Consider the following 57,671-nt stretch of genomic DNA (forward strand, 5'->3'; position numbering starts at 1 on the left):
ACGGTACAAGAGAACATGACCGTAATTGCAGGCATACCTTCCTGGGTTCAAATGTATTTTGAAAAATTAAACGCTAAGACCCATTTAAAAATTGGCGACCTTTTCAAAAACTTTCAACTCTTCATCTATGGTGGGGTCAACTATGAGCCATATCGCGCAAAGTTTGAAAACCTCATCGGACGTAGAATAGATAGTATTGAACTCTTCCCGGCCAGTGAGGGTTTTTTTGCCTACCAAAATTCACAAAAAGAAAAGGGGATGCTCCTCTTATTAAATTCGGGAATATTTTATGAGTTTGTGAAGGCCGATGAATTCTTTGTTGAAAAGCCCCAGCGTATAACGCTAAAAGATGTGGAAGTAGGTATTAATTACGTCATGATAATATCTACCAATGCCGGATTATGGGGTTACAACCTCGGGGATACCATTCAGTTTATTTCTTTGAAACCTTATAAAATCATTGTTTCGGGCAGAATTAAACATTTTATTTCAGCCTTTGGGGAACATGTTATAGGTAAGGAAGTGGAAGAAGCCATGAAACAAGCCATCGAAGGCACAGATGCCAGCATAAACGAATTTACCGTAGCGCCCCAAATTAATCCTGAGGAGAAAGAACTGCCATATCACGAATGGCTGATCGAATTTGAACACCCCCCTTCCGACATAAAAAAATTTATAGACCTACTGGATAATTCCTTACAGAAGCAAAATAGTTATTACTTTGACCTCATAGAAGGAAAAATATTGCAGACATTAAAGGTTACACAAATAAAAAAAGATGGGTTTCAAGAATATATGAAATCTATTGGAAAGTTGGGAGGTCAGAATAAAGTGCAGCGTTTATCCAATGATAGAAAAGTAGCCGATGCCTTAAAGAGTTGGTCAACATTGAATAAATCACAATAAAACCCCCCATTATTTTTCAATTTTTACAATTATTGATTCCTTAAAAGTCTAAATTTATAATTTTGATGCGAATAAGAAAGCTGAGAAAACCTTCTCGGGAAATGAAATAAACAATTTAAATTGTAGTTTTGCACGAAATCTGCTTATGAGCAAATCGGTTAACACGACTAGGGCACAAGATTCCACCAATGCCATTGAGCGCTTGTATATAACAATGCGGCATCTTTTTAACCGTGGATTTTACAAGCCATCAGGTGTTTCCGGAGCAACCCTAAGACAATCGCTTTTACAATTACGCCCGGAAATATACGGTTCCATTGCGGAGGAAAAAGCCGAACTTAATGGCCTTATGTATGTTTTGGAAAGATTGCCGGAAGGTATAGAACAATGCCGGTTTATAAACCTTACTTCCGATGAAGGCTATGCAGGTTCCCAATTTAAACCGATTATCCCCCCTAAAAGACGAAGAAACTGTTACAGGATAGACGAAGAACAAATGAACATTGAAATAACACGGGGCAGATCGGATATCTACGATATTCTAACCCATCTTACTTTTTTGTTCATCGAATCCGAGAAACTTAGCAAAAAAATCCTTATAGAAGATACGGATAAAACTATTAGGGACTGGGTTAAATTGGAACAGGCAGCCAATAAAGAAGAGCTTAGCCAAAGGGAAAGGGAGGTAGCTTTGATACATACAGCCAATATTTTGGGAAGACCCTTCGTAGAAGTAATGGCAATTCACAAAAAACTTTCAACGACCTCCGATCCTGAACGCTTTTTAAAAATCATTTATTGGTTGGGAAAACTGGCCATTGAGGAAGAAACCACAGGGAACAAAAGGGCTATTACCTTTAGTCCCATGTTACGGGAGCGTTTGGGGCATCACATTCATGGAGAGCGCTGGGCCAATAGGATTAAAGGGGTTTTAAAGGAAAACGGACTTATGGAACGTCCCATTCACATTATTAGTGCCAACATGCACAGTGTAATGAATTCTTTATTTGCCAAAAAAGCATTGTCCAAAACCTTCGTAGGCAAAACAAAATTGGAGATATATGAGACCCTAAGCATCCCTAAAAATTCCCATTTAAGGGAAAAGGTAATTACCCAAGCCGAAAAGAACGGGATGATCACCATTGACGATGTTTCCGGCACCAATATAGATGTACAAATTTTTGACATGGCCAAATTGGGGAAAGACGCCTGTTGTTATGAATTGCCGGCAAATTGTCCAGAAAATGAAAAACCTGTTATATTTGTAATGGATTACGCCTTTGGGGAGCAGGCTTATGAAACCATTGATGAATTGCTGAAACCTTATAAAATCAAAAAAAACCAAGAGGTATTTTTAAACGTAGCCTCTATTACCATTATGGGAAAAGCAGGAATTCTGGAAGGTGGAAAAGGAGATATTATGATCCCGGATGCCCATATTTTTGAGGGAACTGCAGACAATTATCCCTTCGAAAATGAATTGAGCAAGGAAGATTTTGAAGGTAACGGACTCAAAGTGGTTCAAGGAGCGATGGTAACAGTTTTGGGAACTTCTTTGCAGAATAGGGATATCCTGAAATTTTTCCATGAATCCACTTGGAACGTAATTGGCTTGGAAATGGAGGGAGTACATTATCAGAAAGCCATACAATCTGCTTCCAAAATTAGAAAAAGTATACGGGAAGATGTTAAAGTCCGCTATGCGTATTACGCTTCCGACAATCCATTGGAAACCGGTAGTACCCTTGCTTCGGGTGGTTTGGGTACCACAGGCGTGAAACCTACCTATTTGATCACTGACAAAATACTAACACAAATATTTAATTCTTAAATCAATATGGCCAATCAGCAACCAACTCCTAACCATTCATCCTCCGAGGAAGTAGATTTAGGTCAACTGTTTCAATTAATTGGAAACGGATTCAGAAAATTTTTCCAATTTATAGGAAATATATTTAAAGGAATATTTCATACGGTTATCCTCTTCCTGCTCTTTTTACAAAAGCATTTTATAAAATTTGCAATTGCGGCTGTGGTAGGCTTAGCCTTAGGAATCTACTTGGATATGGTTAAAAAACCTAAATATATCTCCACCATGGTTGTTGAACCAAATTTCAATAGTGTACAACAGTTATACAACAATGTAAATTTTTATAATGAGTTGGCCGAGGCAGAAGACTCAATAGCTTTGGCAGAAGCCTTGGATGTAAACGTTAAAGAGGCGGCAAAACTAAAAAAGTTTGTTGTGGAGTCCTATTCGGATGAAAACCAAAAGATACAATTGTTCGATAAGTTTGTACGTAGTTTGGACTCGACCACCAAAAAGGCCATTGATATGGAGAACTATTTGAAAAACTTCAACTCCATGGATGCCAGATTCCATACCATTTCCGTAACTGCGACCAATAATACAGTCGCAAAAAAGATTCAGCCCTCTATTATTAAATCTATTTCCAGAAACGAGTATTTTCAGTTGCAACAAAGTATAAGTGATAAAAACATAAGCCTACAGGATAGTTTGTATAAAAAACAATTGATGGAAGTAGATTCCCTACAGCGGCTATACAAAAGGGTAATGGAAAAAGAGGCCGAAAAACCCCAGCAAGGCACCAACATTAGTTTAGGTGAAAATGGCAGCCAGGAAAACAAAGAATTGGCCTTGATCAACCAAGTTGACAAACTGAAACAAAACCTTGTTCTATTAAACGAAGAAAGGGCCAATAAATCAAGTATCCTCAATGTAATTTCAGCATTCCCAAGAAGAGGGGTGGAAATCAAGGGTATTTTAAATAGCTATAAGTTTTGGATTCCACTTGGATTTATTGGGATTGCCCTGCTAATGTTAAGTATACTGGACTTAAACACTTATTTAAAAAAATATAAACAGGAATAATCTATGAAAATATTAGTTACGGGTGGGGCTGGGTTTATTGGATCTCATGTAATTAGAAGGTTGGTAAGGTCATATCCAAAGTATCATATTTATAATTTGGATGCACTTACTTACGCCGGAAATCTAGAGAATTTAAAGGATATAGAATCCAATTCCAATTACAGTTTTATTAAAGGCGATATTACAGACGCCAATTTTATCGACGCCCTTTTTAAAAACAACATGTTTGATGGCGTAATTCACCTTGCAGCGGAATCACATGTAGATAGGTCAATAACCGACCCACTATCATTTGTAAAAACCAATGTAATTGGCACCGTAAACCTCTTGAACTCCTTCAAATCTATTTGGAAGGATAATTTTGCTGATAAACGCTTTTACCACGTTAGCACAGATGAAGTTTACGGATCTTTAGGGAAAACAGGATTGTTTACAGAAACGACTGCCTATGACCCTAATTCTCCCTATTCGGCCTCCAAGGCCAGTTCCGATCATTTTGTTAGGGCCTATGGGGAGACCTATGGCTTGCCCTATGTAATTAGTAATTGTTCCAACAATTACGGTCCAAACCATTTTCCGGAAAAACTAATTCCCTTATTTATTAATAACATCATCCAAAACAATCCTTTACCTGTGTATGGAGACGGAAATTATACCAGGGATTGGTTATATGTTGAGGACCATGCCAGGGCAATAGATCTTTTATTCCACAAAGGAAAAAATGCCGAAACCTACAATATTGGTGGTTTTAATGAATGGAAAAATATTGATTTGGTGAAATTGCTCTGCAAACAAATGGACCAAAGGCTGGGAAGGCCTTCCGGGAATAGTGAAAAATTGATTACTTATGTTAAAGATAGACCTGGACACGACTTACGCTATGCCATAGATGCTTCTAAAATAAACAAGGAATTAGGATGGGAGCCATCCGTTACCTTTGAAGAAGGATTGGCCAAAACCATTGATTGGTATTTGACCAATGAAGAATGGCTCACCAGTGTTACTTCGGGCTCCTATCAAACCTATTATAAAAAGCAATACCAGTAAAAAATAAAGCATGAAAGGCATCATACTCGCAGGAGGATCGGGAACACGCTTACACCCTCTTACCTTATCGGTAAGCAAACAACTAATGCCAATATATGATAAGCCAATGATCTATTACCCTCTATCTACCTTAATGTATGCGGGTATAAGGGAAATATTGATCATTTCAACTCCCAAGGACCTCCCTTTATTTAAGGAGCTTTTAGGAGACGGCAAGAAATACGGATGCAGCTTTGAATATGCGGTACAAGCCGAACCCAATGGCCTGGCAGAAGCCTTTATTATTGGGGAACAATTTATTGGAAAAGATAAAGTAGCGCTTATCTTGGGAGACAATATTTTCTACGGTTCCGGTTTGGCTAAATTACTACAGGCCAATAACGATCCTGAAGGTGGAATTATTTATGCCTACCGTGTCCATGATCCAGAACGTTATGGTGTGGTCGAATTCAATAAGGAAGGAAAAGCCATAAGTATAGAGGAAAAACCGGAAAACCCTAAATCCAACTACGCTGTACCCGGAATTTATTTTTATGACAATGATGTGGTAGAGATTGCTAAAAATATCGCCCCTAGCCATAGAGGTGAGATCGAAATCACCGATGTAAATAAAGAATACTTAAAGCGCAATAAATTAAATGTAAGTATTTTGGATAGGGGAACTGCGTGGTTAGATACCGGAACCTTTGCATCCCTGATGCAGGCCAGCCAGTTTGTGGAGGTCATTGAAGAGCGCCAGGGGCTTAAAATTGGAGCTATTGAGGGTGCGGCCTTTGAGATGGGCTATATTTCTAAGGAACAGTTTAAGGCTCTTGCAGAACCTCTTATGAAAAGTGGTTACGGTACAAATTTATTGGGAATATTGAACAAGGATTAATGAAAGTTACAGAGACCAAGTTACAAGGCTGTTTTATTTTGGAACCAGCGGTATTTAAAGATGATAGAGGATATTTTTTTGAAAGTTTTAATGCCAATAATTTTAACCAGGCCATTGGTCAAAAAATGGACTTTGTTCAGGATAACCAGTCCTATTCCTCCAAGGGAGTAATTAGGGCCATACATTATCAGACTGGAAAATACGCCCAGGCCAAATTGGTACGTGTCCTTAGTGGAAAAGTATTGGATGTTGCCGTAGACCTTAGGCAGGACTCTCCTACTTTCGGACAGCATATGGCCGTGGAATTATCTGCCGAAAATAAAAAACAACTCTTTATCCCAAGAGGATTTGGACATGGATTTTCAGTTCTAAGTGAAACAGCCGAGTTCTTTTATAAATGTGATAATTTTTACAACAAAGCCTCGGAAGGAGGAATTATTTACAATGATCCAAGCCTGAATATAGATTGGCAGTTGGCAGTTGATGAAATTAAAGTGTCCGAAAAAGATTTGGAACTTCCCGTTTTGGAAAACGCACTTTTATAATGGAGGAAGTTATACCAAAAAAATTAAAACTATTAATCACAGGGGCCAATGGACAATTGGGACGATGTCTGCAGGACGTATCAAAAACCTTCCCGAGCTATGATTTCCATTTTAAAACTTCCAAGGAGCTGGATGTCACCAACCAGGAGCAGATAAATATTCTATTTGCCAAGGAAGAATTCGACTACTGTATTAATTGTGCCGCATATACCGCAGTGGACAAGGCAGAAACGGACCGAGAAAACGCTTTTTTGGTGAATGCAGAAGCGGCAAAGTATTTGGCAGAGGCCTGCAAGGCCCAGAATTCTATTTTAATACATATTTCTACCGACTTTGTATTCGATGGTTCAAAAACGACGCCTTATACAGAAGACGATCTACCCAACCCTATAAACGTGTATGGGGCATCTAAATTAAAAGGAGAACAATACGTTCAGGACATTTTGAAACAATATTTTATTATACGAACTTCATGGGTCTATTCGCAATATGGCAATAATTTTGTCAAAACCATGTTGCGCCTTGGAACTGAAAGACATGAATTGTATGTAGTAAACGACCAGCGTGGATCGCCTACCTATGCTAGTGATTTGGCCGAATTAATAATGAATGTAATACATACGGATTCAAAGAATTACGGAATTTTTCATTACAGTAATGAAGGGGAAATAAGTTGGCATGAATTTGCTGCTGCTATTTTTGAAGGGTGTAATTTACCTTGCAACTTATTGGCTATTTCATCAGCAAAATATCAGACAAAGGCAAAAAGACCAATGTATACCACTTTGGATAAAACCAAAAGCATTCAATCATTCAAGATAAATAACCGTAATTGGAAAGACAGGCTCAATCATTTATTAGCGAAATTAAATAATCCTCAACATGGTATTTAGTTCAATTACATTCCTCTTCCTTTTTTTACCAATAGTTTTGTTGATTTATTATACCATAAACAAGAGACTTAGAAATTTCTTTCTTACAATTTCTAGTCTTTTTTTTTATGCATGGGGAGAAAAGGAATTAGTCATGCTAATGATTTTTTCTATAGCCATTAATTATTTGGGCGGATTGGTAATCGATTATGTCTCGGAAAAAAAATCTAAAAAAGCAAAGATATTTACTCTGGTTTTTGTATTAATAAACGTATTGATTCTTGGTTATTATAAATATGCCAATTTCTTCATAGAAAGTATTAATCAAATAGGACTAACGCAATTTTCAACTATTAATGAAATTTTATTGCCAATTGGAATTTCATTTTTCACTTTTCAGGGAATGTCTTATTTAATAGATGTGTATTATCAAAAGGTACCTGCCCAAAAGAATTTAGTATCCTTAGCCCTATATATTTCAATGTTTCCTCAATTGATTGCCGGACCAATAGTAAGATATATAGATGTTTCAAAGCAAATAGAATCAGAGAGAACCTTCAGAGCGGACCAATTTAGGGAAGGGTTATTCCGATTCATTACCGGCTTATTTAAAAAGGTGATTATAGCGAACCAAATGGGATTCATCGCTAATGAAGTATTTAGTAATAGTTTTAACGAGGTGGGGACTATTTCCTTATGGATAGGTATAATAACCTATTCATTTCAGATATATTTTGATTTTTCAGGATATTCCGATATGGCAATTGGTTTAGGCAAAATGTTTGGATTCGATTTTCTTGAAAACTTTAACTACCCCTACATCAGTCAATCAATTCAAGAATTTTGGCGTAGATGGCATATTTCCCTTTCAACTTGGTTTAGAGACTACCTTTATATTCCACTAGGAGGAAATAGACATGGCAATTTCAGAACGTATTACAATTTAATTATAGTATTTTTTATCACAGGCTTATGGCATGGCGCCAGTTGGAACTTTATAGTTTGGGGGCTGTTTCATGGCTTCTTTTTAATTATTGAAAGAGTTGGTTTCGGGTCGGTATTGAATAAATTGCCAAAAATCCTAAGACACATATACACCTTGCTTGTAGTATTAATTGGATGGGTGTTTTTTAGGATTGAAACACTTACAGATGCCATGCTTTTTTTAAAGGGGATGTTTGGTTATAGTATAAAGGGCAATGAGCTTATATATCAATACTTCAATCCATATTTTATCTTTGTGCTAATATTAGCTATCGTCTTTTCAACACCAATAACCAGGGTTTTTTCTAACCTTGCTACTAGGGTTATGGCTAAATCATATCAAAAAATGTTGGCATATCCAATAATGTTGATCCTTTTCCTTTTGTGTTTACTTGAATTGGCGGAAAGTAATTATAACCCATTTATATATTTTAGATTTTAGATGAAAAAAATTATTTTCTATAGCATATTATTTGGTTTGTTATTTGTGGTTTTATATGTTTTTAATTCCAAATACATCCTAAATAAGTATCAGCCTAAAAAACTAAAGGTACTATTTGAAGTGGTTACCGTTGAAAATGACATTTTCCAACTCTATTATAGAGAGGCATCCGGAAAATTAAGTGAGCGTCTTTCGGAAAAGGTTAAAGTTATTGCCTCGGAAAAACCTCAAATACTCCAATTCGACATTCCTGACACCTTAAAAGTATCCCATTTTAGATTTGATTTCGGAAATTCGGAGCGGGAAACAGATGTAAAAATCAATAAAATTATATTTACATACAATGGTAATAAGGAAATTATAAATAGAGAGGTAATTAGCGAATTGTTTAAAGCCAACAGGTATACTGAACAACATGCAAACGGTTTCACCCGCAAGATAATTAATGGTAGATCAAGCCCCTTTTTACTTTCAATAGATCTAGAAAAATTAATAAACTGTCTGAAGGAAAGACCAAATAAAAACCGGTTAATCATAAACATTCTTCTTTCGACTATTTTATCTTTTAGCATTTGCATTGCTATATTTCTGCATGCCAAAAATATTAAACTAAGAGGAAAAGATGATATTGTATTCATTTCTGCCTTTGTGCTTATTCTGCTAATGCCTCATTTAGATGAACTCTTTAATCTAGATAATACGGCCATTACCGAAAAACGTGAACTTAAGAAAAAACCGGAAATAACCTTTGAAAATTACGATGAGTATCCTGAAAATTTTGAAACCTATTATAATGACAACTTCGGGTTTCGCAAAAAAATGGTCTCATTAGGGGCAATGCTGAGAATAAAACTATTTCATTCAATTCCCAATTCCAATAATGTAATAGTAGGAAAGGATAATTGGCTCTTTTACTGGAAAAGCGAAATAATAAAAAATTCATATTTGAACAAAAATCCGTTTAGTTCAGACTCATTGGGAAAATTCGGTCAAAGTTTTTTAGAGATGAAACAGTTTGCCAATCAAAATGAAAAACTTTTTCTTTCAACCGTCTATCCCAACAAGCATACCATTTATGAAGATAAAATACCAACAAGAATTAGAAATATTAAAAAGGAAAATATTAAACGTATTGATCAATTTTATATCTTTCTGAATAATAATAACATTCCAAATTGTGATCACAGAGAAACATTATTAAAGCAAAAGAAAAATGATCAGCTATATTTAAAAAATGATTCACATTGGAATGCCAAAGGCGCATATTACGCATACTATAATATTATCAACCTCATATCAAAAGAAGATAGGTCTATTTCGCCGCCTTTGGGAATAGATGTATTTCACCTCCAGAAACTCCAAAACTATCTAGGGGGTGATTTATTGCCTATACTTGGCATAGATAATAGTATGGGATTATTTAACGATAATTATATAAGATATCGACCTTCGAGAAATCACTTTAAGAAATCAAAGGATATTTATGGAAAAGGAAATTTATTAATAGAAAACTTAGAGTGTGAAAATGAAAAAACAGCTGTTTTCTTTGGTGATTCATACTCAAAGGAATTGCTGAATTTCTTACCCCTTCATTTTAGAAACACTATATTTATTCCTAATATTAGGTTAGATATGAAACAAGTTAAAGCTATAGATCCAGACATTATTGTTTATGGCATTGTTGAACGAAATCTTGAAAATTTTGAATAAAATAGAATTTAAATGTCAAAATATATGTTTACCATTTTTGATTTATCGCTTTACAGTCTAAGCGAAAGTGGAACTATTAAAATGAAAACTACTTGGATTCACTATTTTTGAAGCAAACACAAAATTGAAGGATTATAAAAAAGTAGGAAAGATGTGATGAACTGTAACAAGTTATCATATTTTTGCTAAAACCATTAAAAAAAATTATTTTGAAGATAATAGCAGAAAGTGCTTTCAATCATAACGGAAGTTTAGATTATTTAAAAGAGCTTGCCATCGAGGCGAAAAAAACGAAAGCCGATTATTTTACCATTCAAATAATGGATGTTGCTGAATTTTGCACAAAAGATTACTCCAAGTATAAAATTTACGAAGAGAACACATTAACTTTTCCGGAATGGCAAGAGTTCTTTAAGTATTCCAAAGAGATTGATCTTAAGATTATACCTTGTGTTTTGGATACTTCTTCTTTTGATTTTTGTTATAGTGAAGGTTTTCGATTTCTTAAATTACATGCAACCGACATATCTAACATTGCTATGTTGGAAAAAATGGCAACTTTTGACGACGTTTCTTTTATTTTGGAAACTCAGTGTGCAACTAATCTGGAATTAAAATTTGCCTTAAACTTAATTGGTGATAAGGTAGAATGTTTAATGCATGGCTTTAGTAATTATCCTACTGAAGTGGAAGATTTGAATTTGAACACGTTGGATTATTTTGCAACTGAATATCCAAATTATTCAACAGGGCTAGCCGACCACTCTTTAGATATAGATAAAATTCCACTAATGGTCTTGGCAAAAGGCTGTGATTATATAGAAAAACATATCACCCTTTCTAGGAACAATAGAAACTTTGATTACCAAGTCTCATTATATCCCCATGAATTTAGTGCTATGGTGTCGTATATTAGACATTATGAAAAGGCTCTAGGGAATGTAATGAAGCACCCTACAAAAACAGAACTTTCTTATAGAAATGTAATGTATAAAAAGGTTGTAGGTCCCAATGAATTTAAAAGAGCCGATTATGGATTGGATTATATTTCACATAAGTTTAATTCCTTTAAAAAAGAAAATATTGGGATAGCATTAATCGCCAGATTAAAATCCCAAAGGCTGCCTCAAAAAGTCCTAAAGCCATTTCATGATACTATTTTAATAGATTTCTTATACAAACGCCTAAATACGTCAATAAAAACTAAAAAAACAGTTTTGGCAACATCCACTTTGTTAGAAGATGCACCATTGGCCCAAATAGGATATGACAATAAGTTCAATGTTTATTTAGGTCATGCGGTATCTGTAATTGATAGAATGTTGGAACTGGCTTTTCAAGAAGAATTCGGTGGAGTGTTTAGGGTAACAGGAGATAATCCTTTTACAGATGTAGAACTTATAGATGAAATGATTGATTTATTTGTTGCTAATGATCTGGATTATGTTCGTGTTAATAATACTCCTTTTGGTGTATCGGCCGAGTTGTTTTCTACCGAGTATCTTTGGAAACTTTATTTGGAGATGTCCAATCCAATGAATTCGGAATATCTAACGTATTTTATTCTAAAAGACGATACTGCTAAAAAAGGTTGTATTGACATCATATCGGATATTGAAGACCTAAAATTCATCAATCTTTCAGTAGATTATCAAGAGGATTTAGATCAGGCCCTTGAACTTGTAACCAAGTTAAATTCGAAAAATTTGTATACATCAAATCTTAAGGATATGGTGTTGGAAATAAAAGATTTCAAGCGAGAGAACAAAGATAAGTATATTAAGCTCCCAGAAGGAGAAGAAATACAATTCTCCAAATTTCTGGATCAATTATCAAATCAAAACTATAAAATAAGAAAAAAAATCAAAATCTAATGGCGTATATTATAGGAGAAATAGGACAAAACCACAACGGTTCGGTAGATATTGCAAAACTAATTGTAGATGTGGTAAGTAGACCGATTCATGATAAGTTATTTAATCAAGATTTAAGAATCATGGATGCCGTTAAATTAACCAAAAGGGATTTAAAGCAAGAATTGTCTGGCTCGCAAATGAATCGACCATATGATTCAGCTCACTCTTTTGGTAAAACTTATGGCGAGCATAGGGAGGCTTTAGAGCTCAACGATGAACAGCATTTCGAGGTGTATACCTATGCAAAATCCAAGGGCTTGGATTTTGTAGAAACCTTATGTGCAGTAGGCTGTCTAAGCATTCTTAAACTATTTACGCCAGATAAGCTAAAAGTGGCATCTAGGGATTTAACAAATTTACCCCTGCTATCTGCTTTAGGGGAAACCAAAATTCCTATAATAATCTCTACTGGAATGGCAGGCGAAAAAGAATTAAACGATGCTTTAAACGTAATAGGTAAGTATCATAATGACATTTCGATATTACATTGCGTATCAGAATATCCTACTAAATACGAGAATGTGAACTTAAAAACGATAACCTATTTAAAGGAACATTATGGTCAATATAAAATTGGATATTCAGATCACACTATAGGCATCGCTACTCCTATAGCAGCTGTTGCCATGGGAGCAGAAATTATAGAAAAACACATTACTTTGGACAGACAGATGAAAGGTACAGATCAGGCTGGTTCTTTGGCCATAGATGGAATTTACCGAATGGTTAGAGATATTAGAAATCTCGAAAACTCTCTAGGAGTCGAGAAAATTTTCATTGAAAAATCTGTGGCACAGGCAAGAGAAAAACTAGAGCGTTCTATTGCAACTATAAGACCCTTAAAAGCTGGTCACACTATCGTTGAGGAGGATATACATTTGTTAAGTCCTGGAGATGGCATTAAATGGGCTAATAAAGATACTATTATTGGTAAAAAATTAATAAAAGATCTCCCTAAAGACGAAATAATTTATTCTGATAACATTTCATCTGAAAATTAATGCTGCCAAAATTGATTTTAACGGATATTGACGGGGTTTGGACAGATGGTGGCATGTATTATGATGAAACAGGGAATGAATTCAAAAAATTTAACACCTATGATAGCGCAGGTGTCCTCTTTTCAAAAATACTAGATATTCCCTGTGGAATAGTCACCGGAGAAAATGTAAATTCTGTAAAAAGAAGAGGAGAGAAACTAAAAATGGATTATGTTTATCTAGGTATAAAAAATAAGGTTGAAGTCGTTCAATTGCTAATTGACAAGTTACATATTAAATGGGAAGAAGTTGCCTATATAGGTGATGACATAAACGATTACCATTTGTTGTCAAAAGTTGGGATCAGTGCCTGCCCAAATAGTGCCCCGGAGTATATTAAGGAAATTGTTAATTGGCAACTCCATAAAAATGGTGGTGAAGGGGTTTTTAGAGAGTTTGTGGAAAAAATAATACAAGCAAACAATTTAAATATTATAGATCTTATTGAAAATAATAAAGAAATCCAGAATAAAAACATACAGTAATTTTCTATTAAATATGGCAATCCTTTTAAGTTAATATTTAGATCATTGGAAGGATAAATTATTATTTAGGGATTTCAACTTAATAAAGAATGGCTTTTAAATTTAGTAATCGTTGGAATAATATTATCTATCTCTGGTCTAGTGGATATTTGGATACACTACCTGATTCATTTAGAAATAGAATTTCCTCAAAGTCTTTTAAAATTAAGCTAAGCTTAATTTTAAAAGACTTTTCAGCTGATTTTTTAAGGCTCTTTAAGAGCGATGTAATACCCCAAAATAAAGTGTGGTTTTTAGCATTAACCCAAAATAACTACGATGCTTTAAAGAAAATAAAACAAGGGGTTCCAAATTCCATATTCATCTCGTTTTTTAGGTTTAGGTCCAATATTAATAATGAAACATATTATTTTAATTTACGGCTTAGATTTTTATACGATTTAATATATCCAATTATGCTATTTTTTTATGCATTGGGAAATAAAAAAAAAGCATTAAATTATTTTGACTTACTAGTAACCGTAAATGGTTCTTACGAGGAGTGCTTAAGACTACTTAAAAAAGCCCAACCTCAAGCAATTATTTTTTCTAATGATCATTTGGTAATAGCACGAGCCTTACTTTTGGCCGCCAATAATTTAGGGATAAAAACCCACTACGTGCAGCATGCTTCAGTTTCAGAATACTTTCCTCCTTTAGAATTCACTTATGCATTATTGGAAGGTCAAGATGCCTATGATAAATATTTAAGATGTGGAAATATTACATCTCAAGTGCATCTTGTTGGGATGTCTAAATTCGATGATTTTTATGATCAAATCAATACAAATAACACGCTTAAAACATTAGGTTTGGCGTTTAATTTATCAGATGATCTGGCGATTGTCTCTGGGACATTATCTTCAATACATAAAAAATTTCCTAATCTTAAAATCATTTTACGCCCTCATCCAGGTGAATTGAGGGATCTTTCCAATTTCAGTGGATATATAATTTCAGATTCAAAAAAAGAGAATTCATTTGAGTTCCTTAAGAAAATAGACGTTCTCATTACCGGAGACTCTTCTATTCATCTAGAGGCAACTTTACTAAATGTATATTCTATATATTATGTGCTTAGTACAAGGAACGTGTTTGATTATTATTCCTTCGTAAAAAATGGACTAATAACACACTGTGAAGATTTCAATCAATTAGAAAGCCAAATCGAACAGTTAATTGTTTCTAAAAAAAATATTCAGAAAAGGGCCACATATTATAATGCAGCTATTGGTGAAAATTTCTGTGGAAAATCCACCCAAAAGATTATAGAAATTATTTCCACGAGCCTTTAGGTAACTTATGAGTAAAAATAAAATAATCCTAAATTCCGGAATTTATAGTTTATTAAGCCTTTTACAAAAGGGAGTCAATTTTTTTATGGTTCCTGTTTTAACGGTTTATTTGACAACATTTGACTATGGCATTGTTGCGGTTGTGACTGCTATAAACTTATTCTTAAACAAATTATATCTGCTTTCACTAGATGGAAGTATTAATCGGTTTTATTACGAATATGAGAACGATAAAGAAAAAATTAAAAGGTTGTTCGGTACCATTGTAACCTTTGTACTTGCTGTGAGCACGATATTTTCAGTTATCATATTCTTAGGACATAAATATTTCATAGATCCATTTTTAAGCGATGTTGATTTTTACCCATATATGCTTTTAGGTATGGTTTCGGTTTTCTTTAATCCTATTTTCACAATATATCAAAATACGTTGCAAGCTCAACAGAACGGGAAAAAATATGGAAAACAAAACATGATGTTTTTTATTGTCAATATTTGTTTGCTATTGATAGGTGTAGTGGTTTTAGATATGGGTGCAAAGGGCTTATTGGGAGCCCTGGCATTAACCAATATCATTTTTTTCATGTACACACTTACACGCTTTGGAAAAGAAATAAAGTTTGGGATAGATCGGCATCTTTTAAAAGAGAGTTTAACATATTCGTTGCCATTAATTCCCCATTCAATATCCGGAATAGCAACCAATACGATAGATCGCTTATTTGTCAACAGTTTTCTGTCTACTGCCTCTGCTGGTATTTATGCATTAGGAAATACTTTTGGGGGCATTATTTTTTTAATTGCTTCTGGAGTTAATCAAGCCTTTGTACCCTGGTTTAATGAACAGGTAAAATCAGGAAACAATTACAAAATTCCAGCAATAGCTAAATTACTTGTGTTAATCTATTCCATAATTGCCTTAGGAATTTCTTACTTTGGAAAAGAAGTCATAGCATATGTAACGCCCAATGCCTACCATGAAGCATGGAAAGTAATTCCATTTATTTCATTTGCGTTTGTTTTTCATAGTTTATACTATTTTTTTTCAACGCCTTTGTTTTATAATATCAAAAAAAAAGGAAGCAGGGTTTTACCTATATTTACTGTGTCCGCGGCAGTGATAAATATTACACTTAACTACATTTTAATAGTTAGATATGGCATGATTGGCGTGGCTATTGCCACATTAATTACAAAAGTGCTTTTGATATTGGCTTTGAGCAGAATATACAAGAAGTATGTGCTTATTAATTATCCAAACGCGATAATGATACTATTACCCATTGTTTATTTTGGAATTGCCATGATTTCCTTTTATAAGTTCGGAAACAATGAACTTATATATAAAATTATAATTTACATATTAGTTTTATTTTTAACAAGCCTTTTCTTTGGTAAAGAAATAAGAGTAATAAAATTAAAAGCCGCAAGGCTATACGGTCAAAAAAAATGAAAATAAAACTAGATTTATTTTATTATTATTCTTTCGTAGTAATTTTATTTCTAATCTTTATTGTTGGAGGAGGTATCCAATACTTTTTAGGAGTCCCTAATACAGTATACACTCTAATCATCTTATCAATAATTTATCTCTTAATTTTTTTTAACCTTCTATCAACGAGAAAACTATTAATAAGTAAAGTTATTTTGACTTGTATTATCTACCTGTTTTTCATTTTGATAAGCAGTTTTCTTAATAAAACAGAACCTTTAAAAGTAATTCTATATTCAATTTTTGCTTTAATTCCATTAGGAGTTTATTACCTGTATTCCATCTTAGAGAATAGACACATAAGCATAAAGCCATTGATGAATTCTTTTTTTAGAATTCTAGCTTTAATTCAGCTGCCCATTATATTAATTCAAAAATACGGGTATGATTTACTAATAAAATTCAATAATTCCAACCAAAATATCAGCGATTATGATGCAATGTTCGGTTCCTTTTTTATCAAGGCAGACCATTCATTGGGTTTTTTTTTATTGATTTATATTATTAGTATAATATTTAAAATTAGGCGAAAAGAAATTAAACAAATTCCATGGTTTTTATTGTTATATCTAACTGTAACAATCTTTATAATGGAATCCAATCTAACTAAACTAATGCTGATTCTAGTTTTCTTATATTATTTGTTTCTATGGATATATAGGAAGATAAAACTACTAGGTATAGGAATCATGTTATTAATAAGTTTTATCACGTTTAATTTGGCACTTAAAGATCCTGCCATTAACGGAGAAGTTCAATCATTTAAAAAAAAGTATACCCCAGAACAATCTTTCATTGCATTTGAAAAGGGCTATGCCAAACGACCACAAATAGTCATTACATATGTTTCCAAAACACCTATAAAATGGTTTGGAGACGGCCCTTATGATTACTACAATATATTCACAGGGAAGTTTAAACAAACCTTGAATTTTTCACAATTGATTTGGACTTATAATGATTTGGGGATATTTGGATTATTAACAGTGATTTTATTGGCTTTTTTTTTAATAAAATCACTTTCATTAGACCCAGAGTCAAAGAAGCTATTTTTTTTAGTTATATTAATGTATTTATTTATGACAACCGTTTTTTCGGATTTAGCCATGACTTTATCCTTATTGCTTATAAGAAACAACAAAATTGAAAGCTTAGATATTAGAGAAAGCTAAATATAAATTTGTCTAATCAATGTTAATATATATTTTTCTTAAATGAAGCCTAAGTTTTATGTTTTCTTTTCTTTTATTATAATCGCCTGTTCATCAAATATAGATCGAACTAATTCCACGTGTCTTGATAATTTTAGAAATCCAGAAACAAATAAAACCAGCTTTCATATTTCTTTACTGATGGAAATTGAAAAAGATGATGTCTTAGAAGTTTACTACATAGATGACCCCAAGAAACAAGCATTTCAATCCGACAAAAAAATTAGAAAGAAAGTCCTTGGCAACACCCAAAATCAAGAAGTACAATTTAATCTACCCGATAAAATTAAACTCCACAAATTTCGGATTGATTTAGGTGAAAATAGTAATCAAAAAAATATAAAGATCCAAGAGATTAAAATAGAGCACAAAGAAAACGTTATATCAATAAAAGACAGTTTAATTCCATACTTATTTGATATTAACAATTACCTCGATTTAAACAATAAAAATGGTGATTTTAAAATTCAGGATAAAGAAAATAAAAGAGATCCATTTATTATTTCGAATGCCACTTTAATTAAAAAAATGAAAATTGAACTTTAATCCCTATATATGAATTTACTAATAGTACCATTTCATGACTGGAGAAAAATTATTTTGGAAGGATTTCGAACTAGAGATGCCCATTTTATTGAAGAATTGGATAAAAACAAAGACATAGTTAAAATCATAATTAATAGACCAACAACGTTGGTTGAAATAATCTTAAAAAGAAAGCTCAATTTAATTAAGGGAGAGATAATTCTTAAAAAGAATGGGTTTCGATTATATAAGATCAACAAGGAATTATATGTAATCGATTTCGTTTCCAGCAACTTTATTGGACAGATTAAAGGCGGATACAAATGGTTTATTCAAAATTATGGGAATCATGAATACATTGGATTTATTAACGATGTACTAGATAAATTAAATATTGGAAACGATTATTACCTGTTAAACCAAAATATTTTTGCTTCCGAACTAACTAAAAGCCTGAAGCCGAAAATTTCTGTTTTTGATGCTTGGGATAATTTTACAAAGTTTACAGTGTATGAGCATATAAAAGAAGAATTAAAGAGTGCCTACCATTTATATGCCAAATACTGCGATTTCTGGATAACCAATTCAAAAGATAATATAATTGATTTTTCAAAGTGGTACAAACCTAAAGATATTATCTTAATAACGAATGGTGTGGATGTACTCAGGTTTAAAGGCCCTATTGAGGAAACACCTGAGGATATGAAAGTGATTCCTAGGCCAATAGTTGGGTTTGGCGGTAAAATCACACAACTTATCGATGTTGAATTATTAAACAAATCCATGGCTAAAGCCAAAAACATCTCATTTGTGTTTGTGGGTCAAATATTGGATAAGAAAGTTTTTTCACAAATAGAAAAATGTAATAATTTTTATTATTTAGGAGACAAACATTATGATATATATCCCAACTATGTCAAAAGTTTTGATGTCTGTATTGTACCATATGTTGTAAAAAGAGAGAAAAAATCTGGAGCCAATACTATCAAGGTATACGAATATTTAGCTACAGATAAAAAAGTAGTTGGCACCAATTCAAATGGCTTGGAGGACTTAAAGGAACACCTATATATTGTACAAAATGCCAATGAATTTGCTTCAGAAATTAGTGATATACAAAATAACAAAAAACAAATTGATTTGGATTATCATTCTTGGAAAACTAAAACCAAACAATTTTTAAGGTTATTGGACTAGAAAATTATGGGAATTAAAAAAATATTTCTTGACAAAGAAAGAATTAAAATATATCTCCTTATTTTAATAGTAGTTACAATACCATACAAAATCAATATAGGAAATGCGGCGCTAATCTTAGCAATTATATATAATCTTTTATTTTTTGAAAGGAAGAACTTTCAAAAAATAAAATCCTTTTCTGTTATCTTTCCTATAACATTTTTCTTAGCTTCCGTGTTAAGTAGTTTAATGAGCAAGGATTATTTAGAAGGTATTGGACAATTAGATCGCCAATTACTATTATTGTTAATTGTAATAATACTTGCCAACATTCAGTTGACAGAAAAAATTATTGAAAAGGTTTTGAAATGTTTTTTCTTTTCAACAATTATTGGTACACTAATCTTATTATTCAACCTACTTATAAATATTATTTATGGGGCTACATTTAAAAATCTGACTTTTCATGATTTTACTGCTTTATACGACCAGCACCCTGTTTATTATGCCCTATACTTATCATTAAGTATATTTTATGGTCTGGATAGATTAATTAATTATAAGGTAAAAAACAAGGTCGCTACCATCACAGGCCTATTGATTCTTTTTTTTGGATTGGTTTTATGTGCTTCCAAAGCTGTTATTTTTATTGATGTTATAATCATCGCTATATTAATTTTATATAGAATTGAACATACCAAAAAAAAAATATTATATGGCACTTTACTTACGGTCATAGCAATTGGCACTATAAATCTTTCTTTTGTGAAGGAAAGATTTCTCGATGGTCTGACCTTAAATGACCAAATAATCTCATTTACACCGTCAAGTCATTTTGGGGAAAAGAAAAATTTCACCTATCTGGAAAAAACTAAGATAAGTGATTTAGAACTTAGGATTCTCTTTTTGAAAATTGGCATTTATCATCTAATTGATGATGATAAAGTTTTATTCGGATATGGCCAAGGTGACGTACAAGATTTCATAGATTACCATCTCTTTACTTATAATTTAGGCCCAAATTGGTTCGAAGGTTTTAATGTTCACAACCAATATTTGCATATCCTACTGACCTATGGGATATTTGTTTTAATTTTTTTTATGACTTATTTAATCTTTAGCTTTACCAAAGCTATTCGGAATAAGGACCATTTGCATTTATTCTTTTTAATATCAATGTGTTTTGTGTTTATTTTTGAAGTCTCCTTGTTTAGAAATAAGGGAATTATTTTTTTTTATTTTTTTAATACACTTTTTTTACTAAAACAATATCGATTTGAAAATTGCCATTCTAGGAACACGCGGAGTGCCTAACAACCACGGTGGATTTGAACAATTCGCGGAGTATTTTTCGGTGTATATGGCTGAAAAAGGACATCAAGTGTATGTTTATAATTCCCACAATCACCCCTATCAAGAAAAAAGTTTCAAGGGTGTAAGTATTATTCATAGTTATGACCCAGAATATAAGATTGGCACGGCCGGGCAATTTATATATGATTTAAACTGTATTCTCGATGCCCGAAAAAAAAATTTCGACATCGTTCTGCAATTAGGGTACACGTCAAGTTCCATTTGGCACTGGTTGATGCCTAAAAAGAGCCTTATTGTTACCAATATGGACGGATTGGAATGGAAACGTTCCAAATATAAACCTGCTGTACGTAAATTTTTAAAATATGCCGAAAAGCTCGGTGCTAAATATTCTGATTATTTAATTGCGGATTCCTTGGGTATACAGGAACATTTAAAAAAAACATATCAAAAAGACTCCGAGTATATTGCTTATGGGGCTACCAATTTTGAAAATCCCCATCCAGCCGTTTTAACCCAATATAACTTAGAAGAATATAATTACTCCATGATTTTGGCAAGATTGGAGCCTGAAAACAATATAGAAACTATTTTGGACGGTTATAGGAAGTCCAATACAACTAACCCCATTATTGTTGTTGGGGGCTTAAATGCTTATGGGCTTGGACTACAGGAAAAATATAGGGAGGACGTAAGAATCCAATTTGTTGGACCCAATTACAATCAGGAAGATCTTAATAATTTAAGACATTATTCACGCTATTATTTTCACGGACATTCAGTAGGTGGCACCAACCCTTCACTTTTAGAGGCAATGGCCTCCAGTGCCCTTATTATAGCCCACAATAATATATTTAATAAAAGCATATTGAACACAGAAGCAATTTATTTTGACACCTCGCACCAAATTACCCAAATTCTAAATGAGGATAAATATATTTCGCTGAACGATAAAAATACGCTGAAAAATAAAGAAAAAATTGACCGTGATTTTAATTGGGATATTATCAATAAAAAATACGAGCAATATTTAGTTGGTTTGCATAAATAATAACCTGATTATAATAGGCGCTTATTTGAGTCCGATCCAGTTTCATAACCCACGTACTCTTACACCTCTGTAAAGCAATTCTTTTTAAAAAAAATTTACTTAGAAACCCAAATATATGTCATTAATAAAGCTAAATTGGAAATAACATATTAGCTAATTAGAGAATCTTAATTCTCTTTACAATTATAAAATTTATCTTTGTCGAAGTTTATAACTTAAATAGTACGGACTCAAATTAATGTTTTCCAAAAAACACCGTTATTCCAACCTTATTACCCCCATATCTTATGGTGCCGATTTATTGGTGATTAATCTTTTTGCCTATTTTTTACCTATCAACTTTCAGTACCCCGTTCTTTTTCACTCTTATCTAACCATTGCGTGGATTATTCTGTCGTTTAAAAACAACTTTTACGTAATTTATAGATATACTAAAGTTTCATACCTTCTTAAGCTTTTGTTCAACCAATTCGTCTTTTTCTTTTTAATATTATATGCTTTTATTGGCTTCTTCAAGCAACCCAACATGAGCCGATTGGCTCTTGGGGAATATTTTATTTTTGTTGGGCTGGCCATTTTTACCATTAAGTTCCTAAACTATGTCCTTTTAATGAAATACAGGGAAAGGGTTAAAGGGAATATGAGAAACGTAGTGGTCATAGGAAAGAACAAAAAAACCGACCAGTTGATCGACGTTTTTAAGGATCGTCGGGAATACGGTTATCATTTTATGAAACAGTTCTGCCCATCGGACCCCTTTTTCGATATTTACAAGACTTTCGTTTACATTGTTGAAAATAATGTCGACGAAATTTATTGCTCCGTTTCAGAACTAAAGAATAATCAAATAACGGAATTCATCAATTTTGCAGATAACAATTTGAAAACACTCAAATTTATTCCGGACAACAAAAATATTTTTTCCAAGAAACTCACCTTTGAATACTACGATTATATTCCCATCTTATCACTGAGGGATATTCCACTGCACAATCCGCTGAATTCTGCCCTAAAACGAGGTTTCGACATTGTATTTTCATTAATGGTGGTCATCGGTATTCTTTCATGGCTGGCACCAATTATTGCGTTGATTATAAGACTGGAAACCAAAGGGCCGGTATATTTTAGACAAAAAAGAAATGGCATAGACAACAAGGAATTCTACTGTTATAAATTCAGATCCATGGCCCCTAATGAACACGCCGATAGCATGATGGCCGTTAAAAATGACATGAGAACTACCAAAGTGGGCAAATTTATCCGCAGAACAAGTATAGATGAGCTTCCACAATTTTACAATGTACTCTTTGGAAATATGTCGGTGGTTGGCCCTCGACCCCATATGGTAAAACACACCAATGAGTTTGCCAATAGGGTTGACAAATATATGCTACGACATTTCGTTAAACCTGGAATTACCGGTTTGGCACAGGTAAGGGGATATAGGGGTGAAATTGAAACGGATATCGACATCCTAAACCGCACCAAATTTGATATTTTCTATATCGAAAACTGGTCCCTGTTCATGGATTTGAAAATTATAGTCCAAACAATCATGAATGCTATATCCGGTGAGAAAAAGGCATATTAAAATGAAGTTTCATCACAAAGGCATGCCTACAGAATTGGTGCATAAAGTAAACAACAAATGAAAAAAGTACTTATCACCGGCGCAGCTGGATTTTTGGGATCGCATTTATGCGATCGCTTTATTAAGGAAGGTTATTACGTTATTGCCATGGATAACCTAATTACTGGTGATCTCAAGAACATAGAACATCTTTTTCCTTTGGAACAATTTGAGTTTCAACACCACGATGTGTCCAAATTTGTACATATTCCCGGCAATCTTGATTATATCTTGCATTTTGCCTCCCCGGCAAGTCCCATAGACTACTTAAAAATCCCTATAGAGACCTTAAAGGTTGGTTCCCTTGGCACCTTAAACTTATTGGGGCTAGCCAAAGAAAAAAAAGCCAGGATATTGGTAGCATCTACATCGGAGGTATACGGTGACCCCTTGGTACACCCCCAAAGTGAGGATTATTATGGCAATGTAAGTCCAATTGGACCTCGCGGGGTATATGATGAGGCCAAACGCTTTATGGAATCCATTACCATGGCCTACCATCGCTTTCACGGCGTTGATACACGTATCGTTCGTATTTTTAACACCTATGGCTCCAGAATGAGATTGAACGACGGCAGGGTGGTTCCTGCATTTATGGGACAGGCATTAAGGGGTGAAGATCTTACCGTTTTTGGGGATGGCTCCCAAACTAGATCCTTTTGTTATATAGACGATCAGGTGGAAGGCATCTATCGTTTATTGATGAGCGACTACACAGATCCAATAAATATTGGCAATCCACATGAAACTACGATCAAGGAGTTTGCAGAAGAAATTATTAAACTAACGGGGACCGACCAAAAAATAATATACAAACCCTTGCCGCAGGATGATCCCATGCAACGTGAACCGGACATTACCCGGGCCAAGGAAATATTGGGTTGGGAGCCTAAAGTGAACAGGGCTGAAGGCCTTAAGAAAGTATACGATTATTTTAAATCCTTATCCCAAGAGGAACTTCAGAAAAAAGAACACCGGGAATTCTTGAGTAAATAACTGGATATTTCCCCTTCAAACCGTATTTTTGGGGAAATTTTTTAAGAATGAATATCCTGATCCTTGGTGCCGGTGGGCGCGAACATACTTTAGCTTGGAAGCTAAAGCAAAGTCCAAAACTGAAAAATCTTTATGTGGCTCCCGGCAATGCCGGAACTGCTGGCATTGCCAAAAATGTACCCATTGGTGTAAACGATTTTGAAGCCATTAAGAAATGTGTCCTTTCAGAGAACATCGAAATGATTATAGTAGGTCCTGAAGATCCTTTGGTAAATGGGGTTCACGACTATTTCCTCAACGATGCGGACCTTAAGCATATCCCCGTCATCGGTCCACAAAAAGCAGCGGCTACCCTTGAAGGCAGTAAACAATTTGCCAAGGAATTTATGATGCGTCACAACATCCCTACAGCCGCCTATGAAAGTTTCACCGCCGCAACCCTGGGCGAAGGTTACGCGTTTTTGGAAACCCTGGAACCACCATATGTATTAAAAGCGGACGGACTGGCTGCAGGTAAAGGGGTACTGATTCTGAATGACCTACAGGAAGCCAAGGATGAACTAAAAACTATGCTGATCGACTCCAAATTCGGGGCCGCCAGTACTACGGTGGTCATTGAAGAGTTTTTGGATGGCATTGAACTGAGTTGTTTTGTGCTTACCGACGGAAAAGGTTTTAAGGTCTTACCTACTGCAAAAGATTATAAGAGAATAGGAGAAGGCGATACTGGATTGAATACAGGAGGTATGGGAGCCATTTCCCCGGTTCCTTTCGCCGATAAGGCTTTCATGGACAAAGTACTTGAGCGAATCGTTAAGCCTACCGTAGAAGGCTTTAAATTGGATAATTTGCCTTATAAAGGATTTGTTTTTATCGGTTTGATCAAAATAGGGGATGAACCAAAAGTAATTGAATACAACGTGCGAATGGGCGATCCTGAAACCGAAGTTGTTATTCCAAGGATAAAAAATGATCTTGTAGAGATTTTCGAGGCCGTAGCAAACCAAAGCCTGGATAACATCGACCTAGAAATAGATGAACGTGCCGCAACTACAGTCATGGCAGTATCCGGAGGATATCCGGAAGCTTATGGGAAGGGAATGGAAATAACAGGTTTTGATGCTTTGGAAGATGCCGTGGTATTCCATGCAGGAACCGAATTAAAAGAAGGTAGGGTTTTAACAAATGGAGGCAGGGTTTTGGCAGTTACCGCCTACGGCTCCAACTTTAAGGAAGCGCTAAAAAAATCCTATAATAACATGGAGAAACTACATTTCGATAAAATGTATTATCGTAAAGATTTAGGATTCGATCTATAATATTCCATTCCATTATACATTTAAAGCGATATTCTGTTTTAATAAGAAAGGGGATAGCACTTGCTATCCCCTTTCCCATATCTCTTTTAGTCCTTAAAGTTGATCTCAGGCAACAACACAGCTTCTAAATAAAGCCAAGTTCCCAGCGGAAATCCGTATGACCATTATAGGTATGAGTGTGCTGTTGCGTCTTTATTTTCTTCGCCACTATCATTGTATTTTTTCAACTCCAACATCCAATACACAAAGGCGGCAGCGCCTATAAGCATAAAAATCCAATTTAAAGAATTGGCTCCCCACCAATTCTCCATAGCACGCAAAGCATCGAAGGGTGCAAAAAGCACATTTACAAATAAATCCTCTATACCGTAAAAAAATGAATCCATCTTAATTATATTTACCATGCAAAAATATAAAAACCTAGGATGATTTCAAGCATTTTTGGAAGAACAAAACCAATAAATTATATAATACTGCTAGTATTTCTATTTTTCTTCTATTGGTTTGTCCACTTTTTTATCTTCCACAAATCGTATACACCAGAGCAATTATTGGGACAAACAGCGATTCTAGGGTTTTTATCGTTTAGCATATTTGTCGTTAATTTTATAGTGTTAAGAAATAAGATTACTGGTGGAAATTCACTGGCTATACTGTTTTACACCCTGTTAATTGTACTTTTTCCTGAGGTCCTTATTGACGCCAATGCCATTCTCTGCAATTTTTTTTTATTGCTCTCTATACGTAGAATACTGAGTTTCCGTAGTCTCAAAAACATTAAATTAAAAATTTTTGATGCCACTTTTTGGATAATGATAGCCAGTTTATTCTATGACTGGGCCATTCTCTATATCGCGGTCGTAATTGTTGCCATTTACTTTTATGAACCAAAAAATATTAAAAACTGGCTGGTCCCGATCACTGCCGTAATAGCTATGGTTCTTATCATGTTGGCTATTCTGTCTTTGGGCAACAATACAGAGTTTTTGTTGAGTCATTATTATTTCGATTTTCAGTTCAATGCAGTTTATTTCTATGACTGGAGCAATAGTTCCCTTTTATTTCTTTATATATCCGTAGTATTGTTATGCGGTTTTTTGGCCTTTTTAAAATTGGGCAGCCTAGGTGTAGGGAAAATAGTGACAATGTGCCTCATAGTCCTGTTCTTTATTATTGGATTGCTGGTAAAGGTTTTGAAATCTGCCCCAGATACCCACCCTATTTTAATTACTTTTTTTCCAGCAGTGGTTTTTATAACCACTTATGTACAATCCATTAAAAAGGATAGTGTCCGGGAAATTGTCTTAATGGCATCCATAATTATTCCTTTTATTGTATTTCTGACCAATGCATTCATGAAGTAAAATATCCATCTTAACGCCGAAGAAGCCGGAAGGAATATCAAAAAAAACCACCCTTGAATAAATAAAAGGTATTAAACCTCAGGGCAGGCCTGCCTTTGTCGGCAGACAGGCCTGTCTGCCGACAAAGGCAGGCCCTGAACCCAATAATAAAAATCGACCCTAGGGTCGAGGTATTGAACCTAGATCCCGCAGAAAAAGGCGGGATTAGTTCAACTTGCAATTTTTAGTCCGTCTTTCTGACTTCTCAAAATTGAGTTTCACTAATAAAATCCGTTTTTAAATAAACGGTATCTTTGCCTTAAAATAATGTCATTATGTTCAGTGATTTTGCTTACAAAATATTTGAAGAAAGTATTGAAAAATACCATCAAATAGACGACGTGTCCCAAGAGTTTAACAACCCCTATCCAAAGGACGATATATCGCATCTTTTATATCGAAAAAATTGGATAGATACCGTGCAATGGCATTATGAAGACATTATACGGGATCCCAATATTGAACCGGTGGCAGCATTAAAATTAAAAAGACAGATTGACGCCAGCAATCAGGATAGAACAGATTTGGTGGAATTTATTGACAGTTATTTTCTTAATAAATACCAATCGGTTGAAAAAGACAAAAATGCCAGTATTAATACGGAAAGCCCTGCCTGGGCCATAGACCGACTTTCAATTTTGGCATTGAAGATATACCATATGCAAGAAGAAGTGCATAGAAAGGATGCCACCCGGGAGCATATACAAAAATGTAGCGCCAAACTTAACATTCTATTGGAACAGAAGAGGGATTTAAGTTCCGCCATAGACCAACTATTATTGGACATCGAATCTGGCAAAAAATATATGAAAGTCTACAAGCAGATGAAAATGTACAATGATAACGAACTAAACCCTGTTCTCCGTAAAACCCCCTAACGCCACAAATGGCCATTCCCTATTTTCGGAATCAACCAATAAATAAATGGAAAGAGTGTCCAAAACTCCAACTACCTCCGCCAAAACTCCTGAAAGTAGCATTGGAAATCCTACCACTTTAACCGGGGAAGGCCTACATATTCTGGTCATTCGGTTATCCGCCATGGGCGATGTAGCCATGACCGCTCCTGTTATATCGGCCCTAACGGAACAATATCCCAAAATTAAAATTACCGTACTTACAAGAGGGTTTTTTAGTCCCATTTTTTCCAATATCAGAAATGTAACCGTTTATGAAGCGGATGTAAAGGGCAAACACAAGGGCCTATTTGGGCTCTGGAAGCTTTATAAAGAGCTTAACCACCTTAACATAAACATGGTTGCCGATCTGCACAATGTGTTGCGAAGCAATATCCTAAAACAGTATTTTAGGCTGGGATCCGTTCCGTTTAACCAAATAGATAAGGGCAGGACGGCAAAGAAAGCCTTGACCTCCCTGACCCATAAAATCTTTGAACCCATAACCACTACCCACCAACGCTATGCCGATGTTTTTGGTAATCTTGGATTGCCTATAGATTTGAAAATGGCAAGTTTGCTTCCTAAAAGGCCCATAGCCAATTCCACAAAAGAACTGGTAAATGGCAAAGAACAAAAGTGGATTGGTATTGCTCCCTTTGCAGCCTTTGCTGGTAAAATGTATCCTTTGGATTTGATGGAAAAGGTAGTTCATACCCTAAATAAGACCGGTGGCTATAAAATTTTGTTGTTTGGAGGGGGAGAACAGGAAAAAAACCTATTGGAAAAATGGGCAATCAACTACAAAAATAGTATCAATCTGGTAGGTAAATTAACCTTCAAAGAGGAATTGGCCTTAATCTCACAGTTAAATCTGATGTTGGCCATGGATAGTGGCAATGCCCATTTAGCGGCATTATTTGGAATTCCTACCTTGACTTTGTGGGGAGTTACACATCCTTATGCGGGATTCTATCCCTTTAAACAAGATCCCCAAAATGCCTTGTTGGCAGATAGGAATCAATATCCTCTAATTCCAACTTCAGTTTATGGAAATAAATACCCCCCAGGCTATGAAAATGTGATGCGCACCATTGCTCCTGAGGAAGTTCTTTCTAAAATTGAGGAAATTTTAAATAGTTAATTATAACGCCAAATGGCCGCGCGATTTTGCGCAACGGGCTCTAATCGCTTCCCAAAACAACATACTAGGCCGGCTCCTTATACTCAATTAATTTAAAGTATTGACGAAGCTGTTGGATATATTTATATCGCAACATCTTACTATTGCCTTCAACCATTAAGGTACGTATCCCGATATAAGATGAAATTAAATATGTTGCCACCGCTTCACTATCAATATGCCTGTTTACAAATCCGTCTGTTTTTCCCTTTTGTAAGGCGGTTACCAAATTAACTTCCCAAACCTTCATAATGTCCTGAAGGTAATTCATTATGTCAGGATTCTTCCCGTTAAATTCTGTAATGAAATTACTCAAAACGAATCCATAATCAAGGAAGTTGTGTTCTGCCGTTTCCAGGGCTTCGTCAAAACAGGCAACAATCTTGTTCAAGGGATCTTCTTGGCCTTCAATCGGTTCAATTAAACTACTGTAGACCTTTCTGAAAAGTAGATTCTGAACAATACTTATAAAAAACTCCTCCTTAGATTGAAAATGGTAGTAAAAAGCTCCTTTGGAAAGGGAGAGCTCCTTTAGAATATCATCTATACTTGTATTAAAATAGCCCTTTTGGTAAAAAACCTCCAAGCCGGTGGTTTGTATGCGTTGCATGGTAGCCATGCGCTTTAATTGTTTCTCCATAAGATTGGGTTTTCCGTAAACAGACTTTTTGGTCTGTTACCCTAACTCCAATTATGGCCATTTATTTAAAAAATAGTGCTAAAAATAAGTTTAAATCGATAAAATGCTCCAAAAAACTATAGTGAGACCCATTTTTTTGCTTGTACAAACCAATTGGTCCTTTCTTTTCCAAATTCGAAAGCAGTCTCTTAAGCGTTATAATTAACATAAGCTTAGGCAACAGACCCCTGACAGCTACTCCCCGCTCCGGCCGTACAACCGTAGCAATGTTGTGAAATTAAAATGTTCCTGTCATTTAGGATATCCTCATGGTAATCCTTAATGTGTTTAATTTTACTGGCAACCTTCAGCCCCAACATCTGATTGAAGTCGCAATCATACAACCAACCATCCCAACTCACCGAAATGGTATTGGTACACATTACATTGGCAACAGCTTTAGGGTTATACGCCTCCACAAGAGAATACATATAGTCCTCATAGTTCCCAGATGCTATTAAATAATCCAAAAAACGGGCAATGGGCAGATTGGTAATGGCAAACAGATTATGAAAATCAATATCAAAATCCACCTTCAACGCCTTTTTAAAATCGCGTTCCATTGCCACTTGATCTCCTGGCAAAAAGGCCCCGGATGGATTATAGACCAGATCTAACCTTAAGGAACTTTCCGGCATTCCATAACCAACCGCATTTAACTCTTGAAGCGCCCGTATAGACAGGTCAAAAACTCCTTCTCCCCGCTGTTTATCCGTTTTTCCACGTGTGTAATGTGGCATAGAGGATATGACGTGTATATTGTGTTTCTTAAAAAAATGGGGAAGGTCATAATATTTCTTGTTGGCCCTGATAATAGTTAGATTGGAGCGCACAATAAAATCCTTTATTCCCGCTTTGGCCGCCTCTTCCACAAACCACCTAAAATTGGGATTCATCTCTGGGGCACCTCCCGTTAGATCCAAGGTATGGGCACCTGTGTTGCGGATCACCTCCAAACACTGCTCCATGGTTTCCTTGGTCATTATTTCCTTTCTATCAGGACCAGCGTCTACATGGCAATGTTCACAAACCTGATTGCACATATAGCCCACATTGATCTGCAGAATTTCCAATTTTTTTGGACGTAATGGAAAATGCCCTATTTGGGCAATTTTATCCTTAAAGTAGGGCAATTCCCCCTTGTGGAAAATACCACCTTCAAGGATTTCCAATTGTTTATTTTCTGTGACAAGCGCACTATGCCTTGCCTTTAAAGATTTTGTTGCCATTCTTACAGTGTATTCAATTGTTAGTACGTCATAGCCATAAAAGATTACAAAACTTGGGGCCTTTCCGCTAAAAATCCCGAAAATCCCCAGCAAGACTTAGCTAGAATAGTAAGGGAGATGCCCCTAGTCTTACATAGAAAGCTTGTTATACTTATTCATCATTTGAACCCCGTGTACCAACGTTGCTCCACTTTCAATAGCGGCGCCTGCATGTACCGCTTCCATCATTTCTTCCTTGGTTATTCCCTTTTGTAGACCATCTTTGGTATAGGCATCAATACAATAGGGGCACTTAACTACATGGGCCACCGCCAAGGCTATCAAGGATTTTTCCCTAGCACTAAGGGCTCCTTCCTCAAATACTTTTCCATAGTAATCAAAAAACTTGTTTCCCAGTTCTTCGCTCCATTCCGTAATTTTTCCAAACTTCCGTAAATCTGCTGGGTCATAATAAGAATCTGCCATAATATAAATTTTGAATAGTTAATATGGGAACCCAAAATTGTGTTGGCTTCCCTTTTAGTAGTTTGTTTTATTCCCACAAAGTTCCCGTAAGTCCATGATTAGGACAATAAGCACTTACACCGGGGCGTTGTCCGGAACCCAATGCTTTCCAGATTATGGGATATGAGTGTTTTGTAAATCGATTTCCTTTTACCGGTAGATGATAGGAAAAGGTGAGCCTTTATTGAAATAAATGCGGTAAAATTTAAGACTAAACTGAAGATGCTCCAGAAAAAAAACTTTTATGTTCGGTGTTACCAAGTAGATGATTATTTGAAAGATCTTTTCGGCACTATCCTTCAATCCTTTTAGAATCCTCTTTAAATCTGCATGGGTATCCAAATCCAACAAAATACGAAACTGAATAACATGAACCTTAGAGGCTTCAATTACTGTTGTTATTTTTTTGGCAAGTGCATTTGTTTTCCATGGTAATTCCCTAAATGTCTTGGCATCAAACTGGGACTTATGGATCCCCATTAAATAAAAGCCTCCATCCCTTGAGGGTCCCAAAACAGATTTCTTTGCACCAAGCAATTTGGAAGCCCTTACAATATCGGAGGACTTCAATTGAGGTGTATCATTGCCAATGGTTATCACCTTATCAAAGTCCAACTCAAATATGGAACTAATGGCATTTACAAACCTTTCACCAAAAGAACTTCCAATTTGCTCTTTTTCCGACATTAAAAAATAGGGCAGACCCGTTTTCCGTGCTGTATTCAAGGTGTGTTCCGTAAGTACATCAAACAAAATGTTTCCTTTGGGAATAGCCTTATATTTCATTTCCTCCTTGGAGGAATTGGCAAATATTAAAATTGCGGTCCTATCTATTTTATAATGTTCGAGCATTAATCCTAAAATTACTTCATCCTTCAACAAAAACCTACATCCAAGTTTAGTCGCCAACCTTCGCATTTCATTACGGGAAGGGCATAATTCAATGTGCCATTATTTCAAAATTAAACTAATAAGTTGGTTATCCATGTGGAATTAAAGACTTTCCACTTTAAGTTTACAGCTGAAGCAACCCAAAATATCCATTAGGGCCCTCTTCCCTGAAACCCACTACATGATTCGTGAAGGAATTGGAATTATGGCGATTGGATACCGGTATAAAGCGTTTACTTTGACCATTGAGCTAATAAACTTATAAAAATCAGAAGTTCAATTTATGGCTCTATATGGTCCACCTAGAAATGACAGAACAATGGAATTTGAAGAGAAGTATTGGTAAATTAGTAAGGGAATATTAGAATAAATCAAAGATTCGCCTTAGTATGGAACCCTATGAAAAAGTTGTCATAAGCCCACGGCTGTCTTAAAAAATGAATATTCATTCACCAAGTTGGCCAGGTTATAGATTTAAATATTGAAATTATAAGTACTTAAAAGAATACGTGAGGCTAACGAACACAAAATAAAAAAACCTTCGAGGTATATCTCGAAGGTTTTTTAAATACTTTAATGTAAAAAGCCGAAATTATAAATTCCTATTGCTTATAATTATCGTTCAAAATTTTAACGATAGCGTCGGTTATGTTATGCGCTTCTTTACCGTATAGTACACTTCCCCCGTCCCCACCGGTCAGGATGAAAGAGTACCCGTTTGATTCGCCATAAGCCTTGATTTCCTTTTTTACCCTGGTTACCAAGCTATCCATTTCAGTTTGGCCCTGCAGCTGTAATTGTTGTTCTTCCTGTTGCAACTGTTGTCCGATAAACTGGCTTCGTTGTTGTAACTGACCATACTCCTCTTGTGCTTTAGCTTGTGCCATTTTTTGCGCCTTGGCCTGAAAGGCCTGGGCCTCCATTTGAAAAGCCTGGGATATACTATCCCTCTTCTTGCCAAAAGTTTCAGTCCTTGTTTTAAATTTAGCTTCAATATCAATTTTCTCTTGATAGGTATCCATCAACTTCACATTATCAACGAAAGCTATTTTTTCTTGTTGGCAAGATATTGTTCCGATAAATACCAACGCCAAAATAAATTTTTTCATTTTCTCTATAATTTAAATTTGGGCAAAAATAGAAAAGCTTTTTTACAATAAGTGAAAAATTGTTATTATTCATAGCAGCAAACCCCTAAATCAATTCACCCGCCAAATATCAATTTATCAATTGAAACTACCGTATACCTAAACAATAACTTAAACTGATCCTAAAATAAAAAACAATAGATGTAGCTTATTATGTAGGCCCTCTTAAATTGACTGGAATAGGCATATCCCAAAAACATAAGGTACTTGCTCCATTAGCATGTAAAAACACCCTTAAAAGTCCTTAAAACGCGTTTTACCGCCTTTCCATCACATAGATCAGGGAGGAATACTCCTTGGATCTCAAAGCGAGTAGATTAGAAATTAATCCAATGGCAAAAGCCCTTAAAAAATTCTGTTTACCCATCTTATATTTTTCGGAAAGAAGAGCCACATAGAAGGCATCAAAAAACATGGGCTTGGTCCTTACCAATTTCATTCCATATTTTCCAAAGATATCTCCAATACTCTTTTGGGAAAAATGCCAAAGGTGTCTTGGTACATCAAAAGCCGCCCAATATTCTTTATAGTATTTGGCGTCATATGATTTAAAGTTGGGTACCGCCACCACTAAGGTTCCGGTTTCAGTTAGGAGTCCGACCAATTTGGCTATCTGCAAATCAAGATCGGGTAAATGTTCTAAAACATGCCAAAGGGTAATCACCCCAAATTTTTGATCGATTGGTATAGCGCACAAATCATCCAAAAGCAATACACCCTTCTCCTCTGCTTTAAGCCTTGCCATTTCATTAGGTTCAATCCCAGTAATTCTCCAACCCTCTTGTTTTGCCGCGACCAGAAAATCTCCAGTACCCGCACCAACATCTAAAAGTGTTTTGTCCTTATCCGCATAGGAGCTAATTAGCGATAGCTTACTTCTTAAGTTGAAAGATTTTACCGTATGATACATTTTATCCACCACAGACTTCTTCGCATCGGTATGGGAAATATAATCAGCACTTTCATAATACTTCCCAAGATTTTCCGGTTGAGGTTCAGTAACCAACATATCCAGCACAGGATCATGTAATAATTTAAACGACTCTCCAGAGACGGTATAATCCTTAGTTTCCAAATAAAGCTTCATAATTCTGTTAGGCCGATAATAATTATTTTAATAAGCAACGAAGATACTTCAAAACCGTAGTCTATAAAAGTGAATCGGCAGGAAGATTTTAGCTATTATAACTGCACTACTCTAACCCAAAAAAATGTTCATTAACTTCCATTTAAAACAAACTTTATAACTAAAATTTTAGTCCCATATTGTCCTAAAGGTGAAAACAAATTCAAAATAGACTTGGTCCGACTAGTTTCCAAAAGGTAAATAAGAAATCAAATTTATATTCTCTCTTTCTTACTTAAAGTAACATTAAAATGACCACAACATAAAATTTAAACCTCTAAAAACAATAGAACAAATAAATTAATTACACGTATAAAACTGCAACCCCTAAATGTCATTTTTACGAGCTAATCCCAAGTCAGAAAATACAAATAATAGCATGATCGCACTTAGATATTTCAGAGATAATATTCATCAGTAGTTTTAGCATTTAATTAATTTTATTAACCCAAACAGAATATACAATAGAAGCACAAAAAAAAAGGTGCTTGCCAATTTATCTTGACAAACACCTATCTATAATACCAAATCCTTTGTTCCCTAAACAGTAATTAAAACGCATAAAATCAACTAAATGTTCCACGTGGAACATTTAGTTCTCAATCCAAATTTATCGCCCCATATAGACCAGTAAAACGCTAATATCATTTGGAGAAACCCCGCTTATTCTTGAGGCTTGGGAAATAGTTACAGGTTGAATTGCCTTTAGCTTTTCCCTGGCCTCATAGGAAAGGGATTTTAGTTTACTATAATCAAAACCCTTAGGGATTTTTATATTTTCCAGTCGCTGTAACTTATCCGCGTTGTTCTTTTCCTTGGCTATATAACCTGAATATTTTACCTGAATCTCTGCCTGTTCCAGAATCTCCCTATCCAAATCATTATCCTTAATAAACTTAGAAACACCATCCAACTGCATCATGTGGTGCATGGTTACCTTAGGTCTAGAAAATACTTTAAACATCTTATCAGGTTGCTTAACAGTGGACGAATCCAGCTTCTCCAAAATAGGGTTTATCTCTTCAGGCTTAAAACTAGTCTCTCTAAAAAATTCAACAAAAGCATTGGATTTTCGTTCCTTTTCCTCCATTTTTTCCAACCTATCCCTTTTAGCCAATCCCATTTCAAAACTTCTGGGAGTAAGCCTTAAATCAGCATTATCTTGTCGCAAAAGCGTCCTATATTCAGCTCTTGATGTAAACATCCTATAAGGCTCTTCCGTGCCCTTCGTAATAAGATCATCCACCAATACCCCAATGTAAGCTTCATCCCTATTAAGGATAAAAGCCTCCTTCCCATTAATTTTCAAATGAGCATTTATCCCCGCCATTAGCCCTTGGGATGCCGCCTCCTCATAGCCAGTTGTTCCATTAATCTGACCGGCAAAATACAAGTTATCTATAAGTTTGGTTTCTAATGTATGCTTCAACTGTGTAGGGGGGAAATAGTCATACTCGATGGCATAACCCGGTCTAAAGAACTTCACATTCTCAAACCCTTTTACAGATTTTAAAGCTTTATACTGAACATCCTCGGGCAAGGAAGTTGAAAAACCATTTACATAAACCTCTACCGTATTCCAGCCCTCAGGCTCCACAAAAAGTTGATGGCTATCCTTATCTGCAAACCTATTGATCTTATCCTCAATAGAAGGACAATATCTAGGCCCAAGACTCTTAATCCTACCATTGAACATAGGAGAACGATCAAAACCTTCCCTTAACAAATCGTGAACCAAAAGACTGGTATGGGTCATATAACAATCCCTCTGATGGGTCAAAGCCTTGGTGTCGGAATATGAAAATTTCTCAGGAACCTCATCACCAGGTTGTGGAATCATAACCGAATAATCCAAAGATCTCCCATCCACCCTAGGGGGTGTTCCAGTCTTCATCCTACCACTTTCAAATCCTAATTCCACCAATTGTTCGGTAATACCAGTAGCTGCCTTTTCTCCTGCCCTACCCCCGCCAAATTGCTTGTCTCCAATATGAATCAAACCATTTAAGAAAGTACCATTCGTTAGCACAACAGACTTGGACCTTATGTCGATTCCCAAAGATGTTTTAACACCAACAGCACGGCCATTTTCCACTAAAAGACCAGAAACCATTTCCTGATAAAAATCAACATTTGGAGTATTCTCCAAAGCCATACGCCATTCCTCGGCAAACCGCATTCTGTCATTTTGAGTCCTAGGACTCCACATGGCTGGACCTTTACTTTTATTAAGCATTTTAAACTGTATGGCGCTCTTGTCACTAACAATACCACTATATCCACCAAGAGCATCTATCTCCCGAACAATTTGTCCCTTAGCAATTCCACCCATGGCAGGATTACAGGACATCTGTCCAATAGTCTGCAAGTTCATAGTAACCAACAAGGTTTTAGAACCCAAATTGGCAGCAGCAGCAGCAGCTTCCGCTCCAGCATGACCTGCACCAACTACTATAACATCGTATTCCTTTTCAAACATAATTTTCAATGTTCCACGTGGAACAATTTAATTTTTTCATCTTCCTTTAACCTCATTTGCACGGATTCCTCTTCACTTTTATCCCCATACCCAACAAGATGCAGAACCCCGTGAGCCATCACTCGTTTTAACTCGTTTTCAAAATCAACACCATACTCCGAAGCATTATCCCTTACCCTTTCAACAGATATAAAAATATCCCCGGCAATTATATCAATATCTCCATAAGGAAAGGTGATAATATCAGTATAGGTGTCATGATTAAGATAGTCCTGATTTACTTTTAGAAGATAATCATCATCACAAAAAATAAAATCCAATTGCCCACAACGCTTGTCCTCAGAAAGTATTATCCTACTAATCCAATCGGTAAAGTTGGTTTCTGCACCAATGCTAAAATCAGTTTCATAGTGAAAATCAATCATCAATTCCAAAATATTCCTTAACCCTTATTTGAAAATTTTGCTGCAAAGGTAGTGCTTGTCTATTTAAAATCTCCACATCATTACGATAATTATCTAATATTGAGGGCCTAGTAAGAATAGGGTTCTCAAAGGAATCATTACTACTGTTGCTTTCCCTTTCTTTTGTCTTCCCCTGTTTTATAGCGGCATTGTCCAATTTCAACATTTCCCTATTAATGTTGTTCATCTTATTAATAGTTTGCTGGGTAACTCCATTTCTCAATAAATCATTTTGAAAATCCTCCATTTGCTTCACCAACTTTTCACCCAACTTACGATCATCGTTACTGATAAGGTTCTTTAATTGATCCTCAAGTTGTTCTCGCAATAGTTGTTGCTCTTTGTAAATCTCATATAATTCATTTAGTTCCTCTTCACTAGGCCCCGATTGATTGCCAGCAGAACCACCCTCGCTTAGACCGCTGCCACCCTGGCCGGTTTTAGAGCCTTGCCCTTCCTTAGAACCCTTACTCTTGCCATTAGCGCCTTCTTTACCATTATCTCCTGCCTCTCCATCACCATCTTTACCATCATTACCATTCTTCCCAGAATTACCTTCCTCTCCTTTGCCTTTCTTTCCATCGCCAGAACTACCGCCTTCAGAGCCCTTTTTTCCCATCTCTCCCAATTTCTCACCTAACTTTTCCTGTCCCAAAATAATGTCGGGCAATTGAAAACCTTCTCCATCTCCTTCACCCATACTTGGACTCATACTCTCTTGCATATTTTCCAAAACATTGGCCAAAAAATCGCTAAGGCTATTAGAGGCATTCAAAACATACTTTTGATAAGAAGCGCCTTGATACATTTCACTCTCAGCCATACTTTCCAAGGCCTTATCCAAATTATAATACACTTCGGTAATTTGTTCATTAACAAATTCAGAAAGTTCAGCCTGCCTCAAGGATAAAGCAAACAAACTATCGTCTACATGCCCAAACAATTCCCTTAATTCTTGTTGCTTTTTTATACCAGCAGTATTTACAGAACCGGACAACTCAGTTTGTACCATACTATTATACAATCCTTCCTGTTTAAAAGAAAAGGTGATCAAATTATCCAACAACTGCCTCAACATTTCGGCGTCCTCTGCAGTAGATGAACCCCCTCCACCACCAGAACCGGCCGACATCAAATTTTCAGAAAGTTCCTTCATTTTTTTGGCAGCCGACCTTTGTTTGGCTTTAACCTTATCAGTAGAAGACTTATCCCCATTAGGCTGTTTGGCAAGCTCCTCCATTGCATCCTTTTGATCCTTCTTCACCGCTTCCACCTTGCCCATATCCAACTTTAAATCCATAGGCTTCCTTAAATGAGCAATATCCTTCATCAATTCCTCCACCTCTTTACTAATTTCTTCAAATTTAGAACTTAAACTATCCTGTACAATTTGCTCCACTTCAGAACCCCACTCCTTATCTACCAAAGACTTCTGTTCCTTGGACAAAAGGTCCAAATCTTCCCCCAATTGCTGTGCCTTCTGTTGGACATAATATCTTTTGGTGAGCTCCAACAACTGTTCCAAATTTCGATCAGCATTCCTCTGCTTCTTTCCAAGATCTTCCAGCCGTTGTGCCAATTCATCCTTGTTCAATTTTTCCGCTAACTTGTTTAACTCCTCCAACAAACTTTCATTCTTCCTCGCCTCCAATTCCTGCCTTTCCAACCTTTCCTCAAGAAGCCGTTTCAATTTACTATTATCTTCTGCCTTCTTAAGATTATCCTTCAATTGGCCACTAAATCTTTTCATTAAATCTTCCTGTACCTCCTGCTGCTTCAGAAAATCCTTAATACGCTTCTGATCTGAAAAACTTAGGGTACTATTTTCCCTTTCCTGCCTTTTAATCTCCCGTAAAGTTTTCTGTTGTTCCTTGGACATTTCCAAGGATCTATCCAGATTATTAAGAATAGACTTTTGAAAGGCCAACTCCTTCTCCCTCAATTGATTATCATTTAGCAAAGAAGAGGAGAACACCTGACTTTTAGTGATTTTACCCTTGTGGATAGCATCATTATCCTCCACTTCAAAATAGTAATCATAAATCTCACCTTCAACCAACTCCAAACCGGAAGGAAAGGTGTAATAAAATTTATTATAATTGGTATTAGGATTGGACAGGACCATTACATTTTTATCAACCTGTCCTCTAGTATAGTAAATCAATCTAACAGTACTCAATTGGTAATCATCGGTTGCCTCCCCTACGTAATAAGACAGATTAGGATTTAAGGAATCAAGAACCTGATCCACCCGTAATCTAGGATAAGCATCCCTTACCACAGTAAAACTATACCCCAGACGCTCATAGTTGTCAATGTTGGCATTGGAAATGGACAATTCATAATCCAAATCGGAAAAAACACGTTTATCAAAACTAAAAGTATCCCCTGATCTTTCAAAATTCAGAATACTATCCCCCAAATGAAAAAGTACTTCATCGGTTGTCTTAGTCTTCATCTTCCAAGATACACGCGTACCCTCAGGAAAAACAGCATTACCAGTACTTCTTATTACCTCATCCCCTTTATTGGTATAGTCCGGATAATCAAGAATCATATTAAAATCCACAATACTAGGCGCAGCAAGTACATTTAAAAGGTACTCCTTGGACCTAAAACCATTCGCAACAAAATAAAACGGAACACTTTCCAAAGGTTGCGTAAATTCATACTGATAAAATCCCTGTTTTAGCTGTAAAAGAAATTCATTATCCCCCACCACAATAGACATACTTTCTGGTCTAATACCTCCCTCTGTAGCCACAGAAACAATCTTGGAACTTCCTTCCAAAACATCCAAATTTTTAGAAAGTAACTTAAAACTAAAAGGTGCCGGCGGTTCATAGGCAAGATCATAGTTAACTACTCTTTTATAGGAACTGAAATACGAAACTACATCTCCAGAAACCCAGATTACACCAAAAACAAAAAGAGGAAGCAATAAATATTTGGCGTATCCTATATTATCTTTAAGATCAATAGCCTTAACGAAAGGAATTACACTCAAATCCGTTGATCGTTGTTGTATACTCGCCAATAACAATTCCGATTCCGTTTTACTTTCTGCCAAATCCAACAGGTTTAAAAGTTTATCGTCCACTTCAGGAAAATGCTTGCCTATTAAAAGGGATGCTTCCTTATTAGTTAAGCCGCGCTTCCATTTTAACAAAAAGGCCAAAGGCCTAAAGATAAATTTCAAAACCAGGAACAATTCAACACTCACAAATAAGATCAAAAGAACGAGCCTACCCGAAGAATTTAACCACAAAAAATACTCAACACCCAATACTACCAAAAAGAAAAGCAATCCAAAAGCCAAAAAAAGAAGCACACCTTTAAGCAACATCTTAGAGTAGAACTTTGCAATAAAGGCATTAAGCTTTTCAAGTATTTTATTATAATTATCCAAAACAGACCATTTTATAACCAAGGTACAAAAAAGACAACTAGTCCCAAAGGAGACAAAACCCAATCCCAAAATAGAACGCTTTATGTATCTTTGCGCAAAAATAATACTTCATGACCAAGAAAGTACGTGTTCGCTTTGCCCCAAGTCCAACAGGACCTCTACACATAGGTGGTGTAAGAACCGCTTTATTTAACTATTTGTTCGCCAAAAAACATAAGGGCGACTTTATCCTAAGAATTGAGGATACCGATCAAAATAGATATGTTGAAGGGGCAGAACAATATATTATAGACGCCTTAAATTGGTGTAATATACCTTACGATGAAGGCCCTGGTAAAGATGGTGGATACGGGCCCTACAGACAAAGCGATAGAAAAGAGCTATACAAAAAATATGCCGATATTCTTATTGAAAAAGGCCATGCCTATTACGCCTTCGATACCAGTGAAAAATTGGATTTTCACAGAAAGGACCATGAAGAAAAAGGTAAAACATTTATATACAATTATCACAACAGACTAAAGCTTTCCAACTCTTTGGCCCTGAGCCCAAAGGAAACAAATGCAAAAATACAAGCCGGGGAAGATTATGTTATACGCTTTAAAACACCTCAAGATGCCGAATTACATTTAACCGATATAATAAGGGGCAACATCAAAATAGATACCAATACCCTGGATGATAAAGTATTGTTTAAAAGCGATGGCATGCCCACTTACCATTTGGCCAATATAGTTGATGACCATTTAATGGACATTACCCATGTTATCCGCGGTGAAGAATGGTTGCCTTCTTTAGCACTCCATCAGCAATTGTACGATGCCTTTGGTTGGGAAGCACCAAAATTTGCCCATTTACCCTTAATCATGAAACCTGTGGGCAAAGGAAAACTTAGCAAGAGGGATGGGGAGAAAATGGGGTTTCCTGTATTTCCACTTACTTGGAACGATTCCATAGGGTATAAGGAGGCAGGATATTTTCCGGAGGCAGTCATAAACTTCTTGGCCTTATTAGGCTGGAATCCCGGTACGGAACAAGAGATATTTTCCCTAGAGGAACTAGTTTCTACCTTCAGTTTGGAAAGGGTTAACAAATCGGGAGCACGTTTCGACCCGGAAAAAACCAAATGGTACAATCAACACTATCTTCAAATCCAAGACGATACGGACCTTGCCAATCAGTTTATGCTGAACTTGGATAAAAGGGGCATAGAGATCCCAAATGACAAAAATAATGCCGAATATGTAAAAAAAGTAGTGGCCCTAATTAAAGAGCGAGCCACTTTCGTAAATGATTTTTGGGAATTGGGCAATTATTTCTTTTTAGCTCCCAGCGTATATGATGAAAAAGTAGTGAAAAAACAATGGAAAGAAGACACTCCTAGCATTATGACACAATTGCTATCCCTGCTGGAAGGTCTGGAAGACTTTGGATCTGAACAACTCGAAACCGAAGTTAAACAATGGATTTCCCAAAATGGACTATCATTAGGAAAAGTAATGCCCCCTTTAAGATTGGTCATTGTTGGGGAGATGAAGGGCCCACATATTTTCGATATTATAGCTTTAATAGGGAAAACAGATAGTATCAATAGAATAAAAACGGCCACCTCCATACTTTAAAATACTAGGTCTAATAGATGCCCTGTGATTAACAGTAATTTCAAATTGGAACACAATTTTAAGTGAATAACCTAAGCCTTGTAACATATTTGCCAAAATTGCAACTTATCTACAAAGACTTTTGTAAATTCATTAGCTAATCTTAAAAACTAAATCATGGGTTCATTTTTACTTATACCGTTATTACTTTTCGGTCTTATTATCCTTTTTTCTTCTTTCTTTACGGTCAAGCAACAAACCGCGGTAATTATTGAGCGCTTTGGAAAATTTAATAGCGTACGTACTTCCGGTTTGGGAATGAAAATTCCGCTGGTAGACCGCATCGTAGCCAGAGTTGGGCTAAAAATCCAGCAATTGGATGTCATTGTTGAGACCAAGACTTTGGACGATGTATTTGTAAAATTGAAAATATCCGTACAATATGTTGTTTTAAAGAACAAAGTGTATGAAGCCTTTTATCAACTGGAATATCCGCATGACCAGATAACCTCGTACGTGTTCGATGTTGTCCGTGCCGAAGTTCCTAAAATGAAGTTGGATGATGTCTTCGTAAAAAAAGACGATATTGCCATAGCAGTGAAAACAGAACTACAAGATGCCATGTTGGATTACGGCTATGACATCATTAAGACCCTGGTAACCGATATAGATCCAGATGCACAGGTTAAAGAAGCCATGAACCGCATCAATGCCTCTGAAAGGGAAAAGATTGCAGCACAGTTTGAAGGAGATGCAGCCCGTATCCTGATAGTTGAAAAGGCAAAGGCCGAAGCTGAAAGCAAACGACTACAGGGACAAGGTATTGCCGATCAAAGAAGGGAAATTGCTCGTGGTTTGGAAGAATCGGTAGAGGTGTTGAACAAAGTGGGTATAAATTCCCAAGAAGCCTCTGCCCTTATTGTGGTTACCCAACATTATGATACGCTACAATCTATTGGGGAAGCTACCAACACCAATTTAATACTATTACCCAACTCTCCTCAGGCTGGAAGTGACATGCTAAATAATATGGTGGCCTCTTTTACTGCCAGTAACATGATAGGAGAATCAATGAAAACGCAAAACAAAAAGATAGATCCCAAATAGTACAATTAACACTAGATAAAAAAACCTTTTATGATCTGCTCTACACAAATCATAAAAGGTTTTTCAATTAAGCCAAATAAAGGGAATTAGTTAAATCTTTTCAATAACTTCTTAGCAACAAAGGAGATTAATAATTTCTGGGCTATTCCACCAACCCCACCCAACAATTTTGTTGGATAAAAATTCGCCTTTGTTCTATTGACGTGCAGTCGTAACTGCTCCTTATCAATTTCCCTCTGTAATTTTAAAATAGTCAACCTTTGATCTATTTCCTCAAAAGAAGTAAAAACCTGTTTTGCCATAACCTTTCAATCATAATAGTATTTTGAAAAATTCCTTAACATTGGTTTGTCCATTATATCCCTATATACATAAAATATAATACCAATTAAAATATAAAACAGCCCCACCAACAAAAACCCCATAAAGGTGTTTCCCAACCACAGGCCAATACCATATGCCGCTGCACAAGACAACATAAATAGAGCAAGTAAGGCTATGCTTCCAAGCATCAACATCTTGGCAAAAGAAGTCATAGTCCGCATACCTATCTTAAATCCCTGAAGCTTATAATACTCCCCGGTATTTTCCAAATAGGATCGGATATCACTATCCACTTCAGAAATGTTTTCCCTAATTTCCTCTAAGGCCATATAATTCCCTTTTATTTTTGTAGTTGTGCATTCTTATTCTTCAGATCTACCAACTTCTTTTCCAAGGCAGTTATAATATCATCGGCTTTATAGCTCATGTTGGAAATCGTCTCTTCCAACCTTTGCTCAAAATCGACCTTCTTTTCTTCTGCAGTCTTGGTAAGCTCTTCCTTCGCCTGGGATATTCTACTCGTAATATCATCTGTCGTCTCCATAGCTTTTTTCTTGATCTTTTTTCTAGTTTTAGTCCCTTTATCGGGTGCATATAATATTCCAATTCCCGCTCCTATGGCAGCACCGGTTAATAATGCCAATAAAGTATTTCCGCTATCGTTTGTCATAATTCTTTCTTTTATTGTTACTAATTATAATTTAAGCAGCCCTATGTAAATTTTCCTAAGGCTAAAAATCAAATTTAAAGGAAAGGAAGATTTTAGATTAACGCTATCCATCAAACTTTTGATCCTAACTCCCCAATTGGGTAATATTAAAGTAAAAAACCAATTAAAGGCCCTATAACAATCCAAAATACCAATTGTTATGGAATAACCTTAGACCAAAAAAAAACCACAGCATTCGCAAGCTGTGGCCTTCAATTTTTATAGAAAATACCAATTGTTACATCAGTAGCTATAAACTTAATTTATACTAATTTTTATCCTGAATTTTGGCCCAAGTATCCCTTAGGCCTACCGTTCTATTAAAAACCAATTTTTCCGGTCTGCTATCCGGATCTATATTAAAATACCCCATGCGCTGAAATTGGAAACGCTCACCAACCTTGGCATCGGCCAAACTAGGTTCAACATAAGCCGAAATAATCTGCAAGGAATCAGGATTAATAAAATCCAAGAAATCCTTATCCTTATGCGCATCCGGTGTTTCGTCGGTAAAGAGACGGTCATACAATCTCACTTCCGCCCTAAGGGCATGCTTGGCAGAAACCCAATGCAAGGTCCCCTTAACTTTTCTTAAACTTTCTTCGGTACCACTTCCACTTTTACTTTTAGGATCATAGGTACATTGCACCTCAATAATATTCCCATCGGTATCTTTAGTGCAGGATTCGGCCTTTATAATATACCCATTCTTCAAACGTACCTCGCCTCCAAGTTTTAGCCGAAAGAATTTTCTATTTGCCTCCTCCTTAAAATCTTCCTGTTCAATGTAGATTTCCCTAGAAATCGGAAGCTTTCTATAGCCTGCCAACTCGTCTTCGGGGTTATTTTCCGCATCCAGCCACTCCTCCTCTCCATCGGGATAATTGGTCAGTACCACCTTCAACGGATTTAAAACACCCATTACCCTAGGTGCAATTTTATTCAAATGTTCGCGGACATGAAATTCCAACAAGGAAACATCCACCACATTATCCCTTTTGGCTATCCCAATAGTATCTGCAAAATTTCTGATAGATTCCGGGGTATAGCCCCTTCTTCGCAATCCAGAAATTGTAGGCATTCTGGGATCGTCCCAACCTTTTACAAAGCCTTGTTCCACCAATTGAAGCAACTTGCGCTTACTCACTACGGTATGACTAAAATTTCTCCTAGCAAATTCCCTTTGTTTGGGCCTCACCATATCTTTATCTACCACCTGGTCCAAAAACCAATCATATAGCTCCCGGTGCATAGCAAATTCCAGTGTGCACAGGGAATGGGAAACCTGTTCAATATAGTCGCTCTCCCCATGCGTCCAATCGTACATGGGATAAATACACCAATCGGTATTTGTTCTATGGTGTGCCCTGTACAAAATGCGGTACATTATAGGATCGCGCATTAACATATTCGTAGAGGACATATCCACTTTTGCCCTTAGAACATGTTCCCCCTCTTTAAACTTACCTTCCTTCATACCCTCAAATAACCGCAGATTCTCCTCAACGGAACGATCGCGAAAAGGACTAGGCTTTCCCGCCTCTGTGGGGGTTCCCTTTTGCACGGCAATATCTTCAGCACTTTGGCTGTCTACGTAGGCCTTACCCATCTTTATCAACTCTACGGCCCAATCATACAGTTGTTGGAAATAATCAGAAGCAAAACATTCGGTATCCCATTCATAACCAAGCCAGGCAACATCCTTCTTAATGGCATCGACATATTCCTGCTCCTCCTTGGCCGGATTGGTATCATCAAATCGCAAATTAACAGGAGCCCCATACCTGAGTCCTAACCCAAAATTCAGGCAAATTGAGCTCGCATGTCCAATATGTAGATACCCGTTGGGCTCAGGTGGAAATCTAAACCTAAGTTTCTCTTTAGGAAAACCCTTCCCTAAATCCTCCTCAACGATATGCTCAATAAAATTTAGCGATTTCAGTGCTTCACTCATATTCTCCATTTTGATGCGCAAATGTAGGGAAAATGCAGGTAAAGCCTACGATAAAATACGCATACCATACAATAAAGTGGGTTTCACAACAGATTTAAATACCCTTACAACTTTAAATTTCCAGTATTGTAATTATATAACATATTTGTAATTGAATACTTTGTAATTCAAGGTGTTCCCAATTTTCAAAAAAAGTTATCTGATATTTATCAACAATAAATGCTGGTAGTAACCCCTAACTACAACATCTCATGAACCCGAACAAAAAAAATAACCTACTGCTTTTCGTTCTAACTTTGATGCTGTTGGGTGCAAGCTCAATTTCGGCCCAGACCCTGAACAAACCTACTCCTGCCGACAACCCAAATCTAGCGGGTAATTCGGTTTGGACCGCTGCCTGTGCATCTGCAACTTTTAACGAATACTACATAAATTTCACATGGTTACCTACTGTAAACAGCGATAATGAATTTGTATTGGAATTATCCGATGCCGCCGGATCCTTTGGCAGTCCAAAGGAACTGGCAAGGGTAGCTGATAAGAATTCGGACTTCGATTTTGACTTTTCATTTGCATTGCCCACAGATACAAGGGGAGATGGCTATAGATTTAGGGTAAGAAGTACCAGTCCGGCCAAAACCAGTCCTGTTTCGGATGCCTTTGAGATGTATTATATAGACTTCAATACCACAATAGCCATTAGGGAATTGGGCGACTCTGGAACACCGCCGGCGCAAAAAGTACAACTCTGTAATGGGGGAACCACTACCTTGGAAGTTTACAATGTACCCAATGCAGAAACCTATCGGTATAATTGGTATAAGAATACATCACCATTCACCAGTGGTGGAAATGGTCCAACCATTGAAGTTTCCGAAAGCGGTTATTATGTGGTTGAACTGGATTACGGATCCACCTGTTCAGGATCGGCCAATACACAGTCGCTATCCATAGAGGTTCAAATCGGAACAAGTGTAGGTTTAGCCTTGAACCCTCCGGCCGAAACAGCCTTATGTTCAGGCCAAAGTTATCCGCCACTTGAGGCCAATATGAATTATCCGGACCTTTCCTATACTTGGTACAAAGGGTCCACGATAGTTCAACCCAGTACCTTAGGCGCCTATACGTATACCATTGATACCAATAACGCCAATTTTCCAGGCGAATATTCCGTAAAGATACAAGGTGATGGTATTTGTACAGAAACCTCCAATACCGTAAATATTACCAATGCCGGACTCTTTACCGTCTCTAGGGATAATCCTGCCAACATGGTTATTTTACCAGGAGAAACTGCCAATTTATTAGCCTCTTCCGATGCCGCATCCGTTACCTACCAGTGGTATAAGGATAATACTATCATTGCGGGAGCCACAAATAGTTCCTATTTGGCCAATGCAGTAGGTAGCTATCATGCACAAATAACACTAAGCGGTGGTGCATGTACCTCTGCCGTAAAGAACACAGAAACAACTACAGTGGTAAACCCCGATTCCTTTGAATTAATTACAAATTATACCACAGAATATACCGATTGCGTCAATACAAGCGTAGCCCTTGAAATAAGTAAAATCAACGCTGTACTATCGGACGGTTCCAAAACCGATGTAACTGCAGATTTAAAAAGCAGTTTTGCCTACCAATGGAAAAAGGACGGTGTAGATATCCCAGCTGCCAATGCAAGCAATATAAGTCTAACGAATACCACGGAAAACGGAGAATACAAAGTTGAAGCAACCTTGGATAGCTTTACATCAACCTCCAATACATTAGCAGTGCGTTTGTTGACCAACGAAAACCTAACCATATCCTCCACAGCTACCGTAATATGCAATTCAAACGAGACGATTGATATTTCAACCACCACCACCTTAACCGGCGAAAGCTTTGATTGGTTTAAAGATGGGGTTAATTTAAATACCCTGAGCGAATCTCTATCGGTTACAGCTCCAGGCTCCTATCAATTGGTGGTACAGAAAAACGGTTGTGACCTCCGGTCCAACGAGATCGTTATCTCTCCTTTGGACGATTCATTGATAGCGCTTAGCATAACCAATAACGAAGTGGTCTTTCCGGAAGGAGGCAGTAAAATAATTTCTGCCAGTGGGGCAACAAGCTATAAATGGTACGACCAAAACAACGTATTGTTGAGTGATACGGACACCGTGTCAATTACCCAGGAAGGCAGTTATATGGTAACTGCTAACGTTGATAATTGCGAGATTTCCAAAACATTCTCAGCCTCCTATCAAGACACTTTTGGTATCCCAAATGTAATTACCGCCAATGGCGATGGCTATAACGACCAATGGATAATTCCAAATACATATACTAAAGACCCCAATATATCAGTTATTATTTATAATGACAAAGGAGAGGAAGTACTTAACCAAAACCAATACAAGAATAATTGGCCAGAAGCTTCCATGAAATTCCCAAAGCAAAATATGGTATTTTATTATACCATTAAAAATGCCAAGGAAACTTTAAAGAAGGGTACTATTACAGTAATACGTTAATGCACCATGCTTAAGAAAAACTTTTTATATATCATCTTTTTATTACTCTGCCTTTCCAAGGTTACCGGACAGGAAGAAAGTCCGTTTGTTTCTTACGATGTTCCCTCACAGAACCTCCTAAAATTCAATAGGTTTCTAATAAACCCCACTTTTTCTACAGTAAGGGAAGACAAATCCTATATAAATCTATTACACAGAAACCAATCGGTATCTTTCGATGATAACAACCAAGACTATTTTTTAAGTTACAGTGGGCGTGTCAACGACCGCAGTGGATTGGGACTGAGCCTATACACCCAAAGGGAAGGATTAATTTCCAACTACGGCGTTATGGCCAACTACGCTTACGGTATTAAATTAAGTGAAAAAAGTAATTTTACCTTTGGCGCAAATTTAGCCTATTACAACAGTGGCTTTGATAGGAACCGAGCCAATGCATTGGATCCAAATGACCCAGCATTAAATGGGTTACAGGATTCCAATCTTCTGTCTTTTCAACCCGGATTCAATATTTCCTTTGGGAAGTTCGATTTTGGAATATTCGCTGAAAACCTATTCGACTATAACTTAAAGACCAGTGAAACAATTACCGAATTCGGGGATAAAACCTTTTCAGGACATCTACAATATACCCATCAATTCGAAAACGGTGCCGGCATTTTGGAAGCCGGGCGTTTAATGCCTTTGGCCAGAGTACGTAAAATAGGAAATGAAGAAGTAGTTTTCGGAGGTAGCCTAATTCTCGACTTGCCAAAATTAGGTTGGCTACAAGGTGGTTATGATAGTTTTTATGGTGCTTCGGCAGGAATTGGTTTTAATATAAACCGTAGACTTTCTTTAGGATATACTATGGAAAAAGGCCTGTCCAATAATTTTGATAATTTTGGACTAACGCATGAAATATCATTTGCCTACTCCATAACCCCAACCCTTACCGAAGACCGTGTAATGCTCGAAGAGGGTTATGAGGAACTGGCAGAAAATGAAGAAGAACAGGAGGATACCCTTACTGCACAGGAATTGGAGATAGAAAAACTGAAGAAAGCACTCGCAGAAAATGATGCTATATTGGCCGAATTAATGTTCCGTCAAGATTCAACGGAAAACAATCGCCAAAAAGATTTGGAAAGGAGATTCGAAATGGTGATGAAAATGGTCCGTGAAGAAACCCAAGGCAAGCGTCCGGACATTGAGGAAAAAGCCAAAAAAATGTATCTCGTTAACAATGAAAATGGTGCACTTGCCAACAATTCCAAAGCCAATCCAAAAGAAAATAAACCAAACGTTATAAATTCTGCTACTACCCCAAAAGATGCCATAGCCACTAGGAAGGTTGAAACCAAAATTACCCCAAAAGCAACCAAGGGTAAAACTGAACAGGATGAGTTTACAAGGGTTGCCCAACAGAACAACATTAAAAGTAAAAAATTCAGAAATTTGGATGGGGTAGCGGATGGTTATTACGTTGTTGCCAATGTGTATAAAGGCGAGACGTACCTGAATAAGTTCGTAACGGAACTTGCCAATAATGGAATTAGGGCAGACTATTTTGAAAACCCCAACAATGGTCTTAAATATGTTTATCTAGAAAGGTATGATACCTGGCAAGAGGCCCTGGCCGCCCATAAATCCAACATCAATGGTACCTATTCCAAGGATATGTGGATTATGAATGTGGACAACACCCGCTATTCTGACGCGGATAAGGCCTATGTGGATAACGTAAACAAAATCAAGGAAAAATCAACACAATATGCCCTTGATAAGCTTCAGAAAAATGTTGTGGTTAAAGACAATGTTACTTCCAACGACCCCACCGCCAAGGTTTACAAAATAAATGGTCTGGGAACAGGTTATTACATCATTGCCAATGTGTTTGCCAATGCCAACAATGCCAACAGATTTGTAAAAATGCTGAATGCCCAAGGATTAAGTGCCAGCTATTTTATCAACCCCGAAAATAATTATAGGTATGTTTATCTCAAGAGACACGAATCCTGGAACAATGCCCTGGTTTCCTATTACTCTAGGATAAATGATACTTACACCGATAAAATGTGGATCATGAGGGTAACGCCAAATCAAATGACCTAGCTGGACATACTCCTAAAAGATAAAGCCATCAAATCAGCAAATAATGGTCATATACCTTCAATTGCAACCTATAACTCAACAAGCTATTAAGATTACTAACCTACAAGTCTAGGGAAAATATCCACTATTGCATTACTGCGATGACCCTTCCGCAAATAACAACCCTGGACAATATGGTGAAACATTAAAAAATGGAGCCGTTTATTTCATGAGTCCAGAGGACCCTAGATTCAATTGCCCATCAATCTAAGCAAAACAAAATGTCTTGGCCGATCCGGGTTCAATTCGGTTTGTTGCTTTAACAACACCACCATTCTTACAAATTACCCAAATTTAGATAGAGCAACCCTTATTGATTCCTGCTCCAATAATTCCTTAGTCCCGTTAAAACCCAGCTATGCTGGATATGGACTAGCAATAATACATAGTTCCTTCATAATTAAATTCTTATAAGCTGCTAATAAAATAATTGCTAACCATACAATAAAAGCGTTTCACAACAGAATATTACACCGCTACAACATTAAATTTCCCAGCTCAGGATTAAGATTAATATTTGTTATGAATGTCAGGTTTTCAGAAAATTATCAAGAGGTTGTTCAACAATTTAAGATAAAATTTCACAAAACCTCCCATTAAAAGTAAACATTATTAATGGCGTGATAACCTAAATGATGAATACCATACCAAACCAATCTACCTGATGGGATCAAAAAATACTAAAAAATTACTGCTGGCTTATTTTTTACTATTAGGCTTCTTCTCTGCCTATTCACAGGTAAAAAATAATTTTGATGTTCGTTATGAAAATGAACTAAGAGGTGATATAACCTTTATAGCCAATAATATTGTGAACCGCCATGTTGATGGCTATAACCGAAGGGAATGGGTGAGAACAGGACGTTGGAGCGGTTACTGGAGAGATGTCTGGGTTCCTGCTATTACCACAGATGAACCCTACGATGCTACAGGAAACTCATCGGATTACAACGACGACCTGGATATGCAATACATTGATATTGACGGTGATCCTACAACTTTCAGTTCCAGTAGTGCTGTTTTAACCGTACCCAACCCCGATTGTGCCAAAGTGCGTTACGCCGGGTTATACTGGTCTGCTGTATTCAAAGAAGATGATAGAACCGGTTTTGATCAACTTAAATTCAAGATTCCCGGAGGTGCGTACCAAGACTTAACGGCAGATGAAATACTATTTGACGGGGCAGGGGATGCCGATTTCGGTTATTACAGCCCCTACGCGTGTTATAAAGACGTTACCGCAATTGTATCGGGCATGGCAAACCCCAATGGGGAATATTTTGCAGCCAACATAAGAGCCAGCTCCGGAAGCAGTATTTCCGGGGGTGTTTCCGGGGGATGGAAAATGGTCGTGGTCTATGAAGATCCAAATTTACCCGGAAAATATATCACCACCTTTGATGGATACGCAGGAATTAAATCGGGGGAAACCGTAGATATTCCTGTTAACGGTTTTACTACCCTACCCGCCCCTTTTCCCGTAATTGCACAATTGGGCGTTGCTACCTTGGAGGGAGATAACAGAATAAGTGGCGACGGACTTTCCTTTAAAGCCAACTCCAACCCTTCCTTTACCGCATTGGGAAATACGGTAAACCCTACCAATAATTTCTTTAATAGTAATATTACCAGAGCCAATGCCATAGTTACGGACAGAACGCCCAACTCTATAAACACACTGGGCTGGGATGTTGATTTTTTCAACATTAATAACCCGTTGAACGGGGTTATACCCAATAATGAAACAGGTGCCGTATTTAGAGCTAGCTCTTCACAGGATAAATACGATATCTTCTTTACATCCTTTGATGTGGAAATTATAGAGCCCATTATTAATTTAATAAAAAGGGTTGAAGATATTGCAGGAAACGATATCACCGGTCAAGGGGTAAACCTTGGCCAAACCTTGGATTATGTCTTGGAATTTCAAAATGTAGGTAATGATAGTGCGGATAATTATACCATCAAGGACGTACTTCCGGTAAATGTTACCCTGGATGAAGGAAGTTTTACCTTACCAACAGGGGTCACTTATACCTTTGACCCATCTACTAGGACCGTATTGTTCAATATTCCTAATAACTTGGTTGAAAAAAACGACCCACAATATGCTATCCGTATGCGGGTTAAAGTAGCTGAAAACTGCTATGACTTTATTGATGCCTGTTCGGATCTTATACAAAATTTGGCTTATTCTACCTATCGCGGAGTACTGAACAGTAACCAAATAAGTGATGACCCCAGTGTAACAGACTTCGATAATTGCGGATTTGTAACCCCCGGTGCCACCAACTTCTTATTGGACGATCTTGAGGATTGCAACTTCACAAGAACTGTGCAACTATGTGGTGATCAAGTACTTTTGGATGCCGGTAATGGTTTTGACGAATACATATGGTACAAGGACGAAAATGGAAATCAAGAGTTGGATGCCTCCGATACCCTTATAACCGATGGTGATTCGGATAATGACCCAAGTACTTTTATGGTCAACGCCGTTGGTACCTATATAGTAGATAAAATTGTTGCCGATCCGTGTAAAGGGTTTAAGGAGATATTGGTAGTGGAACGCTTTGGCACCACCCAAACAAACCCTATTGTTGATTTTTTCAACAACAGTAATAATGATGCCGATCCCACCAATGATGTACAAGGTGAAATTGTGAATTGTTCCGTTGATGGAAGTCCGTTACCCAAGATCTTCCTTTGCGGGGTAAACGATACACAGTTAATACAAGTCAATATTACGGATGCCCAAAGCATGGTCTGGGAACAATTGGTTGAGGGCAGCTGTACGGATGCAGGTGACGATTGTGGAAATAAAAATGCCACCTGTACCTGGAACCAGGTAGCTACTGGCTCTAGCTTCACCGCCAACGCTGCCGGAAAATTCAGATTGGTCATCAATTATCAAAATGGCTGCTTTAGTCGGTTCTATTTCAATGTCTTCCAGAACAATTTGGATGTACAATACAATGCCAATGATATTATTTGTACCACTCCGGGAAATATCACCATTACCAATCTAGGTTTGGGATATGGATATCAACTTTATGATGTTGCCAACAATACCATAGTAGTCCCTTATAGTGCCAATAACGGTCCTAGCTTCACCATTAACACCAATGGGGCTTACAGAGTAGGGATTATGCAATTGGATAACAATACAGGGGAACCCATAGATGGCTCCTGTGAATTCAGCACCCCGGACATAGGTATCAGGGATAGGGATTTCCGGGTCGATATTACTTCCACCCCCGCCAACTGTAATGACTTGGGGAATATCAATTTACAAGCATTGAACGTTGAAGCCAATTATGAGTACGAAATTCGTATCGATGATGGTTCCAATGGGGGACAAGGTACCTTGCTGGACAACGAAACCGCCCAACCGGACAATAATCATACCTTTGAAAACTTAAACCCGGGAGATTATATCATAATTACCAGAACGGATGACGGATGTTTGGATTCCCAAAATGTTACTGTAACAAGAATTCCTGACCCCTCCTTAACAGCTACAACTACGGCAAATATTGGTTGCGAAGACGGAATTATTACCTTGACCACTACCGGTGGATTTCCCAACCCTGCCTACAACTATGCTATTTGGAGCAAAAACGGAGTTCCTCTATATGCAAGTGTTGCAGCCATTCCACCATCTGCTTATCAAAATGACGCCAACTTTACCTTCAGTGTAGGGGAAGAGGGTGATTATGGATTTGTAGTTGTAGATGGCAATAACTGTATCGCCTTTTCCAACATTGCAACCATAACCATTGCTCCGTCCGTAGAATATACCACTACAATAACGGATGAGAGCTGTTTTGGAGCTGATGATGGATCCATTTCCGTGAATGTCACCAATACTAATGGGTACACCCTTTCCTATACCTTAACTTATCCGGATAATTCATTTGACATCAATCCTTCAGGGACTTTTACCGATTTAACACAAGGTGATTACAGTTTAACGATTAGTCAAACAAAAGGATCGGTTAGTTGTGACTATATTGAGGATTTTACCATAGGTGGCCCCACAGAGGGAATCTCTGGGGATGCTGTTTTAACACAGGATTATACCTGTCTTCAGGAAGGCACCATCGAAGTCCAAAATGTTACGGGAGGATCGGCGCCATATTCTTATAGTATTGACGGGGTCAATTTTGTTTCAGGTCCTGGCGCAGAAACTTTTTCCAATCTTACCAACGGGACTTATACTATTACTATAAGGGACGCAACCCTTTGTACCTTTGTTACAAATTCTGTTGTAATTGATCCGCTGGATGAGCCAACGGACCTCACCTTTACCTCAACAGCCCCAAACTGTCCAACTCAAACATCCAATGTAACGGTAACTGCGGTAAATGGAATTGATCCCCTAACCATAGAGATCATAGCCCCTTCGGCCATTGCTTCAAATTCTATAGCCGGTAAAACGGCCACCTTTAATAACCTAGCGCCCGACACCTATACCTTTAGGGTTACGGATAGCAAAGGTTGTTCCTATGATGAAACGTATACCATTTCCCCTGTTGATCCAATCCAAGTGGTAGGCACATTGGTAAATAACGTATTATGTCAAGGAAGTTCAGATGGGGCCATAGATTTTGAAATAACCGATTTTAGCACTACCTATAGCTATTCGGTCAACGGCGCCACGGCCATTACGGGACAATCTGCCAGCACAATCAATTTAACTGGGCTATCGGCAGGTGATTACACCATTGTTATTACCGATGAGACCACGAACTGTACAGATACCAACACCATAACCGTTAGTGAACCCGTTAACCCATTGTCCTTTACTTTTTCTGTGAGTCCGTTGACTTGTTCCACAGATGGTTCTGTAACAATTACCACAACCGGTGGATGGGGAGGATATTCATATGAACTTGAACAACCGGATAACAGTGTTTTAGGACCACAGGGAAGCAATGCATTCTCAGCTCTAGACCAAACGGGCACTTATACCATCAGCGTTAGCGATGCCGGAGGATGTACAATAACCGATACCTTCGATCTATTAACCCCGGCAAATCCTACTGCAACATTGGATGCCACCACCAACCTATGTTATGTTCCTGGTACGGGAGTTAGCCTTACTGCTACAGCTGCAGGTGGAATTGCACCCTATACCTACAGCCTTAACGGCGCACCTGCACAGAATGGCAATGTGTTTAACAACCTTGGCCCTGGCGCCTATTCCGTTGTGGTAAGGGATGCTTATGGATGTAATGTTACTACAAATACAGTCAATATAGAGTCGCAGCTGACAGTGTCCAATGTTATTACCAAAGAATTGGATTGTTCTGCCTCTCCTGACGCTATCATTGATATAACCATAAATGGTGGATATGCCGCCTATAGCTATCAAATAAATGGTGGAGCAAGCACGGCCATTGTAGGAAATACCATTTCCTATTCCACGGCAGTAGACGGTAGCTTCACTTTCCTAATTACCGATAACGAAGGCTGTACAGCACAAACCACTGTTGTTGTGGACCCAATTACCAATCCCGTAGCAACAAATAATATTACGGATCCAAATTGTGATAGTGCGGCCAACGGTAGTGTTGAAATTGTAATAGATCCAAACTTTGGAACCGCACCTTATCAAGTAAACTTTAATGGAGCAGGATTTAGCAATCAAACCACATACTCCGGACTTGCTTCGGGAACATATAACTATGTGGTACAGGACAGTAAAGGTTGTACATTCAACGGTAGTGCAGCCCTGACAGCACCAAATGCCATTACCGCCAATGCCGTGTTAACACAACCTTATACCTGTTTACAGACTGCCAGCATACAAGTCCAAAATATAACTGGAGGAACACCTGGATATACCTATAGTATAGACGGAATAAATTTTGTTGCAGGGGATACTTTCACAGGACTTACCGATGGCGATTATACAATTACCGTTCGTGATGCGAGTGGATGTACTTTTGCTACACTTCCTGTAAATGTACCCGCTTTAGATCCACCAACCGATATTACTTTTATTAGTACCGCGGCCAACTGTCCGTCCGAAACATCAAATGTCACTTTAACAGCGATAGGAGGGAGTGGAGCGATAACCTATGAAATCATTGCACCTGCTGCATCAGCCGCAACAAACGCAACAGGAGTATTCAACAAT

44 protein-coding genes (2 of these 44 running past the window's edge) are annotated in these 57,671 nt (G+C 36.9%); 30 read left to right on the top strand and 14 right to left on the bottom strand.

What is annotated here, in order from left to right:
- From C7972_RS11020 to purD, 22 genes are all read left to right on the top strand, one after another.
- Positions 1-906 carry the 3' portion of a GH3 auxin-responsive promoter family protein gene (locus C7972_RS11020; RefSeq protein ID WP_110356227.1) on the top strand. Its footprint begins 606 nt before the window's first position, so the window shows 906 of its 1,512 coding nt (coding positions 607-1,512); the start codon falls outside the window, past its left edge; the stop codon is at positions 904-906.
- A 145-nt stretch (positions 907-1,051) separates the two neighbouring features.
- The gene (locus tag C7972_RS11025) at positions 1,052-2,737 is read left to right on the top strand and encodes a DUF6909 family protein (protein WP_110356228.1); all 1,686 of its coding nucleotides are present in this window, start codon (positions 1,052-1,054) and stop codon (positions 2,735-2,737) included.
- Between the two features lie 6 nt (positions 2,738-2,743).
- Positions 2,744-3,799 carry a hypothetical protein gene (locus tag C7972_RS11030; RefSeq protein WP_110356229.1) on the top strand — a complete coding sequence of 352 codons (1,056 nt, stop codon included), beginning with the start codon at positions 2,744-2,746 and terminating at the stop codon, positions 3,797-3,799.
- 3 nt (positions 3,800-3,802) lie between these two features.
- Positions 3,803-4,846, top strand: a complete 1,044-nt coding sequence (rfbB, locus tag C7972_RS11035; RefSeq protein ID WP_110356230.1) for a dTDP-glucose 4,6-dehydratase — start codon at positions 3,803-3,805, stop codon at positions 4,844-4,846.
- Positions 4,847-4,856: 10 nt separating this feature from the next.
- On the top strand, positions 4,857-5,723 hold the full coding sequence (gene rfbA / locus C7972_RS11040; RefSeq protein WP_110356231.1) for a glucose-1-phosphate thymidylyltransferase RfbA: 867 nt from the start codon (positions 4,857-4,859) through the stop codon (positions 5,721-5,723).
- Positions 5,723-6,268: a dTDP-4-dehydrorhamnose 3,5-epimerase gene (gene rfbC / locus C7972_RS11045; RefSeq protein ID WP_110356232.1), complete on the top strand. Its 546-nt coding sequence runs from the start codon at positions 5,723-5,725 to the stop codon at positions 6,266-6,268. The genes rfbA and rfbC overlap by 1 nt, the downstream gene beginning before the upstream one ends.
- Positions 6,268-7,161, top strand: a complete 894-nt coding sequence (gene rfbD / locus C7972_RS11050; protein WP_110356233.1) for a dTDP-4-dehydrorhamnose reductase — start codon at positions 6,268-6,270, stop codon at positions 7,159-7,161. The genes rfbC and rfbD overlap by 1 nt, the downstream gene beginning before the upstream one ends.
- Positions 7,162-7,294: 133 nt before the next feature.
- A complete protein-coding gene (locus C7972_RS11055) occupies positions 7,295-8,566 on the top strand; it encodes an MBOAT family protein (RefSeq protein WP_258364827.1) in 1,272 nt (423 codons plus the stop codon).
- Positions 8,567-10,276, top strand: a complete 1,710-nt coding sequence (locus tag C7972_RS11060; RefSeq protein ID WP_110356235.1) for a DHHW family protein — start codon at positions 8,567-8,569, stop codon at positions 10,274-10,276. It abuts the gene before it with no gap.
- A 209-nt stretch (positions 10,277-10,485) separates the two neighbouring features.
- Entirely contained in the window at positions 10,486-12,150 is a 1,665-nt protein-coding gene (locus tag C7972_RS11065) for an N-acetylneuraminate synthase family protein (protein ID WP_146216306.1), read from the top strand.
- Entirely contained in the window at positions 12,150-13,193 is a 1,044-nt protein-coding gene (locus C7972_RS11070; RefSeq protein ID WP_110356237.1) for an N-acetylneuraminate synthase family protein, read from the top strand. The genes C7972_RS11065 and C7972_RS11070 overlap by 1 nt, the downstream gene beginning before the upstream one ends.
- Complete coding sequence (locus tag C7972_RS11075; RefSeq protein WP_110356238.1) at positions 13,193-13,717, top strand: HAD family hydrolase; 525 nt, start codon at positions 13,193-13,195, stop codon at positions 13,715-13,717. The genes C7972_RS11070 and C7972_RS11075 overlap by 1 nt, the downstream gene beginning before the upstream one ends.
- 89 nt (positions 13,718-13,806) lie before the next feature.
- Positions 13,807-15,051: a hypothetical protein gene (locus C7972_RS11080; RefSeq protein WP_110356239.1), complete on the top strand. Its 1,245-nt coding sequence runs from the start codon at positions 13,807-13,809 to the stop codon at positions 15,049-15,051.
- Positions 15,052-15,058: 7 nt separating this feature from the next.
- Positions 15,059-16,504, top strand: a complete 1,446-nt coding sequence (locus C7972_RS11085; RefSeq protein ID WP_110356240.1) for a lipopolysaccharide biosynthesis protein — start codon at positions 15,059-15,061, stop codon at positions 16,502-16,504.
- Positions 16,505-17,262: 758 nt separating this feature from the next.
- Entirely contained in the window at positions 17,263-17,715 is a 453-nt protein-coding gene (locus C7972_RS23670; RefSeq protein WP_146216307.1) for a hypothetical protein, read from the top strand.
- Positions 17,716-17,757: 42 nt separating this feature from the next.
- A complete protein-coding gene (locus C7972_RS11095; protein ID WP_110356242.1) occupies positions 17,758-18,300 on the top strand; it encodes a hypothetical protein in 543 nt (180 codons plus the stop codon).
- A 9-nt stretch (positions 18,301-18,309) separates the two neighbouring features.
- Positions 18,310-19,476 (top strand): glycosyltransferase, encoded by a 1,167-nt coding sequence (locus tag C7972_RS11100; RefSeq protein ID WP_110356243.1) that lies wholly within the window; start codon positions 18,310-18,312, stop codon positions 19,474-19,476.
- Positions 19,477-19,482: 6 nt separating this feature from the next.
- Positions 19,483-20,772: an O-antigen ligase gene (locus C7972_RS11105; RefSeq protein ID WP_110356244.1), complete on the top strand. Its 1,290-nt coding sequence runs from the start codon at positions 19,483-19,485 to the stop codon at positions 20,770-20,772.
- Positions 20,735-21,823, top strand: coding sequence for a DUF1972 domain-containing protein (locus C7972_RS11110; protein ID WP_110356245.1), 1,089 nt, complete (start codon positions 20,735-20,737; stop codon positions 21,821-21,823). The genes C7972_RS11105 and C7972_RS11110 overlap by 38 nt, the downstream gene beginning before the upstream one ends.
- Before the next feature lie 238 nt (positions 21,824-22,061).
- Entirely contained in the window at positions 22,062-23,414 is a 1,353-nt protein-coding gene (locus C7972_RS11115; RefSeq protein WP_110356246.1) for an exopolysaccharide biosynthesis polyprenyl glycosylphosphotransferase, read from the top strand.
- 57 nt (positions 23,415-23,471) lie between these two features.
- The gene (locus C7972_RS11120) at positions 23,472-24,449 is read left to right on the top strand and encodes a UDP-glucuronic acid decarboxylase family protein (RefSeq protein ID WP_110356247.1); all 978 of its coding nucleotides are present in this window, start codon (positions 23,472-23,474) and stop codon (positions 24,447-24,449) included.
- A gap of 47 nt (positions 24,450-24,496) precedes the next feature.
- On the top strand, positions 24,497-25,768 hold the full coding sequence (purD, locus tag C7972_RS11125) for a phosphoribosylamine--glycine ligase (RefSeq protein ID WP_110356248.1): 1,272 nt from the start codon (positions 24,497-24,499) through the stop codon (positions 25,766-25,768).
- 164 nt (positions 25,769-25,932) lie between these two features.
- Here the strand turns inward: purD and C7972_RS11130 are convergent, their stop codons facing one another.
- Positions 25,933-26,154 carry a uracil phosphoribosyltransferase gene (locus tag C7972_RS11130; protein WP_110356308.1) on the bottom strand — a complete coding sequence of 74 codons (222 nt, stop codon included), beginning with the start codon at positions 26,152-26,154 and terminating at the stop codon, positions 25,933-25,935.
- A gap of 39 nt (positions 26,155-26,193) precedes the next feature.
- Between C7972_RS11130 and C7972_RS11135 the strand changes: the two genes are divergently transcribed.
- The 3 genes from C7972_RS11135 to C7972_RS11145 all read left to right on the top strand — a co-directional run bounded on the left by C7972_RS11135 (position 26,194) and on the right by C7972_RS11145 (position 29,211).
- Positions 26,194-27,132, top strand: coding sequence for a DUF6427 family protein (locus C7972_RS11135; RefSeq protein WP_110356249.1), 939 nt, complete (start codon positions 26,194-26,196; stop codon positions 27,130-27,132).
- A gap of 314 nt (positions 27,133-27,446) precedes the next feature.
- Positions 27,447-28,049, top strand: coding sequence for a DUF4254 domain-containing protein (locus C7972_RS11140; RefSeq protein WP_110356250.1), 603 nt, complete (start codon positions 27,447-27,449; stop codon positions 28,047-28,049).
- Between the two features lie 46 nt (positions 28,050-28,095).
- A complete protein-coding gene (locus C7972_RS11145) occupies positions 28,096-29,211 on the top strand; it encodes a glycosyltransferase family 9 protein (protein WP_309148923.1) in 1,116 nt (371 codons plus the stop codon).
- Between the two features lie 64 nt (positions 29,212-29,275).
- Here C7972_RS11145 and C7972_RS11150 read toward each other — a convergent pair whose 3' ends face one another.
- The 9 genes from C7972_RS11150 to C7972_RS11190 all read right to left on the bottom strand — a co-directional run bounded on the left by C7972_RS11150 (position 29,276) and on the right by C7972_RS11190 (position 41,179).
- Positions 29,276-29,890, bottom strand: a complete 615-nt coding sequence (locus tag C7972_RS11150) for a TetR/AcrR family transcriptional regulator (protein ID WP_110356251.1) — start codon at positions 29,888-29,890, stop codon at positions 29,276-29,278.
- Between the two features lie 212 nt (positions 29,891-30,102).
- A complete protein-coding gene (gene arsS, locus C7972_RS11155) occupies positions 30,103-31,158 on the bottom strand; it encodes an arsenosugar biosynthesis radical SAM (seleno)protein ArsS (RefSeq protein WP_110356310.1) in 1,056 nt (351 codons plus the stop codon).
- Positions 31,159-31,287: 129 nt separating this feature from the next.
- Positions 31,288-31,623: an arsenosugar biosynthesis-associated peroxidase-like protein gene (locus C7972_RS11160; RefSeq protein WP_110356252.1), complete on the bottom strand. Its 336-nt coding sequence runs from the start codon at positions 31,621-31,623 to the stop codon at positions 31,288-31,290.
- Between the two features lie 189 nt (positions 31,624-31,812).
- Positions 31,813-32,571: a DUF2064 domain-containing protein gene (locus C7972_RS11165; RefSeq protein WP_181422858.1), complete on the bottom strand. Its 759-nt coding sequence runs from the start codon at positions 32,569-32,571 to the stop codon at positions 31,813-31,815.
- A gap of 584 nt (positions 32,572-33,155) precedes the next feature.
- Positions 33,156-33,662: an OmpH family outer membrane protein gene (locus C7972_RS11170; RefSeq protein ID WP_110356254.1), complete on the bottom strand. Its 507-nt coding sequence runs from the start codon at positions 33,660-33,662 to the stop codon at positions 33,156-33,158.
- Between the two features lie 295 nt (positions 33,663-33,957).
- On the bottom strand, positions 33,958-34,788 hold the full coding sequence (locus C7972_RS11175; protein WP_110356255.1) for a bifunctional 2-polyprenyl-6-hydroxyphenol methylase/3-demethylubiquinol 3-O-methyltransferase UbiG: 831 nt from the start codon (positions 34,786-34,788) through the stop codon (positions 33,958-33,960).
- Between the two features lie 649 nt (positions 34,789-35,437).
- Positions 35,438-37,306 carry a tRNA uridine-5-carboxymethylaminomethyl(34) synthesis enzyme MnmG gene (gene mnmG / locus C7972_RS11180; RefSeq protein WP_110356256.1) on the bottom strand — a complete coding sequence of 623 codons (1,869 nt, stop codon included), beginning with the start codon at positions 37,304-37,306 and terminating at the stop codon, positions 35,438-35,440.
- 5 nt (positions 37,307-37,311) lie between these two features.
- Positions 37,312-37,731, bottom strand: a complete 420-nt coding sequence (gene ybeY, locus C7972_RS11185; protein WP_110356257.1) for an rRNA maturation RNase YbeY — start codon at positions 37,729-37,731, stop codon at positions 37,312-37,314.
- Positions 37,724-41,179 (bottom strand): hypothetical protein, encoded by a 3,456-nt coding sequence (locus C7972_RS11190; RefSeq protein WP_110356311.1) that lies wholly within the window; start codon positions 41,177-41,179, stop codon positions 37,724-37,726. The genes ybeY and C7972_RS11190 overlap by 8 nt, the downstream gene beginning before the upstream one ends.
- A gap of 110 nt (positions 41,180-41,289) precedes the next feature.
- On the opposite strand from C7972_RS11190, the gene gltX reads away from it, so the two are divergent.
- Together gltX and C7972_RS11200 are read left to right on the top strand one after the other, a co-directional pair.
- On the top strand, positions 41,290-42,801 hold the full coding sequence (gene gltX / locus C7972_RS11195) for a glutamate--tRNA ligase (RefSeq protein ID WP_110356258.1): 1,512 nt from the start codon (positions 41,290-41,292) through the stop codon (positions 42,799-42,801).
- A 156-nt stretch (positions 42,802-42,957) separates the two neighbouring features.
- Positions 42,958-43,887 carry an SPFH domain-containing protein gene (locus C7972_RS11200; protein WP_110356259.1) on the top strand — a complete coding sequence of 310 codons (930 nt, stop codon included), beginning with the start codon at positions 42,958-42,960 and terminating at the stop codon, positions 43,885-43,887.
- Positions 43,888-43,973: 86 nt separating this feature from the next.
- On the opposite strand, the gene C7972_RS11205 is transcribed toward C7972_RS11200, so the two are convergent.
- From C7972_RS11205 to C7972_RS11220, 4 genes are all read right to left on the bottom strand, one after another.
- Positions 43,974-44,189 carry a DUF6327 family protein gene (locus C7972_RS11205; protein ID WP_110356260.1) on the bottom strand — a complete coding sequence of 72 codons (216 nt, stop codon included), beginning with the start codon at positions 44,187-44,189 and terminating at the stop codon, positions 43,974-43,976.
- A 6-nt stretch (positions 44,190-44,195) separates the two neighbouring features.
- Positions 44,196-44,540: a phage holin family protein gene (locus tag C7972_RS11210; RefSeq protein WP_110356261.1), complete on the bottom strand. Its 345-nt coding sequence runs from the start codon at positions 44,538-44,540 to the stop codon at positions 44,196-44,198.
- A gap of 11 nt (positions 44,541-44,551) precedes the next feature.
- Positions 44,552-44,881, bottom strand: coding sequence for a YtxH domain-containing protein (locus C7972_RS11215; RefSeq protein WP_110356262.1), 330 nt, complete (start codon positions 44,879-44,881; stop codon positions 44,552-44,554).
- A gap of 307 nt (positions 44,882-45,188) precedes the next feature.
- Complete coding sequence (locus tag C7972_RS11220) at positions 45,189-46,874, bottom strand: glutamine--tRNA ligase/YqeY domain fusion protein (RefSeq protein ID WP_110356263.1); 1,686 nt, start codon at positions 46,872-46,874, stop codon at positions 45,189-45,191.
- 251 nt (positions 46,875-47,125) lie between these two features.
- Between C7972_RS11220 and C7972_RS11225 the strand changes: the two genes are divergently transcribed.
- From C7972_RS11225 to C7972_RS11235, 3 genes are all read left to right on the top strand, one after another.
- Positions 47,126-49,393, top strand: a complete 2,268-nt coding sequence (locus C7972_RS11225) for a gliding motility-associated C-terminal domain-containing protein (RefSeq protein ID WP_110356264.1) — start codon at positions 47,126-47,128, stop codon at positions 49,391-49,393.
- A 6-nt stretch (positions 49,394-49,399) separates the two neighbouring features.
- Entirely contained in the window at positions 49,400-51,487 is a 2,088-nt protein-coding gene (locus C7972_RS11230) for a type IX secretion system membrane protein PorP/SprF (protein ID WP_110356265.1), read from the top strand.
- 703 nt (positions 51,488-52,190) lie between these two features.
- On the top strand, positions 52,191-57,671 hold part of the coding region annotated (locus C7972_RS11235) for a SprB repeat-containing protein (protein WP_110356266.1) (this coding region is incomplete at its 3' end). The annotated region continues 8,549 nt past the right edge of the window; 5,481 of 14,030 annotated nt are visible.

It is taken from the genome of Arenibacter sp. ARW7G5Y1, from assembly GCF_003201775.1.
Classification (GTDB): Bacteria; Bacteroidota; Bacteroidia; order Flavobacteriales; family Flavobacteriaceae; genus Arenibacter.

Bases quoted from the DNA above. Each gene is read 5' to 3' on its own strand.
- C7972_RS11025 (WP_110356228.1), top strand. From the start codon at position 1,052: ATGAGCAAATCGGTTAACACGACTAGGGCACAAGATTCCACCAATGCC.
- C7972_RS11030 (WP_110356229.1), top strand. From the start codon at position 2,744: ATGGCCAATCAGCAACCAACTCCTAACCATTCATCCTCCGAGGAAGTA.
- rfbB (WP_110356230.1), top strand. From the start codon at position 3,803: ATGAAAATATTAGTTACGGGTGGGGCTGGGTTTATTGGATCTCATGTA.
- rfbA (WP_110356231.1), top strand. From the start codon at position 4,857: ATGAAAGGCATCATACTCGCAGGAGGATCGGGAACACGCTTACACCCT.
- rfbC (WP_110356232.1), top strand. From the start codon at position 5,723: ATGAAAGTTACAGAGACCAAGTTACAAGGCTGTTTTATTTTGGAACCA.
- rfbD (WP_110356233.1), top strand. From the start codon at position 6,268: ATGGAGGAAGTTATACCAAAAAAATTAAAACTATTAATCACAGGGGCC.
- C7972_RS11055 (WP_258364827.1), top strand. From the start codon at position 7,295: ATGCTAATGATTTTTTCTATAGCCATTAATTATTTGGGCGGATTGGTA.
- C7972_RS11060 (WP_110356235.1), top strand. From the start codon at position 8,567: ATGAAAAAAATTATTTTCTATAGCATATTATTTGGTTTGTTATTTGTG.
- C7972_RS11070 (WP_110356237.1), top strand. From the start codon at position 12,150: ATGGCGTATATTATAGGAGAAATAGGACAAAACCACAACGGTTCGGTA.
- C7972_RS11075 (WP_110356238.1), top strand. From the start codon at position 13,193: ATGCTGCCAAAATTGATTTTAACGGATATTGACGGGGTTTGGACAGAT.
- C7972_RS11080 (WP_110356239.1), top strand. From the start codon at position 13,807: ATGGCTTTTAAATTTAGTAATCGTTGGAATAATATTATCTATCTCTGG.
- C7972_RS11085 (WP_110356240.1), top strand. From the start codon at position 15,059: ATGAGTAAAAATAAAATAATCCTAAATTCCGGAATTTATAGTTTATTA.
- C7972_RS11095 (WP_110356242.1), top strand. From the start codon at position 17,758: ATGAAGCCTAAGTTTTATGTTTTCTTTTCTTTTATTATAATCGCCTGT.
- C7972_RS11100 (WP_110356243.1), top strand. From the start codon at position 18,310: ATGAATTTACTAATAGTACCATTTCATGACTGGAGAAAAATTATTTTG.
- C7972_RS11105 (WP_110356244.1), top strand. From the start codon at position 19,483: ATGGGAATTAAAAAAATATTTCTTGACAAAGAAAGAATTAAAATATAT.
- C7972_RS11115 (WP_110356246.1), top strand. From the start codon at position 22,062: ATGTTTTCCAAAAAACACCGTTATTCCAACCTTATTACCCCCATATCT.
- C7972_RS11120 (WP_110356247.1), top strand. From the start codon at position 23,472: ATGAAAAAAGTACTTATCACCGGCGCAGCTGGATTTTTGGGATCGCAT.
- purD (WP_110356248.1), top strand. From the start codon at position 24,497: ATGAATATCCTGATCCTTGGTGCCGGTGGGCGCGAACATACTTTAGCT.
- C7972_RS11130 (WP_110356308.1), bottom strand. From the start codon at position 26,154: ATGGATTCATTTTTTTACGGTATAGAGGATTTATTTGTAAATGTGCTT.
- C7972_RS11135 (WP_110356249.1), top strand. From the start codon at position 26,194: ATGATTTCAAGCATTTTTGGAAGAACAAAACCAATAAATTATATAATA.
- C7972_RS11140 (WP_110356250.1), top strand. From the start codon at position 27,447: ATGTTCAGTGATTTTGCTTACAAAATATTTGAAGAAAGTATTGAAAAA.
- C7972_RS11145 (WP_309148923.1), top strand. From the start codon at position 28,096: ATGGAAAGAGTGTCCAAAACTCCAACTACCTCCGCCAAAACTCCTGAA.
- C7972_RS11150 (WP_110356251.1), bottom strand. From the start codon at position 29,890: ATGGAGAAACAATTAAAGCGCATGGCTACCATGCAACGCATACAAACC.
- arsS (WP_110356310.1), bottom strand. From the start codon at position 31,158: ATGGCAACAAAATCTTTAAAGGCAAGGCATAGTGCGCTTGTCACAGAA.
- C7972_RS11160 (WP_110356252.1), bottom strand. From the start codon at position 31,623: ATGGCAGATTCTTATTATGACCCAGCAGATTTACGGAAGTTTGGAAAA.
- C7972_RS11170 (WP_110356254.1), bottom strand. From the start codon at position 33,662: ATGAAAAAATTTATTTTGGCGTTGGTATTTATCGGAACAATATCTTGC.
- C7972_RS11175 (WP_110356255.1), bottom strand. From the start codon at position 34,788: ATGAAGCTTTATTTGGAAACTAAGGATTATACCGTCTCTGGAGAGTCG.
- mnmG (WP_110356256.1), bottom strand. From the start codon at position 37,306: ATGTTTGAAAAGGAATACGATGTTATAGTAGTTGGTGCAGGTCATGCT.
- ybeY (WP_110356257.1), bottom strand. From the start codon at position 37,731: ATGATTGATTTTCACTATGAAACTGATTTTAGCATTGGTGCAGAAACC.
- gltX (WP_110356258.1), top strand. From the start codon at position 41,290: ATGACCAAGAAAGTACGTGTTCGCTTTGCCCCAAGTCCAACAGGACCT.
- C7972_RS11200 (WP_110356259.1), top strand. From the start codon at position 42,958: ATGGGTTCATTTTTACTTATACCGTTATTACTTTTCGGTCTTATTATC.
- C7972_RS11205 (WP_110356260.1), bottom strand. From the start codon at position 44,189: ATGGCAAAACAGGTTTTTACTTCTTTTGAGGAAATAGATCAAAGGTTG.
- C7972_RS11210 (WP_110356261.1), bottom strand. From the start codon at position 44,540: ATGGCCTTAGAGGAAATTAGGGAAAACATTTCTGAAGTGGATAGTGAT.
- C7972_RS11215 (WP_110356262.1), bottom strand. From the start codon at position 44,881: ATGACAAACGATAGCGGAAATACTTTATTGGCATTATTAACCGGTGCT.
- C7972_RS11220 (WP_110356263.1), bottom strand. From the start codon at position 46,874: ATGAGTGAAGCACTGAAATCGCTAAATTTTATTGAGCATATCGTTGAG.
- C7972_RS11225 (WP_110356264.1), top strand. From the start codon at position 47,126: ATGAACCCGAACAAAAAAAATAACCTACTGCTTTTCGTTCTAACTTTG.
- C7972_RS11230 (WP_110356265.1), top strand. From the start codon at position 49,400: ATGCTTAAGAAAAACTTTTTATATATCATCTTTTTATTACTCTGCCTT.